Genomic DNA, 57,671 nt, shown 5'->3' on the forward strand with positions numbered 1-57,671 from the left:
ATCTGCGTTGAATGCACACCATACTTTGAGGAAATCTCATTAATCGTTAAATCGCCTTTTATCGCGTCCAAAGCAACCTTGGCTTTAAATTCTGCTGTATAGCTTTTATTCTTCTTAGCTGGCATTTGTTACCTCCTAATTTGGCACACAGTTTAACATTTTTGAGACGCTTTTTGTGTCTCTAACTGTGGTCCAAAATATGGGGAGTATTATAGTATTATTAGCTCAATGTTGTGATTGATATATTAAGATACAATTAATTAATTTTGGTAACTGGCAATTATGATTAATCGTCTACGATAATACGTGCACATCACTTGAAATGTGGATTTGTTAGAAATTATGAGCGATATCAGTTTTAAAAAATATAAAGTACTATTGGTGGCAGTCTTACTGTCTTTGTTTTCATCTCAGCATATTGCCTATTCATCTACGATCGATAAAATTATTGCGCACTGTGATGGTGGCTATGCAATGTGGATGGGTGTAAACGCAGAAAATCAATCACAGCAAAAGACGAGCTTTACGCAAACAACGCTCAAATTAAAAAAGCAAGACAGTAAGCAGATCGGCTATCAAGGGGTTATGTTCGCCTATAATTCGTCATTGTCTCCGTGTATAGAGAATATTGAGTTAGTCTCATTAATAGGCGGGGGGTATTATATGAGTAGAGAAGGTAAAGCCTTTGCGCCGATGAATATTGATAAACAATATACTTTAATCTTCACTGAGAGTAGTTTTTATGGAGAAAAAAAATACCTACAGTTTGTCGGATGTAGTCCAGATCTAGAAAATAAGATGACTGTCTCACAGTCATCTTTATTGAATGAAGAAGTAAGAAATAATTATAATAATGAGTATGATTTTCAATGCATAGATGCAGAAGACGAAGATGCCCGAAACTCATATGAAGAAAGGCGCTTCAATTATGGGTATAATGCAAAGAATGCGCTCATGCCACAAGATGAAGTAATTAAAGATAGTGATAATAATGGTATCAATGTTAGTTCTAAATTATCAGCTATTTTGAATTGTTTTTGCTGTATAAAGCGTGGAGATAATGTTGAAGACTAATTATTTTCATTCATTCGCTGTTGACTGTCCTTAAGGGGAGCACCTGTTGATGAATTTGAAAATATTGAGTTCGCCTCATCTGTAGATAGTTTTTCTTCTTGATTTAGCATGATCAAAGGTTTGATAAATTTATCAATAAATGCAACCAATATCGCAGACACCGCAGCAATAATGGGAAAAGCGGGAGCAGCAAATGCTGATAGAACAATGGCAGTAATGAGTAGTGCCAGTTTTAATGCCGAGAAAAAATAATGATAAGGCTGCATCCTCTTTGACAATTCAAACAATTTGCTTTGTTCTCGTAATTCAGCCAATGATGGTCTAAGCTTAGGGAAATTGTCCTCACAAGATTTAAATAAATTCATTAATTCTTCATACAGTTGGGGGTTATTTCCCTTTAGCTGACTTTCCAGTGCTTTGGCGATTTTTTCTTTATCTGATGATTGTTCGTGAGGTATTTGAGAACACAGCTTCCGGCATGTTTCGATGAGTTGTTCTTTTAACGCTTTGTGCTCTTTTAGTTGTTTTGGTAAGTCGAACATAATATCAAAGCATTCACTAATAGCGCTTTTAATAAATGATTTTTCATTTTCAGATAGCTTGGGCGCGTTTTGGGACACAGCATTCACAATATTATCTACAGCAATATTTTCCATCATATAGCTCCTTATGTTTGGTTTAGTACAACTTACTAAAGTATCGTGCTATAACCTGAATTAAAGCAAGGATTGTGATGTAGTATGGACAATTTGACGATTTAAAACCATTTGCAGGTAATGAGAGTAATCATAGCAATAAAAACTCATCAATCTGTCCGACATAAAGGGTGAGTCTTGGCAAATAGGCTTGTCCACTGTTAGATTGGCTACATGATTAATCAAGATGCAGCAAATGGTAACGATGTCAGCGCAAACTCAAGTACAGTTAGCAACAAATAAAACGGATAAAACGAATAATGATCAGCTGATTATTACGATGATGCTAAGCAATATGCCGCAGAGTACTCATAATATGCGTGGCTTGAGCCTGATTAATATGGCGAGAAAGCAAGTCCCCTTGATGTTGATTGAAGCATATGCTGAAGGTTTTGCACGAACACTGGATGATGCAGCTGAGACTTTAAATGACTTGGCAAATGATAAAAATGTGAAGTTTTATATGTTCACTAATAAGCATAATCAAACCGTAGGAATGTGTTCATTAAAATGCTGTGGGGGCAGTGTGTGGCTGCGAGATCTTGTGATTGTAAAAAGCATGAGAAATCGCGGTTACGCACAGGGGGTTATCGTCCGCTTATATCGAAGATATGTTCACAATCAAAGTGATGTACACAATATGTTATTACGAGTCAGGGGTTGGAATTATCAAGCGCAGAATTTGTATAACAGGATGGGATTTAAGTGTGTCAATAGTAAATCATTTAATCATTAAAAACCAGATAGAGTTAATATAATATCTAAGGAGATAAATTATGGCAGAAAGTAAGAATAGTGATGACCTAAAGAAGGCTCTTATGAATAGGTATGCAGCCCTTCACAAACATGATATACCTGAAGAAAGTGACGACGATAGCGAGGATGATCTTGAAGATGCAGGTGAATTTGATGATCATGATACTAATAGTGCCTCTCAATCGCAAAATAACGTTGTTAATACTTCAAAAAGGTTAGAGGAAGTAGGAAGTGACAGGAAAAACTCACCTCAAACTGAAACAGGGCGAGTAGGCACTCCACCCGTGCCACAAGTACCCGTGCCACAAGTACCAAAGTCAGCTAGGTCAATTCTAGAAAATAACAATCAAATTCTGATTGATCAGTCAACTGATAGTATTTTAATAGATGAGGTTATTAAGGATTTAGCTGCGTTAAAGGCAATAGGGGATTCTGAAAAAGGTTTATCTGAAGCCGAAATAAGGCTAGGCAGAGTACAGATCCTACAAGATAAGTATATTCGGGATCAAAAAAATCAAAAGTATCTTGACATTCTTAGAACAATGAGAATAGAAGCTTTTCAGAAATCGTTAGATGAAAGTAGTAGCATTATCCAAGAGCAAAATGGTTTAGATGAACCGGATGGAGGCTCTGAAAAGCAGTCAAATAGAGAAGCTCTAATTCCTTTAGATGAAAAACTCGTACAGCCTGATAAGTATAAAGAATCGTCAGACGATGTACTTGAACATTTAAACAAGACGGTCATGGGAAGTAATAATCAAAAGGAGATAGATACCAATGCCATTGGTGGTAAGAAAGTTATGTCTGGCGGTGATCTGGATAATATAAATGCAACTTTAAGAGAAATAGATAAAAATAATTATCAGAATATATCGCAACGTAACGACGATATCAGTGAAGGAGTCAGACAAGGTATCAAAGACAAACTGCAAACGATAATAAATAGTAAGGACTCTGACAACGCTCAGGCAACGAGTCAGTTTTTCAATAAGGTCAACATAGATCAACAATTGTATGGTATTGATTTTAAAAACCTTAAAAAAGCTTCATTAAACCAGCAAGAAAAAGCATTAGGCATTGAGAATCCTCACCTTAAAGCGCAAAAGGAAATTATAGCAGTTATTGAAAGTCGCGGACAAGATGATAAGAATCTAAAAGGTGGCATGATAGCGGATATAAAAGCACACCTTGAGTGGGGTGCGTTTAACAAAGATGAGTTTTTAGGGTATGTGCATAAGTTATGTGAAAATACGGGGAACTTGACTGGAAGTACGACAGCTAAACTGTTAGCCAATCAGCTAACCGATAATAAAACTATGCGTAGCTATATACTTGGTCAGCGTGAAAATGCTAATAACCATGTCAGTCAAAGAGACATAAGAGATGCTCTTTCTAAATCTAATAATAGCTTTAACCAGTACCAAGCGGAAAAAAGTGAGACATATTTTAAAGTCCCAGATTTAACAGGTAAGTTAAATGAGGTAGAAAAACAGAGCCTTATCCTAAATATGCTTGGTGATAATTATCACGATAAAAAAGGACTTAAAACAGGCATGTTAGAAGCGATGAAAGATCATCTTAATAAGCATGGGGAAATTAAACCAGATGAATTTAAGCAAGGACTGAAAAAGTTATGTGAAAACACAGGAATGTTTACGGGAAGCTCAACAGCAGAAACCTTAGCAGGGAATCTTAGTAAAGATGGTGAAAGTAGTAAGATGTTGCGCGAATATTTAGGTGTGCAAAAGGAATATGAAGAATATGGTAGAGTTAGACAGCGGGATTTAAGGGGTGTTTTGCATGGTAAGGATAAGGCAGAAGGCTTTAATCACAATAAATCTGAGTCCAATAAGAATGATTATTTCGTTTTCAAAACTCAGGTAGAATCTTCTGAATCCAGTGTGCAACCTTCATAAAACCATGTCGGTTTTAATACTCCCCCACAAGTGCTCACCATCCCCTGAGTGTCAGTCGAAGTGATGCCTGAGCATCAGCTAATACTCTCTCCTCTTGAGGGATTGCTCGTGCGGCTTAAGCTGCACGGGTAAGGGGTAATTAACACTCAACTTATTTTTGATTTCGTTACTAAGGGCATCTGCAAACCACATAAAATAATGACAACGGTCATGGCAATTTCGCCTATATATCGTTACTATTATCGCTAAATAATTTTTATAAAAGCATATTGCTGCCATGCCTAAGAAAATTTATATCGGTTCGTCTAATTTTGCTGAGCTTATTACTGAGAATGCTGTATTTGTCGATAAGAGTTTGTTTATTAAAGATATTATTGAGGATACAAGTAAAGTAATTTTAATCACACGACCAAGACGCTTTGGCAAAACTTTAAATATGTCGATGTTGCATCATTTCTTTGCCTCAAAAGTTGACTTCACAGAAACGACTGGACTATTTGACAATCTCGCGATTGCTAAGGAAGATAATGGCTTTTATCTTAAAACCTACCAAGGTAACTATCCGGTGATTTTTATCAGCTTCAAAGATATCAAAGCACGTGATTATGAAACAGCGCAGGAACAGTTATCTTTTCTACTACAAGAAGTTTTTGCAAATCACCGTGAGCTTATGCAATCTGAGCAGTTAGATGAGATAGATAAAATAAAATTTAGAAGTTATCTTGAGATGGAAACCTTCAGCGCGTCTAAAATTGACATAAGTCTACGCCTACTTAGTCAGCTGCTTTATAAACATTATCAGCGGCGAGTCGTCGTTTTGCTTGATGAATATGACACACCATTAAATGCGGCTTATATCGAGGGTTATATTGAAGCACTAACCCCTTTAATGCGTAATTTAATGAGTAACACCTTTAAAGACAATAATGCTTTACATAAAGGGGTGATGACAGGTATTTTACGTGTCTCCAAAGATAGTATGTTATCGGGCTTAAATAATCTAAAAGTCTATACTATATTGGATACGAAATACCGTGAGTATTTTGGGTTTAGGGAGCTAGATATAGATGAATTATACCAAACCCAAGGCTTAGAATCCGACAAAGTGAATGCCAAAAAATGGTATAACGGTTATAACTTTGCAGGTCTTGAGATCTATAATCCATGGTCAATTCTAAATTGTTTAAGCAATGAAGGTCAATTTGACGATTACTGGATACATACCTCAAATAATAAAATGATTGAGACTTTGTTATTAAAATTTCGTGAAGATGTGCATCCGGCATTAACTAAGTTGATGGAGTATGGCACAGCTGAAGTGGTGATTGATCGTCATGTGACTTATGATACCCTAAGCTATCAAAGCAGTAGTTTATGGAGTCTTTTGCTATTTGCAGGATATTTAACAACAGAGAAGGTTAGTACGACGGATGGCTTATTATATGAGTGTGTTGTGCGCCTACCCAATATCGAAATTGTCCATTTGTTAAATTACTATTTTAAATTCTGGTTTAACACGCGCATGGGTGTGCAATACCAGTCATTTTTAGATAACTTAGTTTATGGCAGAGTCGATGAATTTAGTCAGCAGTTAAATACCTACCTAACCGAAAGCTTAAGCGTTCGAGATACCGGCTACACAGCGGAGAAGTTTTATCATGGGTTGGTGCTGGGGCTAATTGCTTCCTTAAGATCAACGTATATTGTGCATTCTAATCGTGAGTCAGGTTTTGGCTTTGCTGATGTGTTGTTATATCCCTTAGCAAATAATCCTAAAAATGACCTAGGCATTGTTATGGAGTTTAAGCATGCCAAAGAAGATAATAGCCAAAACCTAAATGAGTTAGCCGATAAAGCCTTAGCACAAGTGCGTCACAAAAACTATATTGCTGAATTAACAGCACAGCCACAAGTCAAACGGATCCTGTGCCTAGGTTTAGCATTTAATCATAAGCAGGTTGTGGTTAAGCATTATTGGCAGTGATGTTGTGCAAAACTGCAACCCAATCACCCAAAATTATCAAAAATTTCTTCGACACTGAACACCGCAAAATGATTTACGAGCGGTATAGAGTGAAAAATAACAGCAATAGTCATCAAAGTGTCTGGTTTAGGCTAAGATACCCTAAGTATGATCTTTAATTTGTTAGTATTGATATATTGCTTGTAAATGATTCTTCTGAATCTTTTAGATTCATTTGGATACGTAAAAGTGATGAAAGTTAGTAATTTGTTTCAGATAATTAAATTGAGTTTACATAGTAAGGTGTGATGTGATGTCTAAAGTGATTCTTGTCGTCGATGATGACAAAGAAATTTGTAGTCAACTGGCTGAGATCTTAAAAAGAGAAAGTTATCTTGTCAGAAGAGCGCATGATACTCTTTCAGCCGAGCTTGCGATTAAAACACATCATCCTGATTTGATGTTGCTTGACATCATGATGCCTGGTGAGAGTGGGATTGATTTTTGCCGTCGGGTGCATGAATCGTATAAAACCCCGATAATTATGGTAACGGCTTCTAGCGAGTTAATCGATGAGGTATTGGCATATGAGTTTGGTGCAGATGACTATATCTGCAAGCCCTTTAATAGTAAGTTGCTATTAGCGAAAATTAAAACAGCACTGCGTCATTACGGACATAGTAAATCGGTCGATGTGCGCTATATATTATTTAATGGTTGGGCAGTTGACATGGCTGAGAAAAATTTGGTTTCACCAGAGATGCGCGTTAAGGAGTTAGCATTATCTGAGTATAAATTGCTTATTGCCTTGATACAACATCAGGGGCAAATTCTCTCGAGAGATGAGTTAATCAGAGCTGTATATAATCGTGAGTTTGATGGCTATAATCGTGCCATTGATGTTGCGATTAGCCGTATTAGAAAGAAGTTTGGTGATACTGGCGAAGATAAACGTATTATCAAAACGGTGTCGGGTTATGGTTATATGTTTTTGCCTGAAGTGACGCACTCTCAACAGCTTAAATATATGTCAGTGAATGAATCCACTACGCTTTAAATATATATCCTCTTGGTGCTTTGTTACTGCTATCGCGGTACTCTTTGCAGTGAGTTTACTACTTTCCATCGAAACATATCGACAGTATCTAGAGCGACAGCAGCAAAAAGCATTACATGTCATGGTAATGAAGCTATTGGAAGCTCAGAATATTTCTAGCTGTGATGGTCAGCATCAAACAGATAGCTGGATTTTTAGCAGTGATTTGTCATCGACTCCTAAGTATAACAATATCATTTGGCTTAATTGGCAAAATCTTAAAATGATCCAACCAGATCAAATGTATCGTCACTTAGAAGAGAATCTAAGTCAATATTTAGGTCATGGTATCTTAGCAAACTATTATTTATCAGTTTGTTTTAGTGATTTATCTCAGCAAAAAAACTGCTTAAATTTCACCTTTAAAGGCGGGGCACATAAGTATTTATTATTGCTGACATTGATATTTTTAGTTCTGCTGATATCACTATTACTCATATTTATCGTCTTTACACAGCGCATGACGCATGCTCTGCTACATATAGCCTATATTGCAAAAAAATTGAAATTACCATTGAATGTTAGGGTGCATTCTTTTGCGCCATTGAATATCTACCATGCGCGAACGTTGATGATTGACGTGCTAAATGAACTTGAAAAATCGCTACATAATCAAACCCAAATGTTAGCAGCTATTTCGCATGATATAAAAACACCTCTAACAAAAGCAGGATTGTATTTAGAGCCATTACTAAGTGATACGCAACACAATAAGATACAAAGCTATTTTGACGATATTCGCTATATGTCAGATCAAATATTGCGTTACACACGTCAGGTTCATGACCAGGAGACAAAGCAATGGATTGATCTTTATGATCTAATTGAATCGGAGTGTATGGATTATCAATTCTATGGGCATAATATTGTGCTAACAAGTGATTTAAATGAGCCGGTATTCGTATGCTCACAAAGAAAAGCACTCAAGCGTGCGATGAGTAATGTCATCGACAATGCCTTTAAATACGCAAGTGCGCTTCAAGTTAATCTTTATCGACAGGCACAATATCTGAGGCTTGAGTTTGTTGATAATGGCAGTGGTGTGCCAGAGGAGGTGTTGCATAAATTAAGTCAGCCATTTTATCGTGTTGATCATGCGCGCACGGCACATCAAGGACAAATCAAAGGTGTTGGCTTAGGGCTATCCATTGTTGCAACGATTTTGCAAGCCAATGACATAAAGCTTGAGATAACTAATTCCACGCAAGGTGGTTTGAGTATTTGTTTTATTTGGCGATATCACTTGCCCGCGTAATGATGTCATCTAGCATTTTACTGTTTTCTGATTTAAATATGGTGAGCTTATCAATGGGCTTATTCAAAGCAATACCTATACTCAGACCAAGAGCAGCGCCAACAATTGTTCCAGGAATTCCACCAACGATTGTGCCAATAATCGAACCTGCAATCATCAAGGTTGCGGTTGTTAGAAATTTGACAATATCCGCATAGATATTACTAAAGTAGGGTGATTGCTTTGCATCATTTTCATAATCGTTTAATACAGAAATCTTATCAGCAGCTGTCTTCTCTCGATCATTGAGTGTTGAGATAACATGATTGAGTCCGCGTAATAGGCGTAAGCTTTCATCTGGATTGCGATAGCATGTTTGATCATCAAACACCAAAGGCTGTTCTATTGAGCTGCATAATTTGTTGTACAGCGTTTTATAAGCTTGGTTCAGTTCCTGTTGGTTATTTGTTATTAACTTAGCACTCAGTTGTGCAAAATGATCTTGAATTAACAGTAGTTCGAGTTTTTGTCTTTTAGTAGTTTGATTGATTTTTTGTTGTATTGCTTCATTTTCACGGATCTGAAGAAAGCTATCCTTATTCAGTAGCTGATGCTTTTCAAGTGCTATAACTGATTGTTGTAATAGTTTATTGTCTTGTAAATAACTCCAAGCATCAGGAACATCCTTAATGAGTTGATGAAAAATAGCATAGTTGTTTTCCCAATCTCGGATAGTTAATGCTTCAGGTGATTTTAATGCCTCAAAGTTTCGCTCAAGGGTAAACATATTATCCTCTAGCTTTAACTGCTGGTGAAAATGTTCAGGTAATAGCAGTTTTATTTGTTCAAAGACTTGCTGGTTATCAGCGATATTTTCTGATTTATTATTTTTTGGATGTGATACATAATCAATGACAGTGGTGAAGTCATCGGCGGCATGCTCGAAAATATCAATGCTTGCATCTTTCGATAAGCAATCTTGGGTATGAATAAGCGTGAACCCTTTGAGTTTAATGTGATTTTGGTTAGCCTGAACCTCACTATCAGGATGATAATAAAGTGTAATTGAACATAGTTTATTGTTGTGATTAATATAGCTATAGGTCAAACAATTTTTTTTGATCGCTTCGATGTGAGCAGAAGGGTTATCGTTAGCTTGATCTGCATTCTCTTGAGCTTCAAGTAAGCTGATTACAGTGTTAAATATTCCCTCAAAAAATCGCCCCTCAAATTTTCCTTGTAAGAAGCTAGGCTTATTGTTGGATAGCGTATATTTATAGAGCATTTGCTCTAAGCGATCTAATGTTGATTCGTCGTTTCCCGCTAAAAACTGGATTCTTGGAATATCCTTAAAGATAGCACTTTTGTCAGTATCATCTGAAGCATTAGCTTCTGTGTGAATAACTAACAACTGATTAAGGATATCTATTGATGGGTTAGCTTCTAAGTGCTGTGTTAGTTCTTTGATACGATCTTGGGTGTTTCCTAATACCTTTGGTATATCATTATAGGTAAGACTTTTACTGATAATGTTAGTCATTATAATTTGCCTTTGTATATTTGATTGTTGAATATATGTTATAGAAATATCAGTTCCAGAGAAGATTTTTGGTTTAAATTTGGACGTTTTGATAATTGTCACCTAATAAAATTTGCATTGTTTAGAAAAGAATTGATCTGATAAGACTTTTTAGTCCGTTTATATATGGTTTGTATTGTCTATCCACGCTATAGGTTGTGATAATAATTTGATTGCTGATTTAATCTAAGAACCTAAAGTGAGTTGACATTTGATAAGTGAGGTCTGTTATGAATGAAAATAATAAAGCAATAGCTAATAAAGAGGTAGCACGTAATCTATTTAAAAGAAATAAAGAGTTAATTATTGATCTTATTGTTGAGAAGGAAAAATTTGCAACGCAATTCAAATCAAGTGATGCAGCAGTTTTAAAAGATTTTAAAGACTTCATGCAAAAGAAACGAATAGCTATAGATATCGGTAATAGTAAAGTAACATATTCATTCGATATGTTTTGTAAAAATAAAATTGAAATTGATGGTGTGAACGTCAAAACTTCAGATGCATCTCGTCAGGATGTTGAGAATAATATTAACAGATTGCTGGAAGAGGAGTCATTTTGTAATTATTTAAATGATAATCTGTCAAAGATAAGTATGATAAAAAGAGAAACTAGCGACGATCAAGAAAATAAACCACAAATGAGCTATGAAGAAAGTTCAACACAAGAAACAAGGCGTAATGATGTTAATGCTCAAAGCGTGAATCACCTCAATGTAAAGCCTAATGCTAAGTTCAATATCCAGTCTGATGATCCCTTAAATTTTACTTTTGAGGTGGGCGATCAGGGGGTAGCTTTAGATGTAAAACAACAAAAAGAAGCGGTGAGAAATTACGAGATTGATACATCAGATGAAGAGTTAGATGCAGCGCTTGATGAACTCGATGAGGAACTGTTTAAACTTGAGGCTAGGGATTTATTACAACCTGACTCTAAGTTAAGTGATCAACAAAATAAATATAGAAAAGACCTTGATGAGCTTGACAGGCTTCTCGCAGTTAGCCCAAAACAAGAAATGAGGAACGATCCTACTAGTGCGCCAAAGGCTAATCACCTTATGACGCATAATATACAGCCTAAAGCTCCCACTCAAAGAAATGATGACTATGGAATAAGTGATGAGGAGGAGTTAATGGCATTCGCAAAAGAGGATGACATTCAATTACCTGATGATGAAGTCGGCAAGGAGAATAAGAAAAATCAAGAAGTGCCTAATTCCCAAGAATCTATAGCAGTCGTAGGTAAGCGCTCAAAGAATATAGATAAGCAGCAAAGAATTATGGATGCTCTTTCAGGTACAAACGAGCCTAAAAATAAACTGATTCAATCAGTTGAGAAAATGTTAAAAGATGGTGAGGCATTAACTGAGCTTGAATTTAAAGAGTGCATCGCTCGTTTAATTCAAAATACGGGTTTCGGCATACGGACAAGCTCAACAGCAAAGCGATTAGCTAATCAGTTAAATAAGGATGGAAATAAAGATTTAAGAGATTACTTGTTAGGTGAAGACTCAAAAAGTGCGGACGCAAAAGGTTTAATAGCTAAGTTTATACCAAATAGACCATATAAAAGTAGTGATCAGGCATATTTTACGTTAGAGGATATAGAAAGCACTCTCATGGATGAAATAGAAAAGGATATACAGTCTGAAGCGTCTTCTCAAGGAAATGATGACTATGGAATAAGTGATGAGGAGTTAACGGCATTCGCAAAAAAGCATGGCATTCAATTCCCTGATAATGAAGTTGGCAAGGAGAATAAGAAAAATCAAGAAATGCCTAATTCCCAAGAATCTATGGCAGTCGCGCATAAGAGTTTAAACGACATAGTTAATAGTCAGACTGAAAATAAACAGATCAAACAAAGTGGTAATGAATTAATTAATAAGTTAAATGATCACATTAAAAAGGCAGATAGTGCGATCAAAGACTATGTTAGTAAGGTACACAGCAATAAGAGTACCCTCAAAAAAATGAAGAAAGAATTCACTGCAAAATATGATCAAAATGACAATAAAATGAATGAAATCTTTAAAAACGTTGATCCTAATAAAACTGTAGCAAGTAAATCCCCCAATCCCTAGGGATTATTTGGGAATATTTATCAAACTATGTCAAATTTTTCCTTATGTGAGTTATTTAACTTCAGCATTTAAGCGCATGAGCCAATGTTTCAGTATTCTTTACAGTTAATGGATATAAGTTTAAATGCGAACGCATTGCAACTTCATCAAGAGGCACATGATAGCTGCAAAAGTCATCTTTCTTGTTTGCTGATTGTGGCATGATAAAGGCAGAGAGTTTGGTAATTCCTTGATCTTGTATGGCAATAACTTTCCAGTATGCGCTAGGTATATCATGGCGTTTACTGGCATAAGGTAATGGCAGCATGGATGCTTCATATAACGGACCTGTTAAAACATACAAGTCGTAACCCTGTTGTGCTAATTCGCGTTCTTTTAGCTCCAGATCTCGCCATGGACCTTGGTTAAGCGTGGACTTTTGTGGCGTAATATTGGAAAGGTAATTTGTCTCTTGCCATATTTCTTTTGATAGATTACCAAAATGCCCAAGCGGTGCTTGATGACCACGGTCATAGCCAAGGATTGCATGTGCACTTTTATAATCAGTCGGTGAGAGTGTATCAGCTTTGTTTAGTTTGGGGTCTTGGTGCCATTTTCTTTTCGTTTGTTTGCCAATATTTCCTTTGAGTGTGCGATAGGCAACCCAATCGGCAAATTTGGTGCTAGCATTATTACTCAATGCATAAGCTGCTCTTGGGATAAATATGTTTTGAAACATTGTTCCTGTTGGGCAACAATTATTTAAGCAATTCTCACTGATATACTGGCATGATAGTGAATCAGTCTGTGTGATTGCATTGGCATTGACTAATGGTAAAAAACCAATCAGTAAAATAAAAACATAGTGCTGAAATTTCATAAATATAGTCTCCTTGTAGGCATAAATGGTGTGTGATGGCTTTTCCTTAATAACTAAAGTTACGGACTTTTTTCTATTTCAACACCCCGCCTCGCAAGCTCGGCACCCCTCTTGAAAAGAGGGGAATATAAAATCAACACTACCTAATTCCCCTCTTTTCAAGAGGGGTGGCAGCCGTAGGCTGACGGGGTGTTTATAAAATCATAGTTTTTTCTAAAGTGAGTAACTCCAATTAATAACTCGAATTGATAATACAATATGGTTTAACCCATCCTTGGGGTGGGGGATTGCTACTAATCCTTTGTAGCAACATGCTTAGTAACTCTTGTGAGTCATGAGTTGAGTTTTAACTATCTCTTTGCCTGTTATGATCTATATCTGAGTGATTAGTCTAAGCTTCTTAATTTTTTTAGTTCAGTTTGCCCTAAATTAACGGCATATTTGGCACTGATTACACCATTGTCTTGATATGAGCGAGAAAGAATGCTCGCAACTTGCTGGTAATTAATATCTGGGTTAATACGATATAACAAAGCCGCAATGCCTGAGACATGGGGAGTTGCCATGCTAGTTCCTTGGAAATAGGCATAGCGACCATTGACTGGTGATAATATCTTACCTGTTTCAGGGTCTAGTTGAGCGTCTCCTCCAGGCGCTCTCACAACAGTGGACTTTGTAAACCAATTGTCACTTGTATAGGTTGAGTAATAGGCTTTTTCTCCAGTAGAGCCGCTGGATTCAACAATAATGGCTCTAAGATTTGGGCAACCTGAAGGAATATCATTCCATAGCTCTTGACCATCATTGCCAGCTGCGATAACAACAGTGGAGCCCATCTTGTTGACTTCATCAACGACTTGCTCCCAAGCGTGGCACATGGTTGGCATAATTTGTAAGAACCAAACTAATTCGTTAATATCTGAACCATCTTCATTGCCACCAATCCGAGACATACCAAGGCTTAAGTTGATGACTTTGGCTGGATTAGGATTTATTCCTGCTTGTGCTTTTGGAGAGCCTGAGGCCCATAACACTGCCTCAAGTATTGCATAGGTATTGCCTGAGCCATTATCCTCAAGTGCTTTAATTGGCAGGATTTTAATATTGTTGTCAAAACCAGTGACACCTGAGATATATGGTCCTTTGGCGCCAATTATGCCAGCGACATGGCTGCCATGATATGAACCTCTGTCAATAATGTTGCTATCGACAATTAATGGTGAGAGTATGGGTTTTTGATCATTTTCATTTAATGCGGCATCACTGCTTTCAGAACGCTTATGCTTTTGGTTTTTGCGTTTTTTACGCTTTTGCTCTTCTATAATAGGGGCAGTAAGCTCAGGGGATGAGTCAGAATGCTCAAGTGTTGGTTCATCGACATAAAAGTGACGACCCTGAAGCTTTTTAATCTTACCGTTAAGATCAACTTTTAAATGATAAGGAATCCCTGTGTCAATCACTGCAACAATAACTTCATGTTGACTCCCAGATGCATAATTAGGATTAATCTGATCAAGCATAATACCGGCGTTAGGTTTAAACATCGACCATTGTAAATCGGCATAATATGAGAGATTGAACTCAGAGGTAGTATTGCGTTTTAGCGGTAGTGCTGTGGCATGATCAAGTTCACCTACGGGTAAAGCATATAATTTAGTATTTGAAATAATCTGATGATAATCATCACGATTGCTATTTAATGTGCTTTCTGATTGTTTGTAGAGTGCCTTATAATGATCATTGATTGCATATAAGCTCTGACTGGTGATCACAGCAATTGAGGTGACTAAGCTAAGTGTTTTCAGCATGATTCAAATTCCTTCTTTTGAGTTTGCAATATTAGGGGGCAGGACTAAACCAATTACTTTATGTATACCACCCTGCTTTTACTGACTTTGTAAAACACGATGGCATTTTGGACTAGTTGATGTAACCCTTCTACCTAAGACATGATTCACCGCGCATTTCCTTAATGCGTCGAGTGATCTTTAATAATAATTAGCATGAAGTGCTATAGTCATCTTATAACTGTATCTGCATTAATCAGTTTGTTTCAAGGACGCCGGTAACCTGCAAAAGTTCAGTATGCCTTCAGTAATTTATGGCTATACCCATAGTAAACCATTTTACGGTGTCTAGTTGCAAAGTAAGAAACTCTGTAAAATGGTTTGTGATGGGTGTATATAAAATCCTATCTTTCTGCTAGAGTTAACGAGACAGCGTATTTAGGTAATATTATAAAGCTAGGGAACTAAAAATGATAACATGGATCGTTAATATTTTGATTTTATCAACAGGTGTGTTTTTAAATGCGGCATATGCTCTAGAGGCTAAAGATCAAAAGTACAATTTGAATTTGAAGGTCAATACTTACCAGAAGGTATTACAGTTTATTGGCTATTCCCCAAATAATTTTATCAACTTTTCGCAATACCCAAGTAGAGAAAGATTGTTAGTTGATTTTGCTTATAATGTCAAAGGAAAGGAAGGAAAAAAAATATCATCAGCCATCAGAAAACACCTACAAGATACAGTAAATAGTAGCATTGATGAGTTAGCGGATCATCATTTGCTTGAGCTCTCTCAAGGTAATATTGAGACAAAAGCACGGGAATTTATCAATGCTTATCCTTACAGTATGAAGTATAAGATTCAAATAAAAGGCAGCACTGACCAGATTTTGCGATTTTGGCAGCAGGTAGCAGTGTTTAAAGATAGTACAGCTTCGCAGTCAAAAATTTTATTGTTACACAAAAAGAAAATCCATTATAGTTTGGTAATTACTAAATATATTTCTCATGAGGTTGTGACGGACTTGTTAGATATTCTTGAAGCCTGTCCAACGGATAGTGTGTATGAATTAGATGAGATTGATTTAAATCAAGCATTTCGCTTAAGCCCAATTGATGTGGTTGATTTTTATCAAGAGCCTCAGCATGCTAAGGCTTTTGAGCTTTTAAGTCAGCAGTGTTTATATGCTAGGATAAAAACACCAGAGTATGTATCAGCGAAAAAAATCTCGTGCTTTAAAAGCATGTGTATTAGAAGCTTTCTCGAAGTTGCTGCAGATATTACTAAGCCCGAAGATAAAAGCCAGTTATGCTCACTAGTATCTGATGATAATGCCTATCTTATTCTTCTGGTTAAGAAAGTACTCAATAGAGGACTGAAGTTAAATAACGTTAAAATTGCCAATAATATATACTATAGGCAATTTGAGCGTGAGGACATATGGGGTCAAAGTATACTAAGCCAAAAGGCAATAGACTTTTTAAAACAGCTTTATCAGCAACGACCAGAAGTACGAAAGCTCATTGCAAACGTGGAAGCACAAGCTCAGGCTATGCGCAAACAAGCGCTGTCTGATGGTCTGGTTGTATATTTCCCGGAGTAGGGTCGCGAGTTTATTTAATGATAAAACATTGCTCACTGCATGTGTGTTTATAATGCATATAGTTGGGATTTTTGAGTGTTAACTCAGGGTATATTTGTTCAAATGTGATATTGCGCAGACAATTACTATTTGATTGGTGAATCTGGCAATATCTTTGATCAAATGAATAAAACTTTTCGATATTAATATTTGACTCTTTATCTTGAGTAAAGCGATAGGATTGGTAACTATCTAGCTGCCATTGATCACCTTGTGTCAGTTTAAAGAGTTTAACGGAAGGCAAGTTGCCATGAGATGTAGACAAGCCTGCAGTAGTATATTGACCAATAATGTGCCCATATAGGTCAATTTTTTTAAACTCCTCCATATGTGTATGACCATTTAAAATGCCAATAATTGTCTTTGCATAGGGTCTGATGGTGTCTAGAAATAATTCAGTGATAATCTCATGCCAGAAATAGCTGCCATCATAAAAGTTTTTGCCCACAGGAATATGCATGGCAATGACTACTTCACTATGGCTGTCTTTTGCTTTCTTAAGTGTGCTCTTAAGAAATTCCAGTTGTTTAACAATCTCATGTTGCGCTTTTTCAGTTAGCGCCCTTTCAGTTGAAAACATGACACTATTCAAAACGATAAGCTCAAGTTTTTGTTTTAATTTTATGACAGCATAGCCACCACTTTTGTTTTCTTGATTCTTAACTAAACATGGGAATACGTTTTGATTGTTGCATAACGCTCCGGAGGATAAAAAACCATTGTTAAACCCAGACTTTTGCATTGCATGATATACGCTGTATGTTTGGTGCGTTTTGTCATCGCTATAGCTATAGTTGCCGTAATTCTGATCATATGCATCATTGTTGCCAAATACATTGATGATCGGCGTATCAGGGAAGTTATGTTTTAAAGTGCGAAAAACGCTCAATTGGTTTTGTTCAACAAAGTCAATGCGATTGATTTTCTGCCCCTTTACCTCATGTCCTACTAAATCACCTAAAAGCAGAATAAATTCTGGCGGTGTTATTTTATTATCTTTAATTGCTCGGGACGTTTCTTTGACAAGTGATTGATAAGTCTTAAGATCAAGATCATTATTTGGGTTATAGCCGCTTGGCATGATTTGCATGGGACTTTTATCTTTATTGAGGTGTATGTCTGTAATGACCAGAAATGGTAAGCTACTTGCAGCGTGGGCATGAATGCCGATCAAACTTAAAGTTGCAGCAAAAATTATCTTATGTCTAGACCAAAAATAGCGCATCAATTATCCTCTTTATTGTTAAACCAGATTAATAAATTAAGCGTGCGCATTGTATCAAAGTTTATATGCTATGTATCAGGTAGATTTACGCGAAATAGTTACGAGTTGTAATGGCACTCATCATAATGTCCGATTGTTTTGAGAGGTATTGTTGTTTATCGGTAGCCCATAGTATTCTGCATTTATCACAAATTATATTGTGATTAATATGCTTATCATAAAATGGTTTGCGATTGGCATGGTATTTGAAAAATAAAAAAGGAAAGGGGTAATTTATGGGGTTATTTGATTATGCAAAATATGGGGTGTCTTCAACTGTTGGTGCGGTTGCTGGATATGTCGTGCTGCCATCATATGCTGCTCAAGCAACGCGTAGTGCAGTTTCATATCTTTGGGGGGCAACAACTGGAATCTTGAGCAGTGTTGCTAAAACCGCTGCGATCGAGAACGCAGGGCACTATGCATTTAGCGTGGCTCAGAATTTTGGCGGCCCTGCTGGATTTGCTGCAGGGGTTGCAGCTAATGCATTACTTGATAAAGCTGTTAACTATGGTATAGATTTTTATACAAGTGAATCAAAGTTGAAAAATGAAGTTACAACTGGTGAGTTAACTAAGGATAAAGTAGAAAAATATTTGCAAGATTATTGTGATAGAGGTCAAGGGATTAAAGGCTTATTTAGTGGTCACTGGCGACATCATGCGATAGAGGTTGGCAAGTTTGTGGAAGATAATAAAACGGTGACAGACTTGAATCAGTATATGAAAAACCTGAAGGAATTCCAAGGTAAGTTAAAGGGGGAGGCAAAATTAAACGAGCATGGTGAGTTAAATACAAGAGTAGAAGCATTAGAGTCAATGTTTAAAAAAATGCCTGATGCAAACAATGGTGGCGTGAGTAACGTTATTTAACTGAACAAAAAGAGGATAGTAATATGAATATGGATAATATGGCTCCAACAGAAATTAATAGTATAAATTTATACATAACAAAAAATGGAACAACAACGAAGGTAGATTTTAGCGTAGTTGTAAAGGGCTCTTGGGAGAAGAAGGGTAAGCAAGATTACTTTTGCTGTTCCGAAGCAGAATTGCTATCTATTTTGAATAATGACTTAGTTCAACAAAAATTATTTTCCAGTAAAGATGAACAAATGAATGGTGAGCATAAGGGTGTATCTGCTAAGCCCACTACAATAGAAGAGCTAAATAATTTATTAAAACAATCAGGTGTTGAAAGGCTTGAGATTAGAGGTGGAGCTAGTTATTTCTCAAATTTGGTAGGAAGGCAAAAAGGTTACCCTCTCTATTTTGAAACAACTGATAATGAAAATAATAAAATTCTGCATAAAAGAGCAGAACTAAGTCCAAATGAATCTAATCAATATGATCTGATCATAAATGGCTTGAATAAAGAATTTAAAGCATCACAAGAACCCTTTAAAAGCCTGAATAATCTCTCACTTATGAATAAGGTGTCAAATGCTTTTGATAGCAGTAAAAGATATATCAGTTATAATGGGAAGGGTGATGATAATTCCAATTATACAAATGCATTTATTAAGGCGAATAATGGTTCCAAGCTTTTTAATAATGGGAGCACTCTTCTTATTGCGGGGCTCAACAAGGTTGATGAAAATAAATTATTACCTATATTTGCAAACAAAAAAGCTTTGATGCTATACCCTACGGTTGACTCGAATAACAGTCATGCTATTTTATCTGTCATTGATAATAGAAATACACCAGCCAAAATAAGAATACTTAACTCATTGAGTTCTTCATTAGACCCATTAAAATATGATGAGCTTATCATGAATTTGAAATACAATTTTGGCACTGATGATGTTGAAATGATATATATGAATACACAGGCGCCATTGCAAGGAGACTGCACACGACATGTTGCAATCTGGACGGCAGCGTTACTAAATGGTAAGGATCCTTGTAATGTAGCTTCGTATAGTCAATTATTGTCACAACACTTTGACCCTAGCTTGTTTAAAATGGACAAAGCTATTGTTATAAAAGATGGTGTTAATCTGGATGCTAAAAATGACTCAAACAAAGAGAAGAGTAACAGTATTGTTAACAATAGCAAGTCTGATAATAATGAGTTTGAAGAACTTTCAAGTAGTGAAACTGAAGCTGTAAAACAAGCGGATGTTAAATGGCAGTCCGAGTTCTTGGACGGATATAAAGACGAGTTCTCTAAGCTAGGTCGCCATGAGAAAAATGTAGAGATGAAAATATTTGCCCCATCGTCGTCAAATAGCAACCCTGACTTCTCAAGATAGTCGCGTTTATTGATTGAAATTTATAACCATTGATATTCTCGATTAGCTTTCAAAATTTATGAGCATACTATTTTCTTCAAGGTGTCGAAAAAATATCGCTTATTTCGGACATAGTAACCATAAATGTTCAATTCTCTACTATTTTGTCACTTTAGATTATTACTATTGCGATGTCTAACAGCAAAAACTTTTAGTTGTTAGTTGTGTGTTAATCTGATTGAGGAGAGAAAGAGAAAATGAAAGTTATGCTTAAAAAAAGTGTTGTTGGGTTAATGATTTTAGGATTTAGTGGTTCAGTTATGGCTAACCCAGTATCCAAGGAAGTTTTTCAAAAAAGTGTAAATGCAAATACAGAGTTTGCGTTAAATACATCTTTTCAAAAGAATAACAACGCAGAGTACGCTGCATTTGATGATCTCAAAGCAAGCGCACAAAGTATTGTGCAAATGGTTAGTACAGGTGATGTCGATTATGCAAAATTAGTGCAAATTATTTTTTCAATACAGCCGGATATTACCAAGATTAAATCAGCTTACAATGCATATATCAGTGATCAAAATGTTCAAAATGTGATGAATGCATATCAAAAGGTAAGTGATCAATTGCAGCAAATGTATCAAACAGGTTTTGATGTTCAGGTGCTTGAACAGTTAGAACAATTGAGTGAGTATCTAGCTAATAGTGTTGACGCTGTTTATACAGTTAAAGATAAGGCAAACCGAGATGCGAAAACTGTGCAGTCAGAATCTTCGCAAAAGCAGTTAGATCTTGTTAATCAGCAGGTTTTTACTAATACCTTTGCGATCATCAAAGCTGCTGAGTTGGCAGGTGTCAAAGATGCTAACGCACAGTATGCTAAGATCATCACGTCATCAGTGTATTTGCCATATACTTATGTTAGCGTGTTAGATGACATCATCAATAAACAAATTATTAATATTCAACCTGTTGACAAGACTCAGCTTATCGCCGAGTTTAAGAAGTTTGCTGATGCTAAAACAGCTGAAGCTGCTGATTATATACATCAGTCAATTGACAATGGTGCGAATCTTGCAATGGATGAATTAGTTAAAAACTTACAAAAAGCGGTTGATCAGGTTGATAAAGAGGCAGAGCGTCTACAGGCTAAGGCAGAACAAGAGCTTCCTGGGTTGCGCGCAAAAAGAGATGCCGAAAGTGCTAAGATGAAAGAGGCACTCAATAAGTGGGATGTCAAAGGCTATGCGATCGCGTTGTATCACTTCACAATAGCAAATAATCTGGTGAAATTAGCTAAAGATACAGCCAATGGCACCGGTCCCGTATTTAAAGCAAAAGACCTCGTACATCAAGGGTTTGAAACGGTGAAAAATTCTAAAGATCAAGTTGATGATCTATATAAAAAGAATGTTTTAGAAAAAGAGCCGATGAAAACAGTGCTCTTTGCCACTGAAGTATTTTCAGGTCAGCAACAGGCCATTGAGCAAGTAAACTTATTGGACTTTGATAAGATGGAAGCACTTGCGAGCTCAGGTAATAAAGTTGCTGAACTATTAGTTAATGGCGCTAAGAGTTATCAAAAATTGATTAATCAGCGTAGTGAAAAGCAGGTTTCGGCAGCAGAGGCTTATGATTATGTCATTTATCGTGTTCTTGAAGGGCTTAATGCTAATGTGAGTAAGTAATGATGTATAAATAACTGAAGTTATACATATAAAATGCTTGTCCCTTGTTGGCAAAATATCTTGCAATATAGAAAGCTGTAGCACTAGTCAAAAGCTTCCATTGCTTTAGCTATTTTTGCAGCAATCACTTGATGTGCTGCCGCTGTTGGGTGTAGCATGTCTTCAAATAGATGTTTTTTGTTGTTCGCTTGCGGTGTGCAAAGTAATGCAGAATTGGTTAAAGCTGTCAATGGACTGTCTTGAGTTACTGGAGACTGCGTACACGCAGGCGTTGACACATCATCAAATTGATAATTTTTTCCAAGCACCGATATTTCATAATTTGCAACGATATCATTCATTAAATTAAACACATCTATTGGCACAATTTTAATAGTTGAATCCTGCTTTTGTAATGCGCCTAACATATTATTCAGTGTCGTGTTATAGGCAACAGAAGCTTTTTCTAAAGCAGATTGTTTGCCTGCTGCAATCGCCAATGGCGTCAAGCCAACGTTTGGTAATAACAACACGACAAATTTTCTAGCACCATGCGCTGCGAGATACTCTACATCATAAACAATATCACTGGCAGCTTGCTTCATTGCATGGGAGACTTCAGTGGCTGATGGGCTAGGTGTTTTTTTCAGTGCGATAAGTAAGTTATTTGCCCCACCCCATAAAATGTAGACTTTATCAGGGTCAGCTTCATACTTTCCAGTGGCAACATTAAACGGCATCGTTTTCAGATAGCTATCGATCTGATTTTCTTTTTCTAATTGATCATATACAAACTGTAGATTTTCATTATCGCCACTGGCTTTTGGGCAGCTATATAACGTCTCCCCGTTTTTCTTTGGCACTGGACCAATTGGTAACGGCATATACAAAGGGACATTGCCTGGTGGGCGAAATTGTTGAGGGAAGATGTCAAACGATGATTTTGCTACAATAAAATTGATACCTGCACATGTCGTTGTTGCACCGCCTTGCGCATAATTATTGCCATTTAATGTAGCACTCTGAGTGTCAATGGCCGCACTACGAAACCATAAAATTAAATTCACACCGGCATACCAAGCAGGATATGCAATTTTAACAGGCTTAATATAGTTTACATTATTCGCACCTGTTGCTGTTAAGGACTGCCCCAATAATTTACTTAAACTTGAAGCCCATACTTCCCCGCCGAGCGTAGTATAGTTTGCTGTTTTATTGTTGGCATTGGCAAGCTTAGGCCATTTGTTGATATATTGGGGCGCGAATCTTTGTAACGCATTGACTAAGTTTGGGAATAGATCTTGCACACCTTGATCTGATAAGCTATCGCCAAACACGACAAAATGATGCGATTTGTCTCCTTTAATCGTCAAGGTTTGTTTCATTTTGCCCACGGATACTGTCAGTGTCTCTTGTTGATTGTATTGCTCACTAGCTACCGGGGCATATTTTAAACTAAATACACAGCTCTCCCCATCGTGTATTGTCTGTGCACACGTTCCTAAATCAACACTAAACCCAGCGTCTGGATTGGATTGAGTTATGTTGACATCATAGGAGTTTAGCTGACCGATGCCATTAATGCTCGGATTGGATAAGCTTATTTTAAAGTCTTTGTAATTATGCGCATTAAGATCTGCATGAATAACATTGTCTGTTGCTGAATGAATTGTCATCCCAACGACTGAATCACCGTTTCCTTCACTACCGCCACATGCAGATAGTAAAATAACGATGGGAATAAAACTTAATTTTTTGCACTGAAACACTTGTATTTACCCTCTATCAAAAATTATATCTAAACGCCAAACTAAAAACATCTGCATAACCTCTGTAATTTGCTGCCTCCTGCATCCGATAGTCCGCAGCAAAGATCATAGGCAAAAATGATAATTTATATATTGTCTTTATGGCTTCTCTTTTATTACAAAACACCGGTTCCCCTTCAATTAAATACACTGCGCCACCTATCAGGCGTTATTACTTTAACTTTTTTGATGTGTTTTAATAGTCAAGAGAGAAAGCTCAGTCACTTCTAAAACAGTTAAAGTCACCTGAGAATTTAGCTGTAACAAGGATTAGCGCTCCAGGCAGATCTGAGTTTAAAATCGTTACAGGATGTTGGGGGATTTTGTTGCCATATTGATCAGGTAAGTGTGGATGGCTATTTTGTGACTATAAGTTTTTTCATAGTCTCTAAGATACATAAAGCAGCTGCATATGTTCATTGCTACATGATTTATGATGGATAGGTAGCGCAATGATTGCAGCTACAAAAGGGAAGACCAAAATGTACTTATTTTGCTTGATCATGAACTTTGCTTAGAAAGCGCTCCCAAAGTGCCATAACAGCTTAAAACATTGTTGCATCTAGATACCTTAAACCGTGTAATTATGCTGCAATAGCACACGCGGGCGCCTATAAATACATATTATCTTTAATAAGGACTAAAAAGGTTAAGCTGTGTATCAACTTAGAGGTTAGTTACTTTTTGTTACATCACACTCAAAACGATACCCATAGGAGCGTAAACTTTTGATTAAAGGCGTTGCAGATTGAGTGTTTTCACTATTAAGAATCTTGCGCAGGCGGCTGATTTTGACATCAATGCTCCTGTCAAGATGATCTATGGTTTGTCCACCAAGCAAAGTGAGTATTCGCTCTCTACTTATGGTGGTGTTCGGGTGCTTGAGAAAAATAAGCAGTAATTCATAAAGTGATTTATGTAGAAATATCTTTTTGCCATTTGAGGCGTGCAATTCATGCTTTGCAATATCAAGCTTCCAATGTGCAAAGTTGTAATACAGCGCATGATGATCAGACGGTTTTTGAGCTTGGTTTTGGCGGCGTATTAATGCATGAATATGTGCAACCAGTTCACGCAAGTGACACGACTTTGAGAGATAATGGTCGGCACCAATTTCAAGACCAATAATTCGATCATATGAATCATCTAGGCTTGTTAACATGATGATGGGAATCATATTGTTATTAGCTCGTAGATATTTACAGAGATCAACACCACTTAATCCGGGTAGTTGAAGATCAAGAATCAGTAAATCGTAAGTATTGTTTTGTGTTAGCAAATCAAGAGCTTTTAAGCCATCTTGTGCGGTGCTCACGCGAAAACCGTATTCAGTCAGTGCGTGGCAAACGAGCTCTTGGTATTCATTATCATCTTCAACTAGTAGTATATGTGCTTGCAAGTTTGGCTCTGATGGGTTGTGAGTTTTCATCAGATTTTATCACTTTCGCCAAGAAAAGCACTTAACGATTTGTGTTAAGTAGCGCATAATGTAGAGCGTTTTAAATCTAAAAAGCAAAAAGCACTAAATATATATGGCAAGGAAATATTTTGGCACCGATGGTGTGCGCGGGAAAGTAGGTGTTAATCCGATTACGCCTGAGTTTGCAATGAAGATGGGTAATGCTGTAGGGCAGGCGCTGCGTGAAAAAGGGTTGCCCCTTGTCGTTGTGATGGGTCAGGACACTAGACGCTCCTCAGATATGTTAAAGGCGGGGTTTATTGCAGGCATTACTGCGGTTGGTGTTAATGTGATTAATTTAGGCATGGTGCCGACACCCGTTGTCGCCTTTATGGTGCCAATTTTTAAAGCCGGCGCTGGAGTGGTCTTAAGTGCGTCACACAATCCTTTTTATGACAATGGGATTAAACTGTTTTCGCCTGAGGGGCATAAGTTGCCGGATGATGTTGAATATCAGATTGAGCGCTATATTGATGAAGGGTTTTACTATCAGCCAGAAGGTGAGTTTGGTGAGATTTATAGTCAGATCAATGAAGTTGAGCCTTATATTAAGCATTGCTTGACGTCATTTGCGGATCAGATTAATTTGAGTGATAAAAAAATCATTGTTGATTGTGCCAATGGCGCGCTATTTCGTGTCGCCAAAGAAGTGTTTTCACGCTTAAATTTGAATGTTGTTGATATTGCCTCAAATCCAGATGGTTTAAATATCAATGAGGAATGTGGTGCAGTGCATCTTGATGCATTAAAAACTGCTGTTATCAATCAAAATGCTGATTTAGGTATTGCCTTTGATGGTGATGGTGATCGGATTATGCTTGTTGATGAAACAGGGTGCGTGGTTGATGGCGATGATATCTTATTGGCTTTAGCAAAATACAATGAAAACATCCCCGGTGTGGTTGGCACGGTGATGACGAATCTTGCGATTGAGCAGGAGTTTTTAAAGCTTAATTTGCCATTTAAACGGGCTAAAGTCGGTGATCGCTATGTGATGGAGTTGTTGCTTGAAAATAATTGGACGCTTGGCGGTGAGTCTTCTGGGCACATTATTGATCTTCGTTATAATTCAACTGGTGATGGATTAACAGCGGCATTGCAAATTTTGGCATTATTAACAAAAGTCAATAAGCCTTTATCAACGCTGATGAGTAGTCAAAAGATGCCACAGTTAATGATTAATGTGCCGTTAACCAAGAAGCTTGATGCTAATGATATGAGTCTATTGATCGAAGATGTCAGCTTTGTTGAGAAAACCTTAGGAAGCGATGGTCGTGTGGTCTTGCGCCCTTCGGGTACTGAACCCGTATTGCGTGTAATGGTTGAGGCAAAAACAGTTGATCTTACTAAGAAATGGGTGGATTATCTGGTTGAAAAGGTTAAAGAAAAATTAAATGCTTAATATGGAGTAACGATGAGAAAACAAATTATTATTGGCAACTGGAAGATGAATGGCTCGATATTATCGATTAAGAATTTATGTGAGTCACTAAATAAATTATCAACAGAATCGCTATCGGCCGATATGGCAGTGTGTGTGCCTAATGTTTATTTGTCGTATGTTAGCGACAATATCAAAGGAGTTGCTCTTGGTGTGCAAAATGTTAGCCAATATGACAACGGTGCTTACACGGGTGAGATTAGTGTTGATATGCTTAAGGATTTTAATTGTCAATATGCTATTGTTGGGCATTCTGAGCGTCGTGCGCTATTTGGTGAAAGTAATATCGATGTTGCATTGAAGGCTAAAAAAGCAACTGAAGCAGGGCTTTGTGCCATTGTTTGCGTTGGTGAGACATTAGAAGAAAGAACCACAGGTCAGCTTGAGGAAGTGTTAAAAGCTCAGTTGAGTGAGATATTAAATGGACTAACCCTAAATCAATTGAGAAATGTTATCATTGCTTATGAGCCGGTATGGGCGATTGGCACAGGGCTTGCAGCAACTGCATCACAAGTTCAAGAAGTCCATGCCTACTTGCGTTCGATCGTCACAAACTTCCATGTTGAGCTTGCTAAAAATATCAAAATTATATATGGTGGCAGCCTTAAACCGTCGAATGCTGATGAGATATTGAAGTTGGCAGATGTCGATGGTGGTTTGATAGGGGGTGCTTCTCTTTGTGGGAAGGACTTTGGTGAAATTGTTAAACATGCAAAAGCGTTTAAAAATGCCAAGCATGTAAAATAGGCAAAGCGAATAAATGTTAGCGTTAGTTATCACTGTACATATTATTGTTGCGATATTGATTGTTGGATTGATACTGTTGCAACAGGGCAAAGGAGCAAGCATGGGCGCCTCATTTGGCTCAGGCGCATCACAAACCGTATTTGGTAGTCGAGGAGCGGCGCCATTTATGTTTAAGTTCACAGCTTTTTTAGTCGCTGTTTTTTTTGTCACAAGCGTGAGTTTAAGCTATATTGGCAAGCAAAATGCAAACAAGGGTGCCGAAGCTCAAGCATCAAGCGGTGTGTCGCAAGCTGATTACCAAAAGCAGCAAGCAGCTCAGCAGGCTTTGATTGATCAGGCTAAAGCAACTGATGCAAAAGAAAACAAAGATGCAGCAACACTTCCAGTGAGCAATCTTCTAAAAACACCGACAGCGACAACATCAAATGCTGAAAAGGCTGATGACAAGTCAAAGCAGGCAGTTGATGTGAAGAATGCAACAGTTAAAGAGAAAGAAGCGGTACCCGCATCAACTAAATAGCTAGAGTAGAGTTTTTGATTGGTAAAGCAATGGTGCTTGTGAGCCCGTAGCGATTTGTCAAAAGCTGTTTTAGTAAAGTAAAGTTTATTTTGCCAAAGTGGTGGAATTGGTAGACACGCCATCTTGAGGGGGTGGTGAGCGCAGCTCGTGCGGGTTCGAGTCCCGCCTTTGGCACCAAAAACGAGGATATAGGCATGTTGCAATATAGTGTATATCATGAGTTTTTGCCGATTTTGATTTTTCTCATTGTGGCGATTGCTATCGCATCAGCAATGGCAATTGGCGGCAAAATGCTATCTATTATTGTTGGGGTGAATAATCCTAACCCTGAAAAAAACGCACCATTTGAGTGCGGATTTGCTGAATTTGAAGATGCGCGCATCAAGTTCGATGTGCGTTTTTATTTGGTTGCTATTCTATTTTTGGTTTTTGATCTTGAAGTCGCTTTTATGATTCCTTGGGGTGTGCTGGTGCGCGATAGCGGTGCGGGTGGTATCTCATGGGCAGCTTTCATTGCGATGATGATATTCTTGTTCATCTTACTAATTGGATTTATCTATGAGTGGAAGAAAGGGGCGCTAGAATGGGAGTAGAAGAAGGCATTAACAATAATAAAGGTTTTATCACTGCCAGCGCTGATTCTTTAGTAAATTGGGTGCGTACAGGGTCTTTGTGGCCTGTAACCTTTGGTCTTGCCTGTTGTGCGGTTGAAATGATGCATGCAGGTGCTGCGCGTTATGACTTGGATCGTTTTGGTATTGTATTTCGTCCAAGTCCACGTCAATCAGATGTGTTGATTGTTGCCGGCACTTTGTGTAATAAGATGGCGCCAGCTTTGCGTAAAGTCTATGATCAGATGCCAGATCCAAAATGGGTCATTTCCATGGGATCATGTGCCAATGGCGGCGGTTATTATCATTATTCCTATTCGGTGGTTAGGGGTTGCGATCGCATTATGCCCGTGGACATTTATGTGCCTGGTTGCCCACCGACGGCTGAAGCGCTTATTTATGGCATTATTCAGCTGCAAAATAAAATCAAACGTACTAATACAATTGCGAGGAAATGACGATGTCGTTAACGCAAGAATTTATCGATGATTTAAAAAATGACTTTGACAGTCAATTTATCTCAACAACTTTTCAACACGATGAACTTACCGTTGAAATTGCCAAAGACGATCTCATCAAAGTGATGACACGCTTAAAAAAAGTATTTAAATTTGAGCAACTTATTGATGTGACGGGCGTTGATTACTTAAGCTTTGGTGAAGATGAATGGAAAACGCAAAGTGCCACGAGTAGTGGCTTTTCACGCGGTGTAGTCAAAGGCGAGTTGTTACATAAAGAGCCTAATAAAGGCAAGAAGCGCTTTGCAGTGGTTTATCACTTAATGAGCTTGGCACTTAATATTCGTTTGCGTGTTAAGGTTTACTTAGATGAATTTGATCTAATGTTACCAAGTGTTGTCGATATTTGGCCTGCGGCAAACTGGAGTGAGCGTGAAGCTTTTGACATGTTTGGCTTTGTTTTTACAGGGCATCCTGATTTGCGTCGAATACTGACAGATTATGGCTTTGTAGGCCATCCGTTTAGAAAAGATTTCCCACAAAGTGGTTATGTTGAGATGCGTTACGATGAAACGCAAAAACGTGTGGTTTATGAACCAGTAGAAATTGATCCGCGTGTTAATGCGCCTAAGGTTATTCGTCAAGATAACCGTTACTTAGATGAACAGTAATTGAGAATGCTATGGCAGAATTTAAAAACTATACAATGAACTTTGGTCCGGTGCATCCGGCGGCTCATGGCGTATTGCGCTTGGTGTTGGAGCTTGATGGTGAGGTCGTTGTTCGTGCTGATCCGCATGTTGGGCTTTTGCATCGCGGTACCGAGAAATTGGCTGAGTCAAAACCATTTAATCAAAGCATTGGTTATATGGATCGCTTAGATTATGTATCAATGATGTGTAATGAGCATGCTTATGTGTTGGCGATTGAAAAACTGCTTGAAATTGAAGTGCCAAAACGTGCGCAATACATCCGTGTGATGTTTGCTGAAATTACACGTATTTTGAATCACTTATTGTGGACAGCGGCGAATAGTTTGGATTTAGGTGCGATGACGATGTTTCTTTATGCATTTCGTGAGCGTGAAGATCTGTTTGACTGCTATGAAGCGGTTTCAGGGGCAAGAATGCATGCAACTTATTTCCGTCCAGGAGGTGTTGCGCGCGACTTACCATTGACGATGCCAAAATATGAAAAGTCTCGCTTTACGTCAAAGCGTAAATTAAAAGCGATTAACAAAAATCGCCAAGGCTCATTGCTTGAATTTATTTGGGACTTTACTGAGCGTTTTCCAAAGTGTGTTGATGAATATGAAAACCTATTAACCAATAACCGTATTTGGAAACAACGTACCGTTGGTATTGGTGTGGTAACCGCCGAGCGTGCTAAGGCATTAGGCTTTGGTGGTCCAATGTTAAGAGGCTCAGGTGTCGCTTGGGATCTTCGCAAAAAACAACCGTATGACGTCTATAGTGAACTTGAGTTTGATATTCCGGTTGGTAGCCATGGTGATTGTTATGATCGCTATTTGGTACGTATGGCAGAAATGCGTGAATCCAATAAAATCATCCGTCAATGTGTAGAGTGGTTACGTGACAACGATGGTCCTATTATGGCGCCAAATCATAAAGTGACGCCACCTAAGCGCGATGAGATGAAAAACAGTATGGAAGCCTTGATTCACCACTTTAAATTATTCTCTGAGGGCTATTGTGTGCCTGAAGGTGAAGTATATGTGGGAACAGAGCATCCAAAAGGTGAATTTGGAATTTACTTGGTATCAGATGGTGCCAATAAACCGTATCGTCTAAAGATTAGAGCGCCAGGCTTTACCCATTTAAGTGCGATGAATGAAATGTTAAGCGGGCATATGTTATCCGATGCTCCGGCAATTATTGCGACACAAGATATTGTGTTTGGCGATGTAGATAGATAGGTAAGGTTTGTCTATGTTAGAGAATAAGTTAGATAAGAAAGAAATATTTTCACCTCAAGTCACTGAGTTGCTAGAGAACTGGGAAAAGCGTTATCCTGCGAATCAAAAGCGCTCTGTCATCATCCCAGGTTTGCATGTTTTGCAAGACTATAACAACGGCTATTTAACCGAAGAGTTAATGGATAAATTAGCACTTTATTTGGATGTGCCGGCAGCTTCAGTTTATGAAGTGGCGACTTTCTATAGCATGTATGATCTTAAAAAAGTAGGCAGACATAAGCTAAATGTATGCACCAATCTTTCATGTATGTTAAATGGTGCCAAGAAAATCATGACGCACATTGAAAATAAGCTTGATATTAAAGCAGGGCAAACAACGGCCGATGGTAGAATTACGCTAAAGTCTGTTGAGTGTCAGGGTGCATGCTGTGGTGCGCCAATGTTGGAAGTGGATAAGGTTTTTTATGAAAACTTAACCACTGCAAAAGTCGATCAAATTATTGATTCTTTGGAGTAGCAGATGGCGAATGAAGTATGTTTTAGAACCCTGCACCTTGAAAGACCGTGGTCATTGAAGTCTTATGAGTCAATCGGGGGCTACTCTTATTGGAAAAGAATTCTTGATGAGAAGATTCCACCTGAAGTGATTATTGAGGAGCTTAAAAAATCTGGTCTACGTGGTCGTGGTGGTGCTGGTTTCCCAACGGGACTTAAGTGGAGCTTTATGCCGCGCAATTTGCCAGGACAGAAGTATGTTGTATGCAATTCTGATGAAGGTGAGCCTGGTACTTGCAAAGATCGCGAGATTTTACGTAATAATCCACATCAATTAATCGAAGGCATGGCAATTGCCGGTTATGTCACCGGTGCAACAGTTGGTTATAACTATATCCGTGGTGAGTTTTATGAGCCGATTGCGCGTTTTGAGGCGGCTTTAAATGAAGCCCGTGCAATGGGTTTGATCGGCTTTAACCTGCGCAGTTCAGGTGTTGATTTTAATTTATATTGTTCAATTGGAGCGGGTGCTTATATCTGTGGTGAAGAAACTGCATTATTAAATTCACTTGAAGGGCGTAAAGGTCAGCCGCGATTTAAACCACCGTTTCCAGCCAATAAAGGCTTATATGGTTGTCCGACCAATATTAATAATACTGAGACGTATGCTTCAGTGCCGCCAATACTAGAGCATGGCGGTGAATGGTTTCAGAAAATGGGCACAGAGAAAAGTGGTGGTACTAAGCTCTTCTGTGTTTCAGGGCATGTTAATACCCCCGGTGTGTTTGAGATTGGTCTTGGCACACCATTTAAAGACTTGCTAGCAATGGCAGGTGGCGTGCGTGATAATAAAAAAATCAAAGCGGTGATTCCAGGTGGCAGTTCATGTAAGATCCTAACTGGTGAGGAAATGCTATCTTTAACCATGGATTATGAAGCCATTGGTCAAGCAGGTTCAATGTTAGGCTCAGGTGCTGTTGTCGTGCTTGATGAAGATACATGTATGGTCGAGTTACTAGCGCGCTTAGCTGAGTTTTATTATGAAGAGTCCTGTGGACAATGCACACCGTGCCGCGAAGGTACTGGCTGGTTAGCAAGAACCTTAGAGCGTATTTTGCATGGTGAAGGTAAGCCAGAGGATATTGATAATTTAGCACGTGTCGCCTCAAATATTGAAGGCAATACCATTTGTGGTTTAGGTGACGCTGCGGCGTGGCCAGTACAAAGCTATATTAAGAAATTCAGACATGAATTTGAATATATGATTGAACATAAGCGCAGTATTGTCGGTGCTTAATAAATAGTGAAACCCTATTGCTAATTTGAGCCTAGGGTTAAAAATAAACGTAATTGTTGAAGGGTGACTCCCGTGTCAGAAAAAGAAGCAACAAAACAACTTAATATCGAGATCAATGGTCAGCCATATGCGGCGAAGCCAGGTGAGATGATTATTCAGATCGCTGATAGGCATGGTATTTATATTCCGCGCTTTTGTTATCACAAGAAACTCTCGATAGCAGCCAACTGCAGAATGTGTCTTGTCGAAGTTGAAGGGGCAAGAAAGCCATCTCCGGCGTGCGCGACACCGATTATGGATGGCATGAAAGTTTTCACAAAATCGCCAACGACACTTTCTTATCAAAAGAAGGTTATGGAGTTTTTACTGATTAACCATCCACTTGATTGTCCTATTTGTGACCAAGGTGGTGAGTGTGAACTGCAAGATGTGGCGATGGGTTATGGTAGTGACGTTTCTAAATATAATGAAACTAAGCGTGTATTTGATGATCCAACCTTAGGGCCATTAGTCGCAACTGATATGACGCGTTGCATTCAATGTACGCGTTGTGTGCGCTTTGGTGAAGAAATTAGCGGTGATAAAGAGCTTGGCGCGATGGGCAGAGGGGATCACACGCAAATCGGCACTTATGTTGCTAAAACTGTCAATTCAGAGCTATCCGGTAATATTATTGATTTATGCCCAGTGGGTGCATTAACGTCTAAGCCCTTTAGATTCCACGCACGTGCTTGGGAGTTGCAACAATATGCAACAATTTCAGGCGCTGATTGTGTTGGTGCGAATATCTACGCGCACACGCGTCGCAATCAGCTAATGCGTGTTGTGCCAAAAGAAAATGAAAGCATTAATGAAACATGGATTGCCGATAAGGACCGTTTCGCTTATACCGGTGTTTATGCCGAAGATCGTGTTACACAACCGATGATCAAAAAAGCAGGTGCTTGGGTTGATGTATCGTGGGAAGAAGCGCTTGATTTTGTCAAAGTGGCCATCGAGCAGACCAAAGCCCAAGATGGTGTTAATGCGATATCTAGTCTTGCCTCAGACTCTGCAACAACAGAGAGTTTATACCTTATCCAAAAACTGATGCGTCACGTTGGCTCAAACAATATTGATACACGCTTAATGCAAGCAGCACACGCCTTAACATTACACACAGGTGTTGGGTTTGATTGCGAATTAGCTGAGATTGAACATGCTGATGTTGCATTACTGGTTGGCAGCTATTTACGAAAAGAAGTGCCATTGATTAATCACCGCGTGCATAAGGCAGTGAAAAATGGCGCGAAGGTTTTGGCGCTCAATAGCCAAGAATATGACTTCAATTATGCCGTTCAGACGACACAAGTTGAAGCCAATGAGATGGTTTATGCGCTGGCAAATTTAGTGAAAGCCGTAGCACAAAAAAACTCTCAACCAATATCCTCAGAGATAGTTAAAAAGACCGTTGAATCATTAGAGATTTTGCCTGAGATTGAAGCTTTGGCAACCGCCTTGGTATCTTCTGAAAAGCCGATGATGATTTTAGGTTTTGATGCGATTTTAAATAAAGACTTTGCTGAAATTTACGCATTGTTTACTGAGCTTAAAACCTTACTCTCTGCCAAAGGTGGTGTACTTAGTTTTGGTGCTAATGCCAAGGGTGCGTTACTCGCAGGAGTAGCAAGTGAGTATCTGCCGGGTGCTAATGAAAACTTACAGCAAGGCATGAATGCACAAGCAATATTGAGTAATAAAACCAAATTACTATTGAACTTTGCGGTTGAGCCTGAGTTTGATTCAGTGCTAGGTCAAGAAGCCTTACAAAAGCTACAAGAGATTGATATCGTGGCAGCATTTACAAGCTATGCAACTGCTGAAATGTTTGAATATGCCGACATCATATTGCCGATTGCTACACATTTTGAAGAAGATGGTTCATTTGTAAATATCGCTGGACAAACACAGCGCTTTAAAGCCGCCATCCAGCCATATGAAGATAGTAAACCTTTGTGGAAAGTATTGCGTGTATTAGCGAACCTATTAGGTTTAGAAGGTTTTGATTACCAAACCGTTGATGAGGTTTATCAGGAGTTCACGACACATGAACAAGCTGAGTTAAAAGTTGATGTTGATGGATTGTTTAAAAAAGGCTTAACAGCATTGACTGAAGGCTATCATGTCACGCCTTGTGTGTCGATGTATCGTACAAATGCGTTATTAAGACGTGCTAAACCATTGCAAGCAACAAAAGATGCTCACTATGCGCAAAGCTTGCGTGTATCAGCTAAGTATGCCGCAGCGCATGAGATAAACACATCAGGTCGTGTGATTGTTAAACTTGATGACAAAGAGTACGAAGTGGATCTCATCATTGATGGAACATTAGCCAAGGACACGGTAATTGTGCCGTTTCAGCTTATGCCGACTTGTGGCAAAGCTTGGGGCAATGTTACAATCACGCCAATTAAACATACGGTGGTAAACGCATGATTTTAGATATTATCTGGATTGTTCTAAAAATCTTATTAATCGTTATCCCTTTGATTCTGGTCGTAGCCTATTACACTTATGCAGAGCGTAAAGTCATTGGTTACATGCAAGATCGTATTGGTCCAAATCGTGTGGGTTCTTTTGGTTTATTACAACCCATCGTTGATGCGGTTAAGTTGCTGCTTAAAGAAATTATTATTCCAGCGAAATCAAACCGCTATTTATTCTTTATCGCACCGATGCTTGCTTTTGCTCCTGCTTATACGGCATGGGCAGTTGTGCCATTTGGTCAAGGCATCGTGTTAGCGGACATTAACGCTGGTGTGTTGTATATTTTGGCGATGACTTCAATTGCAGTATATGGTGTCGTTATTGCCGGTTGGGCATCTAACTCGAAATATGCAATGTTTGGTGCATTGCGTGCAGCAGCTCAGGTTGTATCCTATGAGCTAGCAATGGGTTTTGCCATCATCGGTGTATTAATTGCCGCGGGTTCACTTAATCTAAGCACGATTGTCGAAACACAACAAGGCGGTATTTGGCACTGGTATTTCATCCCGCTATTTCCGTTGTTTGTTATTTATTTTATCTCAGGTGTTGCGGAAACTGGGCGTGCCCCATTTGATGTGATCGAAGGTGAATCTGAGATTATTGCCGGACATCATGTTGAGTATTCCGGTGCGCGCTTTGCGTTATTCTTCTTAGCAGAATATGCCAATATGATTTTGATCAGCTTGTTAACTGCGGTTTTCTTTTTAGGTGGTTGGATTTCGCCATTTGAAAACATTCCTGTGCTTGATCAGTTCTTTAGCTTTGTGCCTGGCATGATCTGGTTATTCTTAAAAACCGGTATTTTCATGTTTATGTATTTATGGATTCGTGCAACTTTCCCACGATATCGTTATGACCAATTAATGCGATTGGGCTGGAAGATCTTTATTCCAGTGACTTTAGTTTGGGTTATCGTGGTTGCATTTATGGTTAAACTTGGCTTAGGTCCTTGGTGGTAGGAGATTTATTGATGTTTAAAGCAATTAAACGCTATTGTCAGACCTTTTTGCTATGGGAGTTATTAAAAGGTCTTAAGATTACGGGTAAGCACTTTTTCACACGAAAAGTAACTGTGCAATATCCAGATGAAAGAACGCCGCAATCGGGTCGTTTTCGCGGGCTGCATGCACTTCGCCGCTATGAAAATGGTGAAGAGCGTTGTATCGCGTGTAAATTATGCGAAGTCGTTTGTCCTGCATTGGCGATTACTATTGAAGCAGAGCCACGTGAAGACGGTTCAAGACGTACGACAAAATATGAAATTGATTTGTTCAAATGTATCTTTTGTGGTTTTTGTGAAGAGTCATGTCCCGTGGACTCAATTGTTGAAACACGTGTATTTGAATACCACTTTGAAAAACGTGGTGAAAATATCATGACCAAAGCAAAGCTTTTGGCAGTTGGTGATAAGTATGAAGATGAAATCGCGAAAGATCGTGAAGCAGACAGAGCATTTAGGTAGGGATCGATGAGTGTAAATATTATCTTTTATGTATTTGCCGCACTAACGGTGCTAGGCGCGCTATTGGTGATCAATGCAAGAAACCCAGTGCGTGCAGTTATTGCGAAAGTCTTTACTTTCTTTGCAGCAGCAGGTGTTTGGCTTACGATGCAACAGGAATATCTGGCGTTACTTTTGATCATTGTTTATGTCGGCGCGGTTTTGGTGATGTTCTTGTTTGTGGTAATGATGCTAGATATCAATATTGTGATAAAGCAGAAGAAATTAGTATTCTACTGGCCGATCGTGATCTTATTATGTGCGTTCTTGGCCGTACTTATTTCAATTGTCGTTAGTCATACCTTTGCCGATAGAACCATGACCGGTGGTTTAGGTACCGTTGAAAATCTAGGGCGCGAGATGTTCTCGAACAAGTACCTCTATGCCTTTGAGCTTGCTGGTATGGTCTTATTAGCGGCGATGGTGTCTGCGATTACCTTGACTTTCCGTGGCAAAAAACCAGGTAACAAATCGATTAATCCAAGCCTGCAGATTCAGACACAAGCGAAAGATCGCTTAACCATGGTAAAGATGAAAGCGGAAAAGAGCGCTTCTGAAATAGCAAAAACAGAAAAAGCAGCAAATAAAGAAAAATCACAAGATGATTCTGATCAGGGAGAACCTAAGAATGACTAGTATTCCGGTACCCATTACGCATTATTTGATTTTTAGTGCGATTATATTTTCGATAAGCATTGCCGGTATTATTATGAACCGTCGCAATCTATTGATTTTATTGATGTCAATTGAGTTGATGCTCCTAGCAGTCAATACGAACTTTATTGCTTTCTCAAGTATGCTGAAACAAAACACAGGTGATGTGTTTGTCTTCTTTATTTTGACGGTTGCCGCTGCTGAAGCAGCCATCGGTTTGGCGATTGTGGTTGTGTTATTTAGAACACGCAAAACAATCGATGTTAGTCAATTAAATACATTAAAGGGCTAAGACGATGGGAATTGATTTTATTATTGCCATTATTATCTTGGCGCCAGCATTAGGTGCAATCGTTGCCGGCTTTTTTTCAAAAAAGGTGCAATTAACCGGTGTTAACTGCATTACGATTGGTTTGGTGCTTTTATCATTTATTTTGAGTGTTGTTCTGGCATTAGGCGTTTATTTACACAATGATGTTTATACGGTCACATACTTCAACTGGGCATTGTTCCCATCTTTAGGTATGACGGTCAGCTTCACTGTCGATAAGCTATCCGTCTTTATGATGCTGATCGTGACATTTGTCTCAACACTAGTGCATGTCTACTCAATTGGTTATATGAAAGGCGAAGCCGGTTATGCGCGCTTTTTTGCGTATATTTCAGGATTTACTTTTGCCATGCTTTGTTTAGTCATGGGTAACAACTTCTTAATACTCTTCTTTGGTTGGGAAGGAGTAGGGTTATTCTCCTATCTCTTAATCGGTTATTACTTTGATAAAGACTCTGCCAATGAGGCAAGCTTACGCGCTTTTATTGTTAGCCGTGTCGGTGATTTAGGATTCTTGTTAGGAATTGCTGCAGTCATTTACTATTGCAATTCGATCGATTACAACACCGTATTCACTGCTGTGAGTAACCTTGATAACAGCCAAATGATTTCGTTCTTAGGCATGCAATTTAGCCCGATCACATTGATGTGTGTGTTACTGTTTATCGGTGCAATGGGTAAATCAGCGCAGTTCCCGCTACATACTTGGTTAGAAGGCTCAATGGAAGGTCCAACGCCAATCTCAGCATTGATCCACGCGGCAACCATGGTGACTGCAGGTGTCTTTATGATTGCGCGCTTATCACCAATGTTTGTTCATTCAGCAACGGCATTAAGCTTTGTGATGATTATCGGTGCAATTACCTGTTTGTTTATGGGGCTCATTGCCATTGTGCAAATGGATATTAAGCGCGTTATCGCTTATTGTACTTTGTCACAATTGGGTTATATGATGGTTGCGCAAGGCGCCTCAGGTTTTTCTATTGGTATGTTCCATCTGATGACACATGCGATGTTTAAAGCATTACTATTCTTAGCAGCCGGTTCGGTGATTGTCGCGTTACATCACGAGCAAGACATGCGCAAGATGGGTGGCTTAAGAAAATACATGCCGGTGACCTATATCTGTATGATTATTGGGGGTTGGGCATTGGCGGCAATTCCACCGTTTGCTGGTTTCTTCTCAAAAGATTTGATTATTGACGCAGCAGCAACCACAACTTTGCCAGGGCACGAGTTTGCTTATTATTTAGTATTGGCTTGTGCTTTTGTGACTTCTTTCTACACCTTTAGAATGATCTTTATGACATTCCATGGTCCAACACGAATGGATGCGCATACTAAGGCGCATGTTAAAGAGTCACCATTGACGATTTTGATTCCATTGATTTTATTGGCTATTCCGTCAGTGTTCGCGGGGATGCTGTTCTTTGAACCAGCATTAACACCAAACCTTGCTAATGCACATGGTTTCTTTGGCAATACGATTGCACAATACTATGAACCTGCTTTAGGTAATATGACGGTTATCGCAACCTTAGCGCAAGAAGCAGCCACTAAAACGCCGTGGGATTTCGTAATGCATTCTGTGCATACACCGGCATTCTGGTTGGCAATTTCAGCACTTATTTTGGCATATATCTTCTATGTATTAGTACCAAGCATCCCTAAAGCTTTATCCAATATGCGCTCAGGATTTGGTATTTTGCATTATATCCTTGTCAAAAAATACTTTATCGATGGCTTATATGATCTTGTATTTGTCAAAGGTGTCGTGTTGCTAAGTAAGGTATTATGGGTTGTGATCGATATCTTTATGATTGATAAGGTCGCTGTTCAAGGCAGTGCGGATTTGATTTATTTTGCGGGTAAGAAGATGACACGTGTACAGCGCGGTTACTTGTTTGACTACGCACTGGTGATGTTGATTGGTGTTTTAGCATTGATCGCATGGCTAATTTTTTGGGTAAACTAAGGCTTTGGTTAAAGGAAAGTTAATACTATGTTTATAACTCACTATTTATTAAGCTTGCTAATCTGGGTGCCGATTATCGGTGGCTTTATTGTATTAGCAGCGAAATCGCCAGATGGCAAAAAAGAAGCGGCACGCTGGACGGCGCTAGCGGTTGCCATATTAACGCTTTTATTGTGTGTTCCTTTATACCTTGAGTTTGATCCAACCAGTGCTAGTATGCAGTTTGTTGAGCGTGTGCGTTGGTTTAGTTTATTCAATAATAATGATGCCGTTTACTATTATCTTGGCGTTGACGGATTCTCCGTGCTATTTATTATCTTAACAAGCTTTACCAATGTGGTGATTGTGCTTGCCGCTTGGCGTAGCATCAAAGTACGCTTAAGACAATATATGGCGATTTTCCTGATTACTACCGGCTTAACCAATGCTGTATTTATGGCGCAGGATACGATGCTGTTCTATGTGTTCTGGGAAGCGCTGTTAATCCCAACCACATTGGGTATCGGTATTTGGGGTGGCAAGAAAAAAGCCTATGCCGCGATTAAATATTTCTTATATACCTTTGCCGGCTCTATTTTCTTATTGGTTGCGTTTTTATATATCCAGCAACAAGTGGCAAGCTTACCAAGTGCAAGCTTAGTTGATAGTGGCACGTTCTCCATTCAAAACTTTATTTTCTGGGCAACTCAAGCAAATGATATGGGGCAGTTAGTCAATATCACGCTAACGGCTCAATGGCTATTGTTTGGTGCATTCTTTTTGGCGTTTGCCGTTAAGATCCCGATGTGGCCATTTCATTCATGGTTGCCAGATGCGCATTCTGAGGCACCAGCTGGCGGTTCGGTTGTCCTTGCTGCATTGATGTTAAAGTTGGGTGCTTATGGTTTCTTACGCTTTGTTTTACCATTGATCCCGAGTATCACGGCAGTCCTTGATTGGTTTTTGATTGGTATTTCACTGATTGCCATTGTTTATGTTGGGATTGTTGCGATTGCGCAAACTGATTTTAAACGCCTTATCGCTTACTCATCGATTTCCCACATGGGCTTGGTGACGTTGGCAATGTTCTCAATCTTCTTATTAGTGAAGAACAATCCTGATCAAGTACTAGGTATGGCAGATGCGCAATTAGCGATCCAAGGTGCAGTCTTTCAAATGATCGCTCATGCCTTCTCATCGGGGGGCATGTTTATTGGTTGCGGCTATCTATATTTACGGATGCAAAGTCGAAATATTGCCGATTTCCAAGGCGTTGCCCGTTCAATGCCAATCTTTGCGACATTCTTTATGTTGTTTTGTTTGGCAAATGTCGGACTTCCTGGTACCAGTGGTTTTGTCGGAGAATTCTTGATTATCTTGGCGGTATTTAAATACTCACCATGGGTAGCATTGCTTGCTGGCTTAACACTTGTTATTGCACCTGCCTATACTCTGTGGATGTACAAACGCGTGTTCTTTGGTAAGGTTGTCACAACTCAAGTGGCTAACTTAAAAGATATCAGTGGTCTTGAGATCTTTGTCTTTGTATTATTAGCGATTCCTACTATTTGGTTTGGTATTTATCCAGAACCAATTCTACAACTTTCTTCAGCAGCTTCGACACATATCATTCAAGCTGCACATGCGGTAACGATAGGGTAAAGAGAAATGATGTTAGCAAATATTATCACCATACTTCCTGAAATTACGTTAGGCATTGCCGCATTGGTCGTGATGCTGGCAGATTTATTCTTTGGCAAGAAAGTCAAAAATATTGCCTATATTCTGACACAAGTCTTTTTGATTATTACGGCGTGGATTTTATTAAAATCACTTAACTCGCATATTCATGTTGGTTTTGAAGGGCAGACCTTATCAACTGAGCTGACCTTTATCTTGCAAGAAGTCATTATACTTGTCGCATTTTTCGTTTTTATCTATTGCAAAGAATATATTGAAGACAGAAAGCTGCCACAGGGTGAGTTTTATGTCTTGTCGATATTGTCTATTCTAGGTGCGCTGGTTCTAACATCAGCACATAGCTTATTAACCATTTATATCGGCTTAGAGCTATTATCTTTGCCATTGTATGCGCTTTTAGCTATTCGTCGTGGTTTTGCCACAGGAGCAGAAGCAGCGATCAAATACTTTGTATTAGGTGCGATTGCTTCAGGTTTATTGTTGTATGGTATGTCATTTATCTATGGTGTTACCGGTAGCTTGGATTTAACGGAAATCGGTAGATATCTCGCCAATCCAGAAATGGCACATTCACAAATCGTGTTGATTGCCATGGTATTGATGATTGCAACAGCAACTTTTAAGTTGGGTGCCGTACCTTTTCATATGTGGGTGCCTGATGTTTATGAAGGATCTCCTAATGCCGTGACAGCATTTTTAGCTTCAGTGCCAAAGGTTGCCGCTTTCGCAATGCTTGTCAATATACTTATGATCGGTATGCCAGCGCAAGCTTTTGCATGGAGTAAAGTACTCACCGTACTAGCCGTTTTATCAATCTTCTTTGGTAACTTACTGGCGTTGGCACAAAAAAATGTCAAACGTATGCTCGGTTATTCAACGATCTCGCATATTGGTTTTGTGCTATTAGCATTGATATTAAACCCTGCAGCTTTTGCCATATCGACAGCGCTTTTCTATGTCATCATCTATGTATTGATGTCGGCAGCGGGCTTTGGTGTGTTGATCGTATTAAGTGTTCGCGGAAATGAAGTTGAGAACTTGGCAGATTTTGCGGGCCTTAATCGTCGTAATCCATGGATTGCTTTTATTATGTTAATCGTGATGTTCTCAATGGCAGGTATCCCACCATTATCAGGATTCACCGCTAAGCTATTTGTGATTATGGGCTTGATTGATACAGGACACTTAGGATTAGGTATCTATGCCTTAATTATGTCGGTTATTGCTTGTTACTATTATCTACGTGTAATCAAGTCGATGTACTTTGATTTACCAAAAAATCAAACGCCAGTTTACGCCAATAAAGTGACTTTGTTTGGCTTAAGTATCAATGCGGCACTTATTCTATTACTTGGTGTTTTCCCTGCGCTGTTAGTGACGCTTATTTCACCGATTTATGGGTTGTTTTAGCTTTTTCAACTAGCAAATGAGACTTGAGCCAAGCTCAATGTAATGTTGATGCTTATTTTTTTATATTCCAAGTAGTCAATAAAAAGCTCGATTTTCTCGAGTTTATCAAATAACTGAAACAAATTGGTTAGGGATGATCAGGTTATTTTTGTTGTTTTTCTTGCATAATACATTCTTTTGATCTTTAGTTTATATTGTGAGTTGTTTAGAGTGATTTAAATTCTATTTATTTTCTAGATGAATCGGGTTGGGCACTTTGTTGTAGTGTGTGCACTCTTAACTAAATTATTATTTTATATAAACTGGAGGAAGTAAAATGCGAGTGAAATCCATCATTTTAATTAGTATGGGCTCCATGTTTTCACTAGTCTCAAATGTATATGCTTCGGAGTGGCTTATCGGGGAAGGATTAATTTTTCCATCGCTAGCACAAGGGAAAAGTCAATGTTTTGAGTATAAGGGTGGCAATGACTTACCCATAAAGGTGGCAACAGAAGAGATATCTAAAGTGATAACAGACTATAAAAGTGCGCAGTCGAGCGTTGGCATAGAGGCAAGTGCGAATTTCTCATTTGCAGGTTTTAGTGGAGGTGCATCCATGGGGATGTCATCAAAAGTAGCTACCAATGGTAATGAGATTGGTTTTAGTTATTATGTAACAAAGTTAGGGATAAAGAAAAGCTCAAAATCATACATTGGATTAACAGAAGCTGGGCGAAAGCATTTTCAAGAATATGCAAGTACTAATACAGCAAATTTACTTGACGCAGCGGGTGAGTTAATACGCCAATGTGGGGCTAATATTGTTATGTCAGAAAAAAGAGGGGCATCCTATCAGCTAATGGCAAAAATATCTTCTAATTATTCTTCATCAGCACAGGAGCTTTCAGTAGAAGCGCAAGCATCGGGGAGTTTTTTTGAAGTCTCTAGTAAATTTAATTCAGCGCAAAATAATTCAAATCAATCATTCTCGCTTAGTATAGAAAAAAAATCAGATGGGCAAGTGCTCAATTATCCAGAGCTTGATGATGCTATATCACAATGTTCATTAACAGAAGATGGTCAAATTAATCAAAGTTGCAAAGATATTTTTAGTAAGTATGCTGGAAAAATTATTCATCATATCAATGATCCCGTTGCTGATTTTGATCTATTACCACAAGTAGGATTGCCTGAAGTTAAGCCATTAAGTGAGTTTGACCCTGAAGATATATTAACTTCAGCGCATGAAACTGCCTTAAATAAAGCAGTTAGTTTATATAAGCAACAATATGAACGTTTGCAGAATTTGTGGATTGAGCAGAAAAAGCTACATGCGAGCATTAATGGCGTCATGCACGTTTATAGTGGCAATGGCCCTAGGAAAATGCTTATAAGAAAAGCAGGAAAGAATAAACCTCAACTAAGTTACGCTTATGGTAATCTGGCATCAACAGAAAGCGTACTGGATAAATTAAAGCAATCACGTAATGATGTTAATGATAACGTTGAGAAACTTGAGCTCGCACTTTTTTCATGTAGTGATGGAATATGTAAAGAGCGCACTGTCGACGAAGTTTTAAAATCTATTAAACCTATTGATAGTAGCATTATAAATATGGTCAATAAAGTACAGCCAGTTGCTTTAGGTGAGCTAAAAGGCATCCAGATGCCAACCTCTGTTGCTTTAAATACAGGGTTGAGTGCGAGAGATAATAATTGTAATGATGAACTTCAAATAATTTTTAGTCACCCTGATGTAGAAAGTGTTATTGTCGTAGATCAAAAATTAACACCACAAGAAAATCATATTGTTAAAGTGCAGGGTTTATGTGCTAAAAACTCTAAGATCTCACGAATTCCAATATTTGTGACCTTAAAAACAGGTGAGGTTGCCTTTCGATTTATCAATAGCTTACCGGGTGAGGAAGCCAATAAGTTTGCAGTATCTAGTGCTATGGAGCTAAATAAGAAATCTGGTTCTGCTGCAATTGATGCAGACTGTAGTGATGTGAATAGTAATGTATCTATTACCGCTAATATGATTTATGAAGAACTCAATAGCAAGGTTGCTATGAGAGTTTATAGCTTGGGTAGTTGTCAAGTCTATGGAAGTAAGATTAGCTCAACTAAGGAATATGGAATTCCTGATAAGCAAAGGCGTCTATACATAGATATTATGGAGACTAAAGGCAAAAATTACATGCCATTATCTGGAAAAAAAGAATTATAAATTAAGCGATATGAAGCTGCTAAAAATAAATATGATATAAGGGTATATGTTATGAAAAAGTTGATATTAGTTTTTTTGACCTTTCTAATGAGTCATCTATGCTTCGCGGGTGCAGGCACTCAGTTTAAGTTGATTAATGCAAGTGATACACTTATCTTTTCCGTGGTACGAGATCATGTGAATTATGGTTATGTCGCTAACCCTAAAAATATTGGTCAGCAATGGCAACGTGATGCGCCCAAAGGAGAGGCTTTTTTTATGCAGGTTGGAAAAGGAGGTACCGCAGGGACAGATGGGTATCTTATTGTTGAAATAAAAGAAAAATCAACGCAAGATATAAAAGGGCATTGTCTTATGTATGTCTCAGCATCTTATAATGGGGCAGGAAACCATCTTGCGAAATGGGAGTGCACGACTGATTTGGTCGCAATTGATGTAATGTTTGGCTCCACTAAATATATCGTTTTAGTGAACTTTTCTGGAGAAGCTTATAAGCTTTAAGTCGCATTTCACAGTAGTAAGAGTAGAAAGATTAACTATAGGTTTGAATGTAACTTTAGCTACTTCAGCTTTGAAGAGAAAATAAATTTTACACTTAATCAATAGATATTAACGCGCGCAAACTTCCAAACCACTGAAGAAGAAAGCGATCTCAACAGCAGCGGTTTCAGCAGCATCTGAACCATGCACAGCATTAGCATCAATACTATCAGCAAAATCAGCACGAATCGTGCCAGCAGCAGCTTCTTTAGGGTTTGTCGCACCCATTAAATCACGATTCTTAAGAATAGCATTTTCACCTTCTAATACTTGAATCACCACAGGACCTGAGCTCATGAATTTTACAAGGTCATTGTAGAAAGGACGCTCTTTATGAACAGCGTAGAATTCACCTGCTTCGGCTGCTGATAGTTGTTTCATCTTAGCAGCAATCACTTTAAGGCCTGCTTGTTCAAAACGCGAGTAAATTTGACCAATAACATTTTTAGCAACTGCATCAGGTTTGATAATCGAAAGAGTTCTTTCAATAGCCATGTGTATTTTCCTTATTTTTTATTTGATAAAAGTCTTGGGCATTATACAAATGAACGAATGGAATGCAAGATTAAGCTGACAGCAAAGAATGAAAATGGATTTAAAAATACTTTGAATAAGTTTGCGCCACGACAAAACTATTATCCGCAGCTTTTGTCGTATCATCAGACAAATTAGCATGATAACCTGTAATACGAGCGCTACTGCCTTGGTTTTTGATATCAAACTGGTAAACAATACCGTTAATCTCACAGCTGTACTTTGTTGTGCATTGAATATTGCCAAACACACCACCAAGTGCCTTGATCGTTTGTGCATAGTTATAGTTATGCATATGAATAACATTATTTACTGTGGTGTGATTAAGTGCTAGATATTGATTATAATTGCTTTGCAGCTCAACTTTTAAGTTCTCTGAAATTTTCTTGTAAGCCTGAAACTTAGCAAAGAAAATAAAAGCCATATACAGTAAGACACCGGCAAGGATTAGTAGCACTAAAATGGCAACGGTTTGTTTGCCACTAGAAGCTTTCTTACTTGGTTGTAGTAGTTTCTCGTCCATTAGTTATCCTTAGTTAATACCAAAATATTTATTATAAAGTGCGTTAATTTCTTGCCAACGCTTATCATCATAAGGTAAAAGATTAGATGCCAAATAATCGCGCTCACTATTAAATGAGATCTCATCACCATCAGCAGCGTAGACTGCTAAGATCTTAAGACGAATATTTAAATTCTTAGCATCGCTATTTAACGCTTCTTGTAAGAGTGCTTTAGCCTGAGCTATATCGTGCGTTTCAATTAATTCATCCGCCTTATTAAGAAGGTTCACAAGTTCATCTTTGGATTTTTTCTTGGAGGTCTTTTTATCATTTGATGCGTTAACTGGTGTGCTAATATTAACTTTGACCTCAGGCTGTTTGGCATAAAACTGCTCTTTTAATTGACGTTTATCATCAGTTGACCTTGATGACTTACGTTTATAGCGGCGACGCCATATCAACAGGGCAATAATGATAATTAATAGAATAATATACCACTTGCTACCATCACTTTTTGTCTCGGTAGTGACGGTGGTTTGTGTGTCATTGGCATCCTGTGATTGATCATTGGTATTTGCCGTAGGAATAACAACACCCTGTTGCGTGTTTTCTTTGGTATTATCTATTGAGTTATTAGCGCTGCTAGGTGTGTTGTTACTAGAGATTACTGTGGTTTGCTGATGATCAATAGTGGGTGCACTGTTGTTTGGGTTCTCTGGTGCCGCAGTCGTATTTGGTGTTTCAACCGTTGGCTTAGTCTTGACTGGAGCAGGTGCCGATGCTTTTGGCGTGAGATATTGCGTATGCCTTAGGTTATAAAGTTTTAAACCATCTTCAAGCTCAGCTTTAGTGCTTGGAATTAAAAGCTTCTGATTAATATTAACAATATTATCATTAATTGAAGGGTTTTCTTTGGCATTGATTCCTTTAATTGCAGCAATCATATCTTTGTTAGGAATGCCCGAGATACTGTGTTTACTGGCAATGCGCCATAATGAATCACCGGATTTAACGGTGTAGGTGGTGATCGCAAAGCTTGGCACAGTAAATGCTGCAGTCATTAGAATAAGTGATTTGAGATAAAGTCTGGTACTTTTTTTCACAGCCTCTCCTTAATATAAGTCATCAATCTAAGGCGTGATTGTAATCGAAAATGGCAGCAATGACTATACGCTAAGCTTAATATGTTTCAAGCGCGCACCTACTAAGAATAAACAAGCAAAGTAACTAAAGATGCCAATACCTATGATCATAGATAAATGTAGAACTCGGCTTTTAAAGCTCAGCGCTAACCAATAACCTATATCCTGTTTAAGGTAATACAAAACAATAAACATAATACTTGCGGCGATAATGGCTTTGATAATAAGTGTGAATGTCGCAAGATCAAGGTGCACATGGGTGATACGTTTTAATGTGAGATATAATAACAATGCGTTAATAGCTGCGGTAATCGTTGTTGAGATGGCTAATGCTAGATAACCTAAATGATGTGTCTTGAGAATTAAGATCAATATAATATTACTTAGAATATTACAGATAATGCAAATCACACCAATCTTTAATGCCGCTTTGGTATGTCCTTTAGCGTAGAGTGCTGAGATAAATACTTTGATAAGTACGAAAGCAATAAGCCCAATAGCGAAGCTGATAAGAGCGCGTTGCGATTGAATGACATCAAAGGCGCTAAATTTGCCATATTGGAATAGCGTAATTAGAATCGGTGCGGATAATACGCTCATTGCAAAGGCTGCAGGAATGGTGATGATAAGACTAAGTTTCATCCCCCAGTTGACGATTTGACTAAAATCATGTGCTGAGGTTTTAATGTTACTTAATTTCGGCAAGATGGTAGTGGCAATTGCAATGCCAAAAATCCCTAAAGGAAACTGATTTAAGCGATCAGGATAATATAGCCATGACAAGCTGCCAACGGCTAGAAATGAAGCAAAAACAGTATCAAGCAATAAGCTGATTTGCACGACTGAAGCACCAAGAATACCGGGTAATAGTGATTTTAATATGCGCTTTAAATGATAACTGGGTTTGCGCAAACTCAGTGTGAGTTTAACACTTAATCGTCGTACACATATGAATAGAATGATACTTTGAATGAATCCTGCGATAAATACACTCCAAGCAACGGCATAAATCGGTGCTTTAAAATGCGAGGCACTTAGGATGAAGCTGATCATGCAGATATTTAGTATGCAGGGCATGAGTGCTGGAATATTAAAATGCTCATAACGATTCAGAAGTGCTGAGAAAAGGGCGGAAATGGAAATGAAAAACACATAAAGAGACATGATTTGTAGCAATTCTTTGGCAAGAACAAATTGCGTTTGATCATGATAAAAGCCAGGGGCGAAAATCATCACCCAAATACTGGCAAAGATAATACCTGTTAATGAGATTAGAAAGCTTGCTAAGGCAATAATGTTGAGCAGGGTAGAGAATAAATAATTTAAACGTTTATGAGATGATTGTTTGCTTAAACTTGGCACGAGCACTTGTGTGAGTGAGCCTTCGACAAATAATCGGCGCATAAAATTAGGTACGCGAAAGGCAACCAAAAAAGCCTCCATTGTTGCAGTAGCGCCAAAGTATTTAGCAAAAAGCATATCGCGAATAAATCCCAAGATACGTGAAATCAGTGTGATACCACTGAGTAAAAAAGTAGATTTAAATAAAGACTTTTTTTGCTTTTTTTGCTTGTTCAATTTTATAACATTAGCTTTCGCATTTTTGCCTGTGATTGTAGGGGGTAATGACTACGAGGTCAAAAAAAACTGTATTGTTATATTCCCAAAAGTCTTTTATGGTTCTATACTTTTTAGTGACTTACGTAAACTAGAGGTGATCATGATGGCAAATGTCAGATTTAATGCAGAAATACAAGATAGATTGGCTTATCTAGCCAAAGAAACTGGTAGAACAATCTCTTACTACATTCGTGAAGCTGTTGAGTCAAAAATTGAAGATTTAGAAGATATTTATCTCGCTGAGAAAGCATTAGAGGATCTTAAAGCAGGGCGTAGTTCTGTTGTCTCATGGGAGTCGATAAAAAAGGGAAATAACTTATAATGTGGAGGGTCGCTTTTGACAAAAAAGCAGAAAAACAATTCAATGGGTTGGATTCGCAAGTTAAAAAAAGAATCGCTAAATTTATTGATGAGAGGTTGATTCCCTCTAGTGATCCTCAGGATCTGGGCAAGCCGCTTGTTGGTAAATCGTTTGGTAATCATATTCGTTTTAGAATAGGCGATTATCGCTTAATTTGTGACATACAGGATCAAGAAATTACCGTTTTAGTTTTGCGCATTGGGCACCGTCGAGAGATTTATCGTGGCTAATTAAATTGATAATGTCAAAACTGCAATCAATAAAGGGATTGTGGGATCGCTCGTGCAGCTTAAGCTGCGCGGAGAAGGGAATTAAAGCGAATTAAAACTTTGCGTTCCCTGGCGTGCGTGGGAATGGAATCACATCACGAATATTCGGCACACCAGTGATATAGCCCAATAGACGCTCAAAACCAAGCCCAAAGCCACAATGTGGTACTGTGCCATAGCGGCGTAAATCGCGATACCAATATAAACCTTCAGCATCAACACCGGTTTCAGCAATGCGCTTATCAAGTATTTCAAGACGTTCTTCACGTTGACTGCCACCGATAATCTCGCCAATACCAGGTACCAATACATCCATTGCTGCAACGGTTTTATTATCGTCATTTAAGCGCATATAAAAGGCTTTGATATCCTTTGGATAGTTCATTAAGACGACTGGGGATTTGAAATGCTCTTCACACAAAAAACGCTCATGTTCAGATTGTAGATCCAAGCCCCACTCAACCGGATAGTCAAATGTCTTGCCACAGCTTTTTAAGATCTCAATGGCATCTGTATATTCAACGCGAATAAAGTCATTGTTAACAACAGAGTTTAGTTTATCCATCAAGCCTTTTTCCATAAACTGATCAAAGAACTTTAGATCATCTTGGCGCTCATGCATAATGGTTTTAATCACTGATTTTAAGAGCTTTTCTGCCAAGTCAGCATCATCATTCAGATCAGCAAAAGCAAGCTCAGGTTCAACCATCCAAAACTCAGCCAAATGGCGTGAGGTATTTGAGTTTTCCGCACGAAATGTTGGGCCAAAGGTATAGACTTTGGATAACGCCATACAATAAGTTTCAACATTTAATTGTCCAGAAACGGTTAAGAATGTCTCACGACCAAAAAAGTCTTGAGTGTAATCAATCTTGCCTTGATCGTTTTTAGGTAAATTTAACTGATCTAATGTTGAAACGCGAAATAACTCACCAGCACCTTCACAATCATTTGAAGTTAGAATCGGTGTGTTAACCCAGAAAAAGCCTTCATCATTAAAGAAGTTATGAATAGCATTGGCTAAAGTATGGCGCATGCGCGAAACGGCACCGATCAAGTTAGTACGAACGCGTAAATGTGCATGTTCTCTTAAGTGTTCCATGGTATGGCGCTTAGGTGATACCGGATAGGTTTCAGGGTTATCAATCCAGCCATGAACAATGACCTCATTTGCTTGGATTTCAACACTTTGTCCTTTGCCTTGTGATGCAACTAGTGTGCCCGTTACTTCAAGCGCGCAGTCTTTAGTTAGACTCAAGATCTCTGATTGGTAATTAGCAAGTGTGCTTTCAACAATTGCCTGAATGGGATCAAAGCATGAGCCATCGTGAATGGCTAGAAAAGAAAGCCCGGCTTTTGAATCGCGACGGCTTCTTAGCCAGCCTTTAACGGTGACTTTTTGCCCAATAAGACTTGGTGTGGTAAATAGCGCTTTTGCGGTATGTGTTTGTGTCATATTTGTTTTTACCTGTATTTTCATTTTTATCTAACATGCTATTTTTGCTGTGTATCGCATAAGGTGGTTGCCGCAAAAGGGCATATGCAACACTCGGGCGTATGCAATACGCCCCTACGGGCGAGGGCATGTTTCATTTAACTCAATTTTTCGCAAGCGATTATAACGATATTTGCACTTAAGCGGTAGAACAAGATTGCAAATTGGCATGAAGATTGACAGGGAAATCACATTTAAATCCTCTGAATGATTTATGCGCGGTATAGCACTTTCTAAAAGCTAACAAAAATAGATATTCTCTTTGTATCAATGCCTGTTGTCGACTAAAATCAGTGAAGATATTATGATGATAATATAAATGGTGGGTCGTGCAGGATTCGAACCTGCGACCAATTGGTTAAAAGCCAACTGCTCTACCAACTGAGCTAACGACCCTAAGACAGGGCACATTATAGGGAATATGGAGTCAATTGCAATATGAACATGAGAAAAAGTAAAAAAAAGAGCGAAAATAATAAATATGCTCGAAGCTTAGGCTTTAGCTTGATCGAAGGGATGGTTGTTATTGTTGTAATGGCAATTGTTATTGCAGTTGCTGTGCCTATGATGATTGGCACCTTTGGGCGTGCTAATTCAGAAATTTATTTAGATAAAGTTAAAGCGGCTTTAGAGTTAGGCCGAATTACTGCAATGTCAGAAGCGGTCAACGTCTTTCTGTGTCCAAGTGTGGATGGTGCTACGTGTGCGGCAGTGCCAGCAAGTAATTGGGGTAATAATCGCTTGATTTTATTTACAAGCTCGGATGGAGTGTCGACTGATGTTGACCGCATTATTACAACGATTGAGGCACCTGCTGCGGGAGAGTATATCTCAAGCACAGGTGGTAACACGGTGGTATTTCGACCAAGTGGATTATCATCTACGATGACGTCTTTACGTTATTGTGCAATTGTTGATGGACAAGGCGCAGGACGCTATGATCGAGAAGTAGTGATTAATATGATTGGCAGAGTTCGGCTTGATATTTATAGTGATTCACAAACTTGTTCTTAACTTTAATTCTTAATGCAATTTATAATACTCCCCATATTTGGGGTCATAGTTTGAGACAGACAAAGAGTCTTAAAGAGGTTAAATTTCATATCAAATTGACGGGGCAGATCAAATCACACCGATCACCAAAGCAATCATAAGCTCGATAACTGAAAAGCCCTTGTAATAGTGTGTCATATCTTTTGAAATAGTCATTAAGATTTAGAATAGATCGTCTGTTTTACGATTAAAAATATTACGATGCTTTTGCGCTTCTTTTTTTTGTGATTGTGAGCGTGTTGGGAAGTCACGATCGTAATTGGCAAGAAAATCTCCGGCATTACTGACGTATTCACGTTGCTTTTTATTGTCAAAAAGGTGCAGCATTTTAAGAATAATGGACATAACTTATCTAAGTTGTTGTTTCTATTTTGTTGGCGATTATACTAGAATGCCTAACAAAAACCTATACCATGTACAACCGTAAGGCAAATTTATGCGCCCAGGCCCTATTTTTAAAGTATTAGGCATGTTGCTGATGTTCTTTAGTTTGACGATGTTAACACCCATCATCGTCAGCTTGGTTTATCATGAACATAATAGCGAACCTTTTTTATCGAGCTTCTTAATTACATTGATCTCAGGGGTTGTCTTTTGGGCACTTAGCTCTAAGTCAAAAAAGCAGTTGACGGTTAAAGATGGATTTATTGTCGTGATTGCCATTTGGTCAGTGCTTGGGTTTTATGGTGCGATTCCTTATATGCTGTCAAATGGTTTGCATTTAAGCTTTTCTGACGCGGTGTTTGAATCAATTTCTGGGTTTACGACGACGGGTGCTACGGTCATTCATGGTCTTGATTCATTGCCTAAGAGTATCTTGTATTATCGTCAGCAAACACAGCTTCTAGGTGGTATGGGGATTATTATCTTATCTGTGGCAATTCTGCCAATGCTTGGTGTTGGCGGTATGCAGCTTTATCGCGCTGAGGCAAATGGTCCATGGAAAGAGAATAAGTTAACCCCAAGAATCGCTGATACCGCCAAAGTACTGTGGGGTATTTATCTGTTACTCGTTGTGCTGTGTATTATCAGTTACAAACTTGGCGGTATGAATTGGTTTAATGCGATCTGTTATGCTTATTCAACAATTGGTACGGGTGGTTTTGCGCCAACAGATGCATCAATGAGTGGTCAAACGCCGCTGATTTACTCGATCTGTATCTTTTATATGATGGTTAGTGCAACAAGCTTTGCACTGCATTTTACTGCATTTAAGCGTTTATCACTTAAGGTCTATTGGCGTGATCCTGAGTTTCGCGCTTATATCTTTTTTGCCTTTTCAATGATTGTGATTGTTGTATTAACATTGATCTCACAAGATGCAACGAAGAGCAATGATCGCGCGTTTTGGGATGGCTTATTTCAAGTTGCATCATTTGTGTCAAACACGGGCTTTACAGCGGATGCAAATTACCATCTATGGCCATTATTCTTGCCAATCTTATTAATGGTTATTGGTCTTATTGGTGGATGTGCGGGTTCAAGCTCGGGCGGACTTAAGATCGTGCGCGCGGTACTCTTAAGAAAACAAGCCTTTCGTGAAGCGCGACGCTTAGTGCATCCTGCGGGTGTTTTCCCTGTGAAATTTGGCAATAAAGTCATGTCAGAAACGGTCATGAGTAGTGTTTGGGGCTTTGTTGCGGCTTATTTTATTTTATTTGTGATCTTATGGTTATGTATGATGGGGGTTGGGATTGATTCGGTGACGGCATTTTCAGCGGTGGCGGCAAGTATCTCAAATTTAGGTCCTGGTCTTGGGCAAGTAGGGGTGAATTATGCTACCTTACCGACTGAAGCGCATTGGATCTTGAATTTTGCGATGCTTTTAGGGCGCTTGGAGGTCTTTACCATTTTAGTATTATTTACACCGGATTTTTGGCGCCGATAATTAGGACATTGGTTGTTGTATGGTGTTGTATTTTTTAAGCTCTTCAGTATCAATCATCCCGTGATTAAAGAGTTTGGTTAATGCCTGCTCTAAGGTTTGCATGCCTTTATTTTGACTGGTTTGCAACACATTATAAAGCTGAGGAATTTTATTCTCGCGAATAAGGTTACGCACAGCCGTGTTAGCAATGAGTACTTCATGTGCTGCGATGCGTCCGCCTTCTTTTTTACGAATAAGCCGCTGAGCAATAACGGCTTGTAAAGACTCAGAAAGCATCGAGCGAATCATTGGCTGCTCATCTCCTGGGAAGGCATTGATAATCCGATCAATGGTTTTGGGTGCTGATGAGGTATGCAAGGTGGCAAATACCAAATGCCCCGTTTCAGCGGCAGTTAACGCCAGACGAATGGTTTCAACATCACGCATCTCGCCAACTAGAATATAATCTGGATCCTCACGCAGTGCCGCACGAAGGGCGGCATTAAAGCTTAAAGTATCACGTTTAACCTCACGTTGATTGATAAGGCATTGCTGTGATTTATGGGTAAACTCAATTGGATCTTCAATCGAGATAATATGTCCTTTTTCAGTTTTGTTAATATGATCAATCATTGCGGCAAGTGTCGTACTCTTACCACTGCCTGTGGGACCAGTAACGACAATCAGTCCATGTGGTTTATGCATCAGTTCTTTGAAAATCTCAGGTGCTTCAAGCTCATCCAATGTGTAAACACTCTCAGGAATCACGCGAAAAACTAGCGCACTGCCGCGATCTTGTTTAAAGGCATTCACCCTGAAACGTGAGTGAAGCTCTGGCAAATGGACAGAGAAATCATATTCTAAGTTTTTTTGAAAATTTTGATATTGCTCCGAGCTCATGACTTCATGCAAGTAGCTCTCAAGGTTTTCCTCAGTTAATAGCTCATCATTGATAGATTCAATATGTCCATCAATGCGTAGCTTAGGTTTAGCACCACTAGAGAGATGTAAATCCGATGCCTTTTTGCTAATACAAAGCGATAATAATTCCGTAAGGTTCATGTTAAGATATCCTTCTTACTAACTATACCCTCTAAGACTATAGCAGATGAATCATGATCAAGAAGTGCAATTGCGACAAAATTTATCAAAGCTACAACAACGCATTGAGTCATTGGCTACTAAGAATAGTACTAAACCACAACTATTAGCCGTATCAAAAAAACAGTCTATTGAGGCGATACGTGTGATTTACAATGCGGGTATACGCACTTTTGCTGAGAGCTTTGTGCAGGAAGCGATTGACAAGATCCCCGCGTTGCCAGAGGATATTACATGGCATTATATTGGGCGCCTGCAGTCAAATAAGCTTAAAAAAATCGCGCAATATTTTGATTGGATGCATACGCTTAGCAGTATTGAATACGCTCAAAAATTACAGCGTCACTGCGCTGAATTGAACAAAACAATGCAGGTACTAATTCAGATTAATATTGATCTTGAACCACAAAAATCAGGCATTATGCTAGATGATAGCGATGCAATTAAGTATTTAGTTGACTATATTGTGAAATATTGTCCTAATCTTAAACTTTGCGGCTTGATGTGTATGCTCGAAGATACTGGTGAATACGATAAAGAGTTAGCAAGCTTTGATAAACTTGTTCAATGTAAAGACAATATAAACCAAAAGTTTAAGCTTAATCTGCAAGAGTTATCAATGGGCATGAGTGGTGATATGCCCGCAGCGATTGCTGCAGGCAGCACGATGCTGCGTATAGGAAGCACTATTTTTGGTGCGCGTTAAATTTTTGACTTTTAGAACCAGAATCAAGCGACTTGCTAGAAAAAGCATTTGTTTTTCAAAAACTGAGCTAATGCATGATACGATCATTGGTCTTTATATCAATCGAGTTGAGTGGGGATGAAACATATAAAATGCTAAAGTATCACTCCACCCATTAAATCACCCGATCAGTTGGTATATATACATTCGCATACCAATAACAATAAAAACTTTATTTTTTGAACATTATGTATAAGCATAAGATTGATTCATATAAGTTAATCATGTAGGCAATTAATTTGTTCTATTAAAAGATATATTGACTATTAAAGGAGTTACTATGATTAAATATTTACGTTCAATAATATATTTTGTATTTTCGGCATTATTATTGATTGCTTACTTGCCGTCGTATTCTGATGAAAAATATGAGAGTAATAAAAAAAGTATTGTTTTAGGTGCTTTAAAATTTCCCTCACATGCAGCTAGTTTTATTGCTTATGAGAAAGGTTATTTCAATGATGAAAATCTATTGATTAAGTTTAAATATTATGACAGTGCTTATTCTATGGCTAATGCTTTAATTTCAAAAGATATTGATTTTGCTATTACCGCAATAACTCCTGAGCTTGTTAATAATGCCATAGGCGCAAATGAGAGTATTAAAATATTTGGAGGCATGCTTAAGGAAGACGAGAAAAACAGTCAACTAATTTTATCTTCTACAGAATCCTATAAAAATGGTTTAAATAGTATTAAAGCTTTCAAAAACTACAATGATACATTGTTTGGAGTAACAAGCAAAGGATCAACTTTTCATTACATGGCATATAAAATTTATGAAAGTCTGGGAATTAAAAATTTACCGATAGTAGTACTGAATGATGTAACTACTATTAAAGAAAAATTAAAGAAAAATGCAATTTCTTCTATGACTATAATATCAGGGATAGGAAATGAACTGATAGATAACAATGAGGCAAAAGCTATAGGAACAATATTTGATATAATTCCAAATTACCAAATTACAGTAATGTTTACATCAAAAAAATTGCTTGATAATGAACGTAAAATTGTTAAGAAATTTAAAAAAGCTATTAAAAAAGGTGCTCGTGATTATAATCACGCATTCATTGATCAGATGAGTTCTGAAAAAGAAAAATCAGAAATCGTGCTTATCTTAAAGAAATATATTTATCCTAATTTATCACAACAAGAAGCAGAAAAAATGATTGAAAATGGGGCAATGAGACTAACTCCTAATAAGAGGATTAATATGGATAGTATTGATGATCAATTAAAGTTCTTTGAAAATGAGGGATTAATTCCCAATGACGTTAAGTCTAGTGATATTGTTTCTGATCTATAATGTAAATGGTTATCAAATTTATTAGGTAATTATATTTAACCTATATCAATAGATAGAGAGTTGTTAAGTATAAATACAATACTCACCTTAAAAAGTCTGCAACATTTGTATTGAGCCACTCTGACAACTGCGTCTATAAGAAGATTGGGGTGAAAAAGCCTAAAAGGAGATGGAAATTGAGTATTGTTAAAAGTTTGGCTAAAGCGAAGATGGAAAAT

53 protein-coding genes, 2 tRNA genes and 1 pseudogene (1 of these 56 running past the window's edge) are annotated in these 57,671 nt (G+C 38.3%); 39 read left to right on the forward strand and 17 right to left on the reverse strand.

Annotated elements, in window-relative coordinates; translation table 11 throughout:
* The coding region (locus tag IE867_RS08370) for a transposase (protein ID WP_192483753.1) at positions 1–125 on the reverse strand (125 nt) is incomplete at its 3' end.
* Between the two features lie 217 nt (positions 126–342).
* Between IE867_RS08370 and IE867_RS08375 the strand changes: the two genes are divergently transcribed.
* Complete coding sequence (locus tag IE867_RS08375; RefSeq protein ID WP_192484274.1) at positions 343–1,074, forward strand: hypothetical protein; 732 nt, start codon at positions 343–345, stop codon at positions 1,072–1,074.
* Here the strand turns inward: IE867_RS08375 and IE867_RS08380 are convergent.
* Positions 1,071–1,733, reverse strand: a complete 663-nt coding sequence (locus IE867_RS08380) for a hypothetical protein (protein ID WP_192484275.1) — start codon at positions 1,731–1,733, stop codon at positions 1,071–1,073. The two genes, IE867_RS08375 and IE867_RS08380, sit on opposite strands and share 4 nt — an antisense overlap.
* 223 nt (positions 1,734–1,956) lie before the next feature.
* Between IE867_RS08380 and IE867_RS08385 the strand changes: the two genes are divergently transcribed.
* The 5 genes from IE867_RS08385 to IE867_RS08405 all read left to right on the forward strand — a co-directional run bounded on the left by IE867_RS08385 (position 1,957) and on the right by IE867_RS08405 (position 8,755).
* Positions 1,957–2,505: a GNAT family N-acetyltransferase gene (locus IE867_RS08385; protein WP_192484276.1), complete on the forward strand. Its 549-nt coding sequence runs from the start codon at positions 1,957–1,959 to the stop codon at positions 2,503–2,505.
* A 40-nt stretch (positions 2,506–2,545) separates the two neighbouring features.
* A complete protein-coding gene (locus tag IE867_RS08390) occupies positions 2,546–4,441 on the forward strand; it encodes a hypothetical protein (RefSeq protein ID WP_192484277.1) in 1,896 nt (631 codons plus the stop codon).
* Between the two features lie 277 nt (positions 4,442–4,718).
* Entirely contained in the window at positions 4,719–6,425 is a 1,707-nt protein-coding gene (locus IE867_RS08395) for an AAA family ATPase (RefSeq protein WP_192484278.1), read from the forward strand.
* A gap of 292 nt (positions 6,426–6,717) precedes the next feature.
* Positions 6,718–7,461: a response regulator transcription factor gene (locus tag IE867_RS08400; RefSeq protein WP_192484279.1), complete on the forward strand. Its 744-nt coding sequence runs from the start codon at positions 6,718–6,720 to the stop codon at positions 7,459–7,461.
* A complete protein-coding gene (locus IE867_RS08405; RefSeq protein ID WP_192484280.1) occupies positions 7,442–8,755 on the forward strand; it encodes a sensor histidine kinase in 1,314 nt (437 codons plus the stop codon). Before IE867_RS08400 ends, IE867_RS08405 begins: the two co-directional genes overlap by 20 nt.
* Here IE867_RS08405 and IE867_RS08410 read toward each other — a convergent pair.
* A complete protein-coding gene (locus IE867_RS08410) occupies positions 8,727–10,274 on the reverse strand; it encodes a hypothetical protein (protein WP_192484281.1) in 1,548 nt (515 codons plus the stop codon). The genes IE867_RS08405 and IE867_RS08410 overlap by 29 nt on opposite strands.
* A gap of 269 nt (positions 10,275–10,543) precedes the next feature.
* Here IE867_RS08410 and IE867_RS08415 point away from each other — a divergent pair, with 269 nt between their 5' ends.
* Positions 10,544–12,397, forward strand: coding sequence for a hypothetical protein (locus IE867_RS08415; RefSeq protein WP_192484282.1), 1,854 nt, complete (start codon positions 10,544–10,546; stop codon positions 12,395–12,397).
* A gap of 61 nt (positions 12,398–12,458) precedes the next feature.
* Here the strand turns inward: IE867_RS08415 and IE867_RS08420 are convergent, their stop codons facing one another.
* Together IE867_RS08420 and IE867_RS08425 are read right to left on the reverse strand one after the other, a co-directional pair.
* The gene (locus IE867_RS08420) at positions 12,459–13,256 is read right to left on the reverse strand and encodes a DNA/RNA non-specific endonuclease (RefSeq protein WP_192484283.1); all 798 of its coding nucleotides are present in this window, start codon (positions 13,254–13,256) and stop codon (positions 12,459–12,461) included.
* A 386-nt stretch (positions 13,257–13,642) separates the two neighbouring features.
* Positions 13,643–15,064, reverse strand: coding sequence for a S8 family serine peptidase (locus IE867_RS08425; RefSeq protein WP_192484284.1), 1,422 nt, complete (start codon positions 15,062–15,064; stop codon positions 13,643–13,645).
* A 449-nt stretch (positions 15,065–15,513) separates the two neighbouring features.
* On the opposite strand from IE867_RS08425, the gene IE867_RS08430 reads away from it, so the two are divergent.
* Positions 15,514–16,650, forward strand: coding sequence for a hypothetical protein (locus IE867_RS08430; protein WP_192484285.1), 1,137 nt, complete (start codon positions 15,514–15,516; stop codon positions 16,648–16,650).
* A gap of 10 nt (positions 16,651–16,660) precedes the next feature.
* On the opposite strand, the gene IE867_RS08435 is transcribed toward IE867_RS08430, so the two are convergent.
* Positions 16,661–17,914 (reverse strand): metallophosphoesterase, encoded by a 1,254-nt coding sequence (locus IE867_RS08435; protein ID WP_192484286.1) that lies wholly within the window; start codon positions 17,912–17,914, stop codon positions 16,661–16,663.
* Between the two features lie 275 nt (positions 17,915–18,189).
* Between IE867_RS08435 and IE867_RS08440 the strand changes: the two genes are divergently transcribed.
* The 3 genes from IE867_RS08440 (at position 18,190) to IE867_RS08450 (ending at position 21,874) form a co-directional block, all read left to right on the forward strand.
* Positions 18,190–18,825: a DUF5617 domain-containing protein gene (locus tag IE867_RS08440; RefSeq protein ID WP_192484287.1), complete on the forward strand. Its 636-nt coding sequence runs from the start codon at positions 18,190–18,192 to the stop codon at positions 18,823–18,825.
* Between the two features lie 23 nt (positions 18,826–18,848).
* Positions 18,849–20,210: a hypothetical protein gene (locus IE867_RS08445; protein WP_192484288.1), complete on the forward strand. Its 1,362-nt coding sequence runs from the start codon at positions 18,849–18,851 to the stop codon at positions 20,208–20,210.
* A 236-nt stretch (positions 20,211–20,446) separates the two neighbouring features.
* The gene (locus IE867_RS08450; RefSeq protein WP_192484289.1) at positions 20,447–21,874 is read left to right on the forward strand and encodes a hypothetical protein; all 1,428 of its coding nucleotides are present in this window, start codon (positions 20,447–20,449) and stop codon (positions 21,872–21,874) included.
* Between the two features lie 83 nt (positions 21,875–21,957).
* Here the strand turns inward: IE867_RS08450 and IE867_RS08455 are convergent, their stop codons facing one another.
* Entirely contained in the window at positions 21,958–23,622 is a 1,665-nt protein-coding gene (locus IE867_RS08455) for an SGNH/GDSL hydrolase family protein (RefSeq protein ID WP_192484290.1), read from the reverse strand.
* A gap of 712 nt (positions 23,623–24,334) precedes the next feature.
* Positions 24,335–25,090, reverse strand: coding sequence for a response regulator transcription factor (locus IE867_RS08460; protein ID WP_192484291.1), 756 nt, complete (start codon positions 25,088–25,090; stop codon positions 24,335–24,337).
* 103 nt (positions 25,091–25,193) lie between these two features.
* Here IE867_RS08460 and glmM point away from each other — a divergent pair, with 103 nt between their 5' ends.
* The 20 genes from glmM (at position 25,194) to IE867_RS08560 (ending at position 45,415) form a co-directional block, all read left to right on the forward strand.
* Positions 25,194–26,522 (forward strand): phosphoglucosamine mutase, encoded by a 1,329-nt coding sequence (gene glmM / locus IE867_RS08465; protein ID WP_192484292.1) that lies wholly within the window; start codon positions 25,194–25,196, stop codon positions 26,520–26,522.
* A 12-nt stretch (positions 26,523–26,534) separates the two neighbouring features.
* A complete protein-coding gene (gene tpiA, locus IE867_RS08470) occupies positions 26,535–27,308 on the forward strand; it encodes a triose-phosphate isomerase (protein WP_192484293.1) in 774 nt (257 codons plus the stop codon).
* Between the two features lie 13 nt (positions 27,309–27,321).
* Positions 27,322–27,828: a preprotein translocase subunit SecG gene (gene secG / locus IE867_RS08475; protein ID WP_192484294.1), complete on the forward strand. Its 507-nt coding sequence runs from the start codon at positions 27,322–27,324 to the stop codon at positions 27,826–27,828.
* Between the two features lie 91 nt (positions 27,829–27,919).
* Positions 27,920–28,005 (forward strand) — tRNA-Leu (locus IE867_RS08480).
* 20 nt (positions 28,006–28,025) lie between these two features.
* A complete protein-coding gene (ndhC, locus tag IE867_RS08485) occupies positions 28,026–28,421 on the forward strand; it encodes an NADH-quinone oxidoreductase subunit A (protein ID WP_203249900.1) in 396 nt (131 codons plus the stop codon).
* On the forward strand, positions 28,412–28,897 hold the full coding sequence (locus IE867_RS08490) for a NuoB/complex I 20 kDa subunit family protein (protein WP_117002266.1): 486 nt from the start codon (positions 28,412–28,414) through the stop codon (positions 28,895–28,897). The genes ndhC and IE867_RS08490 overlap by 10 nt, the downstream gene beginning before the upstream one ends.
* Before the next feature lie 2 nt (positions 28,898–28,899).
* Positions 28,900–29,568: an NADH-quinone oxidoreductase subunit C gene (locus IE867_RS08495; protein ID WP_192484296.1), complete on the forward strand. Its 669-nt coding sequence runs from the start codon at positions 28,900–28,902 to the stop codon at positions 29,566–29,568.
* An 11-nt stretch (positions 29,569–29,579) separates the two neighbouring features.
* Positions 29,580–30,833 carry an NADH-quinone oxidoreductase subunit D gene (locus IE867_RS08500; protein ID WP_192484297.1) on the forward strand — a complete coding sequence of 418 codons (1,254 nt, stop codon included), beginning with the start codon at positions 29,580–29,582 and terminating at the stop codon, positions 30,831–30,833.
* Between the two features lie 13 nt (positions 30,834–30,846).
* A complete protein-coding gene (locus IE867_RS08505; protein WP_192484298.1) occupies positions 30,847–31,350 on the forward strand; it encodes an NADH-quinone oxidoreductase subunit NuoE family protein in 504 nt (167 codons plus the stop codon).
* Positions 31,351–31,353: 3 nt separating this feature from the next.
* On the forward strand, positions 31,354–32,625 hold the full coding sequence (nuoF, locus tag IE867_RS08510) for an NADH-quinone oxidoreductase subunit NuoF (protein WP_192484299.1): 1,272 nt from the start codon (positions 31,354–31,356) through the stop codon (positions 32,623–32,625).
* 72 nt (positions 32,626–32,697) lie between these two features.
* On the forward strand, positions 32,698–35,100 hold the full coding sequence (gene nuoG, locus IE867_RS08515; protein WP_192484300.1) for an NADH-quinone oxidoreductase subunit NuoG: 2,403 nt from the start codon (positions 32,698–32,700) through the stop codon (positions 35,098–35,100).
* Positions 35,097–36,110: an NADH-quinone oxidoreductase subunit NuoH gene (gene nuoH / locus IE867_RS08520; protein ID WP_192484301.1), complete on the forward strand. Its 1,014-nt coding sequence runs from the start codon at positions 35,097–35,099 to the stop codon at positions 36,108–36,110. The genes nuoG and nuoH overlap by 4 nt, the downstream gene beginning before the upstream one ends.
* 11 nt (positions 36,111–36,121) lie before the next feature.
* Positions 36,122–36,613: an NADH-quinone oxidoreductase subunit NuoI gene (gene nuoI, locus IE867_RS08525; protein ID WP_192484302.1), complete on the forward strand. Its 492-nt coding sequence runs from the start codon at positions 36,122–36,124 to the stop codon at positions 36,611–36,613.
* A 6-nt stretch (positions 36,614–36,619) separates the two neighbouring features.
* A complete protein-coding gene (locus IE867_RS08530; RefSeq protein WP_192484303.1) occupies positions 36,620–37,288 on the forward strand; it encodes an NADH-quinone oxidoreductase subunit J in 669 nt (222 codons plus the stop codon).
* Positions 37,281–37,598, forward strand: a complete 318-nt coding sequence (gene nuoK / locus IE867_RS08535) for an NADH-quinone oxidoreductase subunit NuoK (protein ID WP_192484304.1) — start codon at positions 37,281–37,283, stop codon at positions 37,596–37,598. Before IE867_RS08530 ends, nuoK begins: the two co-directional genes overlap by 8 nt.
* Positions 37,599–37,602: 4 nt before the next feature.
* A complete protein-coding gene (nuoL, locus tag IE867_RS08540; protein ID WP_192484305.1) occupies positions 37,603–39,612 on the forward strand; it encodes an NADH-quinone oxidoreductase subunit L in 2,010 nt (669 codons plus the stop codon).
* A gap of 27 nt (positions 39,613–39,639) precedes the next feature.
* Positions 39,640–41,253, forward strand: coding sequence for a complex I subunit 4 family protein (locus IE867_RS08545; RefSeq protein ID WP_192484306.1), 1,614 nt, complete (start codon positions 39,640–39,642; stop codon positions 41,251–41,253).
* A 6-nt stretch (positions 41,254–41,259) separates the two neighbouring features.
* Positions 41,260–42,702: an NADH-quinone oxidoreductase subunit NuoN gene (gene nuoN, locus IE867_RS08550; RefSeq protein ID WP_225630006.1), complete on the forward strand. Its 1,443-nt coding sequence runs from the start codon at positions 41,260–41,262 to the stop codon at positions 42,700–42,702.
* Between the two features lie 355 nt (positions 42,703–43,057).
* Positions 43,058–44,914, forward strand: a complete 1,857-nt coding sequence (locus tag IE867_RS08555) for a hypothetical protein (RefSeq protein WP_192484307.1) — start codon at positions 43,058–43,060, stop codon at positions 44,912–44,914.
* Positions 44,915–44,965: 51 nt separating this feature from the next.
* Entirely contained in the window at positions 44,966–45,415 is a 450-nt protein-coding gene (locus IE867_RS08560; RefSeq protein WP_192484308.1) for a hypothetical protein, read from the forward strand.
* 108 nt (positions 45,416–45,523) lie between these two features.
* Here the strand turns inward: IE867_RS08560 and ndk are convergent, their stop codons facing one another.
* The 4 genes from ndk to murJ form a co-directional block, all read right to left on the reverse strand.
* Positions 45,524–45,949, reverse strand: coding sequence for a nucleoside-diphosphate kinase (gene ndk / locus IE867_RS08565; protein ID WP_192484309.1), 426 nt, complete (start codon positions 45,947–45,949; stop codon positions 45,524–45,526).
* 100 nt (positions 45,950–46,049) lie between these two features.
* On the reverse strand, positions 46,050–46,511 hold the full coding sequence (locus IE867_RS08570; RefSeq protein ID WP_192484310.1) for a hypothetical protein: 462 nt from the start codon (positions 46,509–46,511) through the stop codon (positions 46,050–46,052).
* Positions 46,512–46,520: 9 nt separating this feature from the next.
* Positions 46,521–47,594 (reverse strand): type IV pilus assembly protein FimV, encoded by a 1,074-nt coding sequence (locus tag IE867_RS08575; RefSeq protein ID WP_192484311.1) that lies wholly within the window; start codon positions 47,592–47,594, stop codon positions 46,521–46,523.
* A gap of 63 nt (positions 47,595–47,657) precedes the next feature.
* The gene (murJ, locus tag IE867_RS08580; RefSeq protein WP_192484312.1) at positions 47,658–49,211 is read right to left on the reverse strand and encodes a murein biosynthesis integral membrane protein MurJ; all 1,554 of its coding nucleotides are present in this window, start codon (positions 49,209–49,211) and stop codon (positions 47,658–47,660) included.
* Between the two features lie 145 nt (positions 49,212–49,356).
* Here murJ and relB point away from each other — a divergent pair, with 145 nt between their 5' ends.
* Positions 49,357–49,575, forward strand: a complete 219-nt coding sequence (relB, locus tag IE867_RS08585; RefSeq protein WP_203250004.1) for a type II toxin-antitoxin system RelB family antitoxin — start codon at positions 49,357–49,359, stop codon at positions 49,573–49,575.
* Positions 49,575–49,844 (forward strand): type II toxin-antitoxin system RelE family toxin, encoded by a 270-nt coding sequence (locus tag IE867_RS08590; protein ID WP_192484314.1) that lies wholly within the window; start codon positions 49,575–49,577, stop codon positions 49,842–49,844. Before relB ends, IE867_RS08590 begins: the two co-directional genes overlap by 1 nt.
* 91 nt (positions 49,845–49,935) lie before the next feature.
* On the opposite strand, the gene asnS is transcribed toward IE867_RS08590, so the two are convergent.
* Both asnS and IE867_RS08600 read right to left on the reverse strand, forming a co-directional pair.
* Positions 49,936–51,339 (reverse strand): asparagine--tRNA ligase, encoded by a 1,404-nt coding sequence (asnS, locus tag IE867_RS08595; protein ID WP_192484315.1) that lies wholly within the window; start codon positions 51,337–51,339, stop codon positions 49,936–49,938.
* A gap of 359 nt (positions 51,340–51,698) precedes the next feature.
* Positions 51,699–51,774 (reverse strand) — tRNA-Lys (locus IE867_RS08600).
* Between the two features lie 48 nt (positions 51,775–51,822).
* Here IE867_RS08600 and IE867_RS08605 point away from each other — a divergent pair.
* Positions 51,823–52,392, forward strand: coding sequence for a GspH/FimT family protein (locus tag IE867_RS08605; RefSeq protein WP_192484316.1), 570 nt, complete (start codon positions 51,823–51,825; stop codon positions 52,390–52,392).
* 108 nt (positions 52,393–52,500) lie between these two features.
* Here IE867_RS08605 and IE867_RS14975 read toward each other — a convergent pair whose 3' ends face one another.
* Positions 52,501–52,587 carry a prepilin-type N-terminal cleavage/methylation domain-containing protein gene (locus IE867_RS14975; RefSeq protein ID WP_192484322.1) on the reverse strand — a complete coding sequence of 29 codons (87 nt, stop codon included), beginning with the start codon at positions 52,585–52,587 and terminating at the stop codon, positions 52,501–52,503.
* Between the two features lie 6 nt (positions 52,588–52,593).
* Positions 52,594–52,776, reverse strand: a complete 183-nt coding sequence (locus IE867_RS08615) for a CBU_0585 family protein (RefSeq protein ID WP_151192829.1) — start codon at positions 52,774–52,776, stop codon at positions 52,594–52,596.
* Positions 52,777–52,867: 91 nt separating this feature from the next.
* On the opposite strand from IE867_RS08615, the gene IE867_RS08620 reads away from it, so the two are divergent.
* Complete coding sequence (locus tag IE867_RS08620; RefSeq protein WP_192484317.1) at positions 52,868–54,319, forward strand: potassium transporter TrkG; 1,452 nt, start codon at positions 52,868–52,870, stop codon at positions 54,317–54,319.
* On the opposite strand, the gene IE867_RS08625 is transcribed toward IE867_RS08620, so the two are convergent.
* On the reverse strand, positions 54,320–55,360 hold the full coding sequence (locus IE867_RS08625; RefSeq protein WP_192484318.1) for a type IV pilus twitching motility protein PilT: 1,041 nt from the start codon (positions 55,358–55,360) through the stop codon (positions 54,320–54,322).
* A 46-nt stretch (positions 55,361–55,406) separates the two neighbouring features.
* Here IE867_RS08625 and IE867_RS08630 point away from each other — a divergent pair, with 46 nt between their 5' ends.
* From IE867_RS08630 to IE867_RS08645, 4 genes and pseudogenes are all read left to right on the forward strand, one after another.
* Positions 55,407–56,105 (forward strand): YggS family pyridoxal phosphate-dependent enzyme, encoded by a 699-nt coding sequence (locus IE867_RS08630; protein ID WP_192484319.1) that lies wholly within the window; start codon positions 55,407–55,409, stop codon positions 56,103–56,105.
* Positions 56,104–56,226: pseudogene (locus IE867_RS08635) on the forward strand (IS1 family transposase); the annotation flags it as partial. The gene IE867_RS08630 and the pseudogene IE867_RS08635, both read left to right, overlap by 2 nt.
* Positions 56,227–56,424: 198 nt before the next feature.
* On the forward strand, positions 56,425–57,453 hold the full coding sequence (locus tag IE867_RS08640) for an ABC transporter substrate-binding protein (RefSeq protein WP_192484320.1): 1,029 nt from the start codon (positions 56,425–56,427) through the stop codon (positions 57,451–57,453).
* A 176-nt stretch (positions 57,454–57,629) separates the two neighbouring features.
* Positions 57,630–57,671, forward strand: partial view of a hypothetical protein gene (locus IE867_RS08645; RefSeq protein ID WP_117003826.1) — the 5' end (the start) only. It continues 171 nt past the right edge of the window; only the first 42 of its 213 coding nucleotides appear in the window; it begins with the start codon at positions 57,630–57,632; its stop codon lies off the right edge, out of view.

Origin of the sequence: Cysteiniphilum marinum (assembly GCF_014857925.1) — a bacterium.
Classification (GTDB): Bacteria; Pseudomonadota; Gammaproteobacteria; order Francisellales; family Francisellaceae; genus Caedibacter; species Caedibacter marinus.

Bases quoted from the DNA above. Each gene is read 5' to 3' on its own strand.
- IE867_RS08460 (WP_192484291.1), bottom strand. From the start codon at position 25,090: ATGAAAACTCACAACCCATCAGAGCCAAACTTGCAAGCACATATACTA.
- IE867_RS08640 (WP_192484320.1), top strand. From the start codon at position 56,425: ATGATTAAATATTTACGTTCAATAATATATTTTGTATTTTCGGCATTA.
- nuoK (WP_192484304.1), top strand. From the start codon at position 37,281: ATGACTAGTATTCCGGTACCCATTACGCATTATTTGATTTTTAGTGCG.
- IE867_RS08425 (WP_192484284.1), bottom strand. From the start codon at position 15,064: ATGCTGAAAACACTTAGCTTAGTCACCTCAATTGCTGTGATCACCAGT.
- IE867_RS08430 (WP_192484285.1), top strand. From the start codon at position 15,514: ATGATAACATGGATCGTTAATATTTTGATTTTATCAACAGGTGTGTTT.
- IE867_RS08450 (WP_192484289.1), top strand. From the start codon at position 20,447: ATGAAAGTTATGCTTAAAAAAAGTGTTGTTGGGTTAATGATTTTAGGA.
- IE867_RS08400 (WP_192484279.1), top strand. From the start codon at position 6,718: ATGTCTAAAGTGATTCTTGTCGTCGATGATGACAAAGAAATTTGTAGT.
- IE867_RS08615 (WP_151192829.1), bottom strand. From the start codon at position 52,776: ATGTCCATTATTCTTAAAATGCTGCACCTTTTTGACAATAAAAAGCAA.
- secG (WP_192484294.1), top strand. From the start codon at position 27,322: ATGTTAGCGTTAGTTATCACTGTACATATTATTGTTGCGATATTGATT.
- IE867_RS14975 (WP_192484322.1), bottom strand. From the start codon at position 52,587: ATGACTATTTCAAAAGATATGACACACTATTACAAGGGCTTTTCAGTT.
- IE867_RS08380 (WP_192484275.1), bottom strand. From the start codon at position 1,733: ATGATGGAAAATATTGCTGTAGATAATATTGTGAATGCTGTGTCCCAA.
- IE867_RS08490 (WP_117002266.1), top strand. From the start codon at position 28,412: ATGGGAGTAGAAGAAGGCATTAACAATAATAAAGGTTTTATCACTGCC.
- IE867_RS08570 (WP_192484310.1), bottom strand. From the start codon at position 46,511: ATGGACGAGAAACTACTACAACCAAGTAAGAAAGCTTCTAGTGGCAAA.
- IE867_RS08605 (WP_192484316.1), top strand. From the start codon at position 51,823: ATGAGAAAAAGTAAAAAAAAGAGCGAAAATAATAAATATGCTCGAAGC.
- IE867_RS08620 (WP_192484317.1), top strand. From the start codon at position 52,868: ATGCGCCCAGGCCCTATTTTTAAAGTATTAGGCATGTTGCTGATGTTC.
- IE867_RS08435 (WP_192484286.1), bottom strand. From the start codon at position 17,914: ATGCGCTATTTTTGGTCTAGACATAAGATAATTTTTGCTGCAACTTTA.
- IE867_RS08530 (WP_192484303.1), top strand. From the start codon at position 36,620: ATGAGTGTAAATATTATCTTTTATGTATTTGCCGCACTAACGGTGCTA.
- ndk (WP_192484309.1), bottom strand. From the start codon at position 45,949: ATGGCTATTGAAAGAACTCTTTCGATTATCAAACCTGATGCAGTTGCT.
- IE867_RS08555 (WP_192484307.1), top strand. From the start codon at position 43,058: ATGTTTTCACTAGTCTCAAATGTATATGCTTCGGAGTGGCTTATCGGG.
- IE867_RS08415 (WP_192484282.1), top strand. From the start codon at position 10,544: ATGAATGAAAATAATAAAGCAATAGCTAATAAAGAGGTAGCACGTAAT.
- IE867_RS08420 (WP_192484283.1), bottom strand. From the start codon at position 13,256: ATGAAATTTCAGCACTATGTTTTTATTTTACTGATTGGTTTTTTACCA.
- glmM (WP_192484292.1), top strand. From the start codon at position 25,194: ATGGCAAGGAAATATTTTGGCACCGATGGTGTGCGCGGGAAAGTAGGT.
- IE867_RS08410 (WP_192484281.1), bottom strand. From the start codon at position 10,274: ATGACTAACATTATCAGTAAAAGTCTTACCTATAATGATATACCAAAG.
- asnS (WP_192484315.1), bottom strand. From the start codon at position 51,339: ATGACACAAACACATACCGCAAAAGCGCTATTTACCACACCAAGTCTT.
- IE867_RS08385 (WP_192484276.1), top strand. From the start codon at position 1,957: ATGCAGCAAATGGTAACGATGTCAGCGCAAACTCAAGTACAGTTAGCA.
- IE867_RS08590 (WP_192484314.1), top strand. From the start codon at position 49,575: ATGTGGAGGGTCGCTTTTGACAAAAAAGCAGAAAAACAATTCAATGGG.
- relB (WP_203250004.1), top strand. From the start codon at position 49,357: ATGGCAAATGTCAGATTTAATGCAGAAATACAAGATAGATTGGCTTAT.
- nuoN (WP_225630006.1), top strand. From the start codon at position 41,260: ATGATGTTAGCAAATATTATCACCATACTTCCTGAAATTACGTTAGGC.
- IE867_RS08495 (WP_192484296.1), top strand. From the start codon at position 28,900: ATGTCGTTAACGCAAGAATTTATCGATGATTTAAAAAATGACTTTGAC.
- nuoH (WP_192484301.1), top strand. From the start codon at position 35,097: ATGATTTTAGATATTATCTGGATTGTTCTAAAAATCTTATTAATCGTT.
- nuoI (WP_192484302.1), top strand. From the start codon at position 36,122: ATGTTTAAAGCAATTAAACGCTATTGTCAGACCTTTTTGCTATGGGAG.
- IE867_RS08375 (WP_192484274.1), top strand. From the start codon at position 343: ATGAGCGATATCAGTTTTAAAAAATATAAAGTACTATTGGTGGCAGTC.
- IE867_RS08545 (WP_192484306.1), top strand. From the start codon at position 39,640: ATGTTTATAACTCACTATTTATTAAGCTTGCTAATCTGGGTGCCGATT.
- IE867_RS08395 (WP_192484278.1), top strand. From the start codon at position 4,719: ATGCCTAAGAAAATTTATATCGGTTCGTCTAATTTTGCTGAGCTTATT.
- IE867_RS08500 (WP_192484297.1), top strand. From the start codon at position 29,580: ATGGCAGAATTTAAAAACTATACAATGAACTTTGGTCCGGTGCATCCG.
- nuoF (WP_192484299.1), top strand. From the start codon at position 31,354: ATGGCGAATGAAGTATGTTTTAGAACCCTGCACCTTGAAAGACCGTGG.
- IE867_RS08445 (WP_192484288.1), top strand. From the start codon at position 18,849: ATGAATATGGATAATATGGCTCCAACAGAAATTAATAGTATAAATTTA.
- IE867_RS08440 (WP_192484287.1), top strand. From the start codon at position 18,190: ATGGGGTTATTTGATTATGCAAAATATGGGGTGTCTTCAACTGTTGGT.
- IE867_RS08505 (WP_192484298.1), top strand. From the start codon at position 30,847: ATGTTAGAGAATAAGTTAGATAAGAAAGAAATATTTTCACCTCAAGTC.
- IE867_RS08390 (WP_192484277.1), top strand. From the start codon at position 2,546: ATGGCAGAAAGTAAGAATAGTGATGACCTAAAGAAGGCTCTTATGAAT.
- IE867_RS08405 (WP_192484280.1), top strand. From the start codon at position 7,442: ATGAATCCACTACGCTTTAAATATATATCCTCTTGGTGCTTTGTTACT.
- nuoL (WP_192484305.1), top strand. From the start codon at position 37,603: ATGGGAATTGATTTTATTATTGCCATTATTATCTTGGCGCCAGCATTA.
- IE867_RS08630 (WP_192484319.1), top strand. From the start codon at position 55,407: ATGAATCATGATCAAGAAGTGCAATTGCGACAAAATTTATCAAAGCTA.
- tpiA (WP_192484293.1), top strand. From the start codon at position 26,535: ATGAGAAAACAAATTATTATTGGCAACTGGAAGATGAATGGCTCGATA.
- IE867_RS08625 (WP_192484318.1), bottom strand. From the start codon at position 55,360: ATGAACCTTACGGAATTATTATCGCTTTGTATTAGCAAAAAGGCATCG.
- IE867_RS08560 (WP_192484308.1), top strand. From the start codon at position 44,966: ATGAAAAAGTTGATATTAGTTTTTTTGACCTTTCTAATGAGTCATCTA.